51 protein-coding genes and 1 riboswitch (1 of these 52 cut by a window edge) are annotated in these 57245 nt (G+C 61.0%); of the genes, 13 read left to right on the forward strand and 38 right to left on the reverse strand.

Annotation, left to right across the window (positions count from 1 at the left end):
• Positions 1-202: 202 nt before the first annotated feature.
• From AC1DNK_RS05980 to AC1DNK_RS06020, 9 genes are all read right to left on the reverse strand, one after another.
• Entirely contained in the window at positions 203-1816 is a 1614-nt protein-coding gene (locus tag AC1DNK_RS05980) for a glycoside hydrolase family 43 protein (RefSeq protein WP_477940010.1), read from the reverse strand.
• Between the two features lie 250 nt (positions 1817-2066).
• Positions 2067-3098, reverse strand: coding sequence for an L-glyceraldehyde 3-phosphate reductase (gene mgrA / locus AC1DNK_RS05985; protein WP_477940012.1), 1032 nt, complete (start codon positions 3096-3098; stop codon positions 2067-2069).
• 85 nt (positions 3099-3183) lie between these two features.
• Positions 3184-4317: a Gfo/Idh/MocA family protein gene (locus AC1DNK_RS05990; RefSeq protein WP_477940013.1), complete on the reverse strand. Its 1134-nt coding sequence runs from the start codon at positions 4315-4317 to the stop codon at positions 3184-3186.
• 8 nt (positions 4318-4325) lie between these two features.
• Entirely contained in the window at positions 4326-5087 is a 762-nt protein-coding gene (locus AC1DNK_RS05995) for a sugar phosphate isomerase/epimerase family protein (protein ID WP_477940014.1), read from the reverse strand.
• A gap of 35 nt (positions 5088-5122) precedes the next feature.
• Entirely contained in the window at positions 5123-7588 is a 2466-nt protein-coding gene (locus AC1DNK_RS06000; RefSeq protein WP_477940016.1) for a beta-mannosidase, read from the reverse strand.
• A gap of 121 nt (positions 7589-7709) precedes the next feature.
• Complete coding sequence (locus AC1DNK_RS06005; protein ID WP_477940017.1) at positions 7710-8795, reverse strand: ABC transporter ATP-binding protein; 1086 nt, start codon at positions 8793-8795, stop codon at positions 7710-7712.
• A gap of 2 nt (positions 8796-8797) precedes the next feature.
• Positions 8798-9742: a carbohydrate ABC transporter permease gene (locus AC1DNK_RS06010; protein WP_477940019.1), complete on the reverse strand. Its 945-nt coding sequence runs from the start codon at positions 9740-9742 to the stop codon at positions 8798-8800.
• Complete coding sequence (locus tag AC1DNK_RS06015; protein WP_112516006.1) at positions 9735-10640, reverse strand: carbohydrate ABC transporter permease; 906 nt, start codon at positions 10638-10640, stop codon at positions 9735-9737. Before AC1DNK_RS06015 ends, AC1DNK_RS06010 begins: the two co-directional genes overlap by 8 nt.
• A 196-nt stretch (positions 10641-10836) precedes the next feature.
• Positions 10837-12069, reverse strand: coding sequence for an ABC transporter substrate-binding protein (locus tag AC1DNK_RS06020; protein ID WP_112387125.1), 1233 nt, complete (start codon positions 12067-12069; stop codon positions 10837-10839).
• 456 nt (positions 12070-12525) lie between these two features.
• On the opposite strand from AC1DNK_RS06020, the gene AC1DNK_RS06025 reads away from it, so the two are divergent.
• Complete coding sequence (locus AC1DNK_RS06025; RefSeq protein WP_112387124.1) at positions 12526-13575, forward strand: LacI family transcriptional regulator; 1050 nt, start codon at positions 12526-12528, stop codon at positions 13573-13575.
• A gap of 41 nt (positions 13576-13616) precedes the next feature.
• Here AC1DNK_RS06025 and AC1DNK_RS06030 read toward each other — a convergent pair whose 3' ends face one another.
• Both AC1DNK_RS06030 and gndA read right to left on the reverse strand, forming a co-directional pair.
• Complete coding sequence (locus tag AC1DNK_RS06030) at positions 13617-17804, reverse strand: putative Ig domain-containing protein (RefSeq protein ID WP_477940021.1); 4188 nt, start codon at positions 17802-17804, stop codon at positions 13617-13619.
• Between the two features lie 909 nt (positions 17805-18713).
• The gene (gene gndA / locus AC1DNK_RS06035; RefSeq protein ID WP_112537656.1) at positions 18714-20144 is read right to left on the reverse strand and encodes an NADP-dependent phosphogluconate dehydrogenase; all 1431 of its coding nucleotides are present in this window, start codon (positions 20142-20144) and stop codon (positions 18714-18716) included.
• 187 nt (positions 20145-20331) lie between these two features.
• Between gndA and AC1DNK_RS06040 the strand changes: the two genes are divergently transcribed.
• Genes AC1DNK_RS06040 through AC1DNK_RS06050 form a run of 3 tightly spaced genes read left to right on the forward strand, consistent with a single transcriptional unit; the run spans position 20332 to position 21680 of the window.
• Entirely contained in the window at positions 20332-20730 is a 399-nt protein-coding gene (locus AC1DNK_RS06040) for an SRPBCC family protein (RefSeq protein WP_112387121.1), read from the forward strand.
• Complete coding sequence (locus AC1DNK_RS06045; RefSeq protein ID WP_477940022.1) at positions 20731-21084, forward strand: VOC family protein; 354 nt, start codon at positions 20731-20733, stop codon at positions 21082-21084.
• Between the two features lie 2 nt (positions 21085-21086).
• The gene (locus AC1DNK_RS06050) at positions 21087-21680 is read left to right on the forward strand and encodes a YdeI/OmpD-associated family protein (RefSeq protein WP_442207845.1); all 594 of its coding nucleotides are present in this window, start codon (positions 21087-21089) and stop codon (positions 21678-21680) included.
• A 38-nt stretch (positions 21681-21718) separates the two neighbouring features.
• On the opposite strand, the gene AC1DNK_RS06055 is transcribed toward AC1DNK_RS06050, so the two are convergent.
• From AC1DNK_RS06055 to AC1DNK_RS06120, 14 genes are all read right to left on the reverse strand, one after another.
• Positions 21719-22429: a PAS domain-containing protein gene (locus AC1DNK_RS06055; protein ID WP_477940024.1), complete on the reverse strand. Its 711-nt coding sequence runs from the start codon at positions 22427-22429 to the stop codon at positions 21719-21721.
• A 186-nt stretch (positions 22430-22615) separates the two neighbouring features.
• Positions 22616-23551 (reverse strand): lipid A biosynthesis lauroyl acyltransferase, encoded by a 936-nt coding sequence (locus AC1DNK_RS06060; protein WP_477940025.1) that lies wholly within the window; start codon positions 23549-23551, stop codon positions 22616-22618.
• A gap of 4 nt (positions 23552-23555) precedes the next feature.
• The gene (locus AC1DNK_RS06065; RefSeq protein WP_112516000.1) at positions 23556-24584 is read right to left on the reverse strand and encodes a zinc-binding dehydrogenase; all 1029 of its coding nucleotides are present in this window, start codon (positions 24582-24584) and stop codon (positions 23556-23558) included.
• Between the two features lie 55 nt (positions 24585-24639).
• Positions 24640-25926, reverse strand: coding sequence for a beta-ketoacyl-ACP synthase (locus tag AC1DNK_RS06070; RefSeq protein ID WP_477940026.1), 1287 nt, complete (start codon positions 25924-25926; stop codon positions 24640-24642).
• Positions 25927-25937: 11 nt separating this feature from the next.
• Positions 25938-27143, reverse strand: a complete 1206-nt coding sequence (locus AC1DNK_RS06075; RefSeq protein ID WP_477940027.1) for a beta-ketoacyl-ACP synthase — start codon at positions 27141-27143, stop codon at positions 25938-25940.
• On the reverse strand, positions 27143-27622 hold the full coding sequence (locus tag AC1DNK_RS06080; RefSeq protein WP_112387113.1) for a 3-hydroxyacyl-ACP dehydratase FabZ family protein: 480 nt from the start codon (positions 27620-27622) through the stop codon (positions 27143-27145). Before AC1DNK_RS06080 ends, AC1DNK_RS06075 begins: the two co-directional genes overlap by 1 nt.
• A 113-nt stretch (positions 27623-27735) precedes the next feature.
• Positions 27736-28014: an acyl carrier protein gene (locus tag AC1DNK_RS06085; RefSeq protein ID WP_112387112.1), complete on the reverse strand. Its 279-nt coding sequence runs from the start codon at positions 28012-28014 to the stop codon at positions 27736-27738.
• A gap of 173 nt (positions 28015-28187) precedes the next feature.
• A complete protein-coding gene (locus AC1DNK_RS06090; RefSeq protein ID WP_477940028.1) occupies positions 28188-28616 on the reverse strand; it encodes a L,D-transpeptidase in 429 nt (142 codons plus the stop codon).
• Positions 28617-28762: 146 nt separating this feature from the next.
• Positions 28763-29743, reverse strand: coding sequence for an adenosylcobinamide-phosphate synthase CbiB (cbiB, locus tag AC1DNK_RS06095; RefSeq protein WP_112515996.1), 981 nt, complete (start codon positions 29741-29743; stop codon positions 28763-28765).
• On the reverse strand, positions 29740-30741 hold the full coding sequence (gene cobD, locus AC1DNK_RS06100; protein WP_477940029.1) for a threonine-phosphate decarboxylase CobD: 1002 nt from the start codon (positions 30739-30741) through the stop codon (positions 29740-29742). Before cobD ends, cbiB begins: the two co-directional genes overlap by 4 nt.
• Positions 30738-32045, reverse strand: a complete 1308-nt coding sequence (locus AC1DNK_RS06105) for a cobyrinate a,c-diamide synthase (RefSeq protein ID WP_477940031.1) — start codon at positions 32043-32045, stop codon at positions 30738-30740. The genes cobD and AC1DNK_RS06105 overlap by 4 nt, the downstream gene beginning before the upstream one ends.
• Positions 32042-32881, reverse strand: coding sequence for a uroporphyrinogen-III C-methyltransferase (gene cobA / locus AC1DNK_RS06110; protein ID WP_477940033.1), 840 nt, complete (start codon positions 32879-32881; stop codon positions 32042-32044). The genes AC1DNK_RS06105 and cobA overlap by 4 nt, the downstream gene beginning before the upstream one ends.
• Positions 32882-33067: 186 nt before the next feature.
• Positions 33068-34018, reverse strand: coding sequence for a nucleoside hydrolase (locus AC1DNK_RS06115; protein WP_477940035.1), 951 nt, complete (start codon positions 34016-34018; stop codon positions 33068-33070).
• 70 nt (positions 34019-34088) lie between these two features.
• Positions 34089-34508 (reverse strand): cobalamin biosynthesis protein, encoded by a 420-nt coding sequence (locus AC1DNK_RS06120; protein WP_112537666.1) that lies wholly within the window; start codon positions 34506-34508, stop codon positions 34089-34091.
• 104 nt (positions 34509-34612) lie between these two features.
• Between AC1DNK_RS06120 and AC1DNK_RS06125 the strand changes: the two genes are divergently transcribed.
• Positions 34613-35398 (forward strand): TSUP family transporter, encoded by a 786-nt coding sequence (locus AC1DNK_RS06125; protein ID WP_477940892.1) that lies wholly within the window; start codon positions 34613-34615, stop codon positions 35396-35398.
• On the opposite strand, the gene AC1DNK_RS06130 is transcribed toward AC1DNK_RS06125, so the two are convergent.
• Positions 35395-36072 carry a cysteine hydrolase family protein gene (locus AC1DNK_RS06130; RefSeq protein ID WP_477940037.1) on the reverse strand — a complete coding sequence of 226 codons (678 nt, stop codon included), beginning with the start codon at positions 36070-36072 and terminating at the stop codon, positions 35395-35397. The genes AC1DNK_RS06125 and AC1DNK_RS06130 overlap by 4 nt on opposite strands.
• 168 nt (positions 36073-36240) lie before the next feature.
• On the opposite strand from AC1DNK_RS06130, the gene AC1DNK_RS06135 reads away from it, so the two are divergent.
• Together AC1DNK_RS06135 and AC1DNK_RS06140 are read left to right on the forward strand one after the other, a co-directional pair.
• Positions 36241-36603 (forward strand): nuclear transport factor 2 family protein, encoded by a 363-nt coding sequence (locus AC1DNK_RS06135; RefSeq protein ID WP_477940038.1) that lies wholly within the window; start codon positions 36241-36243, stop codon positions 36601-36603.
• Positions 36604-36605: 2 nt separating this feature from the next.
• Positions 36606-37403 carry a helix-turn-helix domain-containing protein gene (locus AC1DNK_RS06140; RefSeq protein ID WP_477940893.1) on the forward strand — a complete coding sequence of 266 codons (798 nt, stop codon included), beginning with the start codon at positions 36606-36608 and terminating at the stop codon, positions 37401-37403.
• Here AC1DNK_RS06140 and AC1DNK_RS06145 read toward each other — a convergent pair.
• The 5 genes from AC1DNK_RS06145 to cobU are packed head-to-tail and all read right to left on the reverse strand — an operon-like array spanning position 37400 to position 43998.
• Entirely contained in the window at positions 37400-37825 is a 426-nt protein-coding gene (locus AC1DNK_RS06145) for an EamA family transporter (RefSeq protein WP_477940039.1), read from the reverse strand. The two genes, AC1DNK_RS06140 and AC1DNK_RS06145, sit on opposite strands and share 4 nt — an antisense overlap.
• The gene (gene cobO / locus AC1DNK_RS06150; RefSeq protein ID WP_477940040.1) at positions 37825-38457 is read right to left on the reverse strand and encodes a cob(I)yrinic acid a,c-diamide adenosyltransferase; all 633 of its coding nucleotides are present in this window, start codon (positions 38455-38457) and stop codon (positions 37825-37827) included. The genes AC1DNK_RS06145 and cobO overlap by 1 nt, the downstream gene beginning before the upstream one ends.
• 19 nt (positions 38458-38476) lie before the next feature.
• Positions 38477-42430: a cobaltochelatase subunit CobN gene (cobN, locus tag AC1DNK_RS06155; protein WP_477940042.1), complete on the reverse strand. Its 3954-nt coding sequence runs from the start codon at positions 42428-42430 to the stop codon at positions 38477-38479.
• A gap of 3 nt (positions 42431-42433) precedes the next feature.
• On the reverse strand, positions 42434-43480 hold the full coding sequence (gene cobW / locus AC1DNK_RS06160; protein ID WP_477940043.1) for a cobalamin biosynthesis protein CobW: 1047 nt from the start codon (positions 43478-43480) through the stop codon (positions 42434-42436).
• Between the two features lie 5 nt (positions 43481-43485).
• On the reverse strand, positions 43486-43998 hold the full coding sequence (cobU, locus tag AC1DNK_RS06165) for a bifunctional adenosylcobinamide kinase/adenosylcobinamide-phosphate guanylyltransferase (protein ID WP_477940044.1): 513 nt from the start codon (positions 43996-43998) through the stop codon (positions 43486-43488).
• Positions 43999-44280: 282 nt separating this feature from the next.
• A riboswitch (cobalamin riboswitch) is annotated at positions 44281-44671 on the reverse strand.
• Positions 44672-44893: 222 nt separating this feature from the next.
• Between cobU and AC1DNK_RS06170 the strand changes: the two genes are divergently transcribed.
• Complete coding sequence (locus tag AC1DNK_RS06170; RefSeq protein WP_112515983.1) at positions 44894-46684, forward strand: chloride channel protein; 1791 nt, start codon at positions 44894-44896, stop codon at positions 46682-46684.
• Here the strand turns inward: AC1DNK_RS06170 and AC1DNK_RS06175 are convergent.
• The gene (locus AC1DNK_RS06175; RefSeq protein WP_477940046.1) at positions 46681-48135 is read right to left on the reverse strand and encodes a cobyric acid synthase; all 1455 of its coding nucleotides are present in this window, start codon (positions 48133-48135) and stop codon (positions 46681-46683) included. The two genes, AC1DNK_RS06170 and AC1DNK_RS06175, sit on opposite strands and share 4 nt — an antisense overlap.
• A gap of 452 nt (positions 48136-48587) precedes the next feature.
• Between AC1DNK_RS06175 and AC1DNK_RS06180 the strand changes: the two genes are divergently transcribed.
• Together AC1DNK_RS06180 and AC1DNK_RS06185 are read left to right on the forward strand one after the other, a co-directional pair.
• Complete coding sequence (locus AC1DNK_RS06180) at positions 48588-49586, forward strand: glycine betaine ABC transporter substrate-binding protein (protein WP_477940047.1); 999 nt, start codon at positions 48588-48590, stop codon at positions 49584-49586.
• Positions 49587-49676: 90 nt separating this feature from the next.
• Entirely contained in the window at positions 49677-50027 is a 351-nt protein-coding gene (locus AC1DNK_RS06185; RefSeq protein ID WP_112387093.1) for a hypothetical protein, read from the forward strand.
• On the opposite strand, the gene AC1DNK_RS06190 is transcribed toward AC1DNK_RS06185, so the two are convergent.
• Positions 50028-50183 (reverse strand): entericidin domain-containing protein, encoded by a 156-nt coding sequence (locus tag AC1DNK_RS06190; protein ID WP_112387092.1) that lies wholly within the window; start codon positions 50181-50183, stop codon positions 50028-50030. It abuts the gene before it with no gap.
• 96 nt (positions 50184-50279) lie between these two features.
• The gene (locus AC1DNK_RS06195) at positions 50280-51221 is read right to left on the reverse strand and encodes a LysR family transcriptional regulator (protein ID WP_477940048.1); all 942 of its coding nucleotides are present in this window, start codon (positions 51219-51221) and stop codon (positions 50280-50282) included.
• Between the two features lie 65 nt (positions 51222-51286).
• Between AC1DNK_RS06195 and AC1DNK_RS06200 the strand changes: the two genes are divergently transcribed.
• From AC1DNK_RS06200 to AC1DNK_RS06210, 3 genes are all read left to right on the forward strand, one after another.
• On the forward strand, positions 51287-51511 hold the full coding sequence (locus AC1DNK_RS06200; protein WP_477940049.1) for a hypothetical protein: 225 nt from the start codon (positions 51287-51289) through the stop codon (positions 51509-51511).
• A gap of 64 nt (positions 51512-51575) precedes the next feature.
• Complete coding sequence (locus AC1DNK_RS06205; RefSeq protein ID WP_477940050.1) at positions 51576-51770, forward strand: hypothetical protein; 195 nt, start codon at positions 51576-51578, stop codon at positions 51768-51770.
• Positions 51771-52063: 293 nt separating this feature from the next.
• Complete coding sequence (locus AC1DNK_RS06210; protein WP_112387088.1) at positions 52064-53083, forward strand: GlxA family transcriptional regulator; 1020 nt, start codon at positions 52064-52066, stop codon at positions 53081-53083.
• Positions 53084-53120: 37 nt separating this feature from the next.
• Here AC1DNK_RS06210 and AC1DNK_RS06215 read toward each other — a convergent pair whose 3' ends face one another.
• The 4 genes from AC1DNK_RS06215 to AC1DNK_RS06230 form a co-directional block, all read right to left on the reverse strand.
• Positions 53121-54452, reverse strand: a complete 1332-nt coding sequence (locus AC1DNK_RS06215) for a diguanylate cyclase (protein ID WP_477940051.1) — start codon at positions 54450-54452, stop codon at positions 53121-53123.
• Positions 54453-54662: 210 nt separating this feature from the next.
• Entirely contained in the window at positions 54663-55493 is an 831-nt protein-coding gene (locus AC1DNK_RS06220; RefSeq protein WP_112387086.1) for a response regulator, read from the reverse strand.
• A 215-nt stretch (positions 55494-55708) separates the two neighbouring features.
• On the reverse strand, positions 55709-55972 hold the full coding sequence (locus AC1DNK_RS06225; protein WP_112537680.1) for a hypothetical protein: 264 nt from the start codon (positions 55970-55972) through the stop codon (positions 55709-55711).
• Between the two features lie 123 nt (positions 55973-56095).
• A protein-coding gene (locus tag AC1DNK_RS06230; protein ID WP_477940052.1) for a mechanosensitive ion channel family protein crosses the window boundary here: on the reverse strand, positions 56096-57245 show its end. Its footprint extends 1445 nt past the window's final position; 1150 of the gene's 2595 nt are visible here — the last part of the coding sequence; its start codon lies beyond the right edge, outside the window; its stop codon occupies positions 56096-56098.

The raw sequence follows: 57245 nt of genomic DNA on the forward strand, positions 1-57245 counted from the left end.
TGGAGTGGATGTTTTCGCCGGGACCAGGAGATCACATGATCCGAGACACCTGCGAAGCCATCCACAGCTAGACCGTCTGCAAAGCGATCAGCGACTAAACCACCGCAAAGCCATCAACAACCAAGCCCGCAAACGACCAGCCCTCATCCTGAGGTGCCCCGCAAGGGGCCTCGAAGGACGAGGGCGGGTGGCCGACACTCCCTCACAACTCCTCGTAATTAAACCAATCGAAATCCGCCGTCTTCGCCCTGCCCGACGTGTCGAAAGCAAACACACCGGCAAAGGCACCGGTAAACGAGCCGTGCTCGCCGCGCCCACCCTCGTCGGAAACCACACCGGCATCCAGCTCCGGCCCGATCGGCTGCCAGGCGCCCATCCCTTCCGTCTGCCAGAAAAACTGCAGCCCGTTCTCGCGGATTTCCATAGACAGTTGCACGCGCCCTTCCGGCGGCAATGCGGCACCGCTTCCGGCCGGAAATGTCATACGCCCATTCGGATAGTCGCCATCGCAGGAGAAGATCGTCACGCAACGGCCGAGCTTCTCGTGCAGTGTCACGACGGCAGCGTGAAACTTGTGACGGTTATAGTAGTGAGTCAGCCCAGCCACCTGCTGATAAGTATCCGGCTGAAACTCCACCACCGTCTCTGCGCGAAAACTATGGTGCTCTTGGCGGCGCGCCACCAGAGCCTGCTCGAACCACGAGCCGATGCTCTCACGCCCGATCAGCCTCAGATGGCCAGGCCGGTCCGTGAGATTGAAGATGCGCTGCGGTTCCGGCGTGCGCAGCCATTGGAAATCGGCCGGCAGCTTTCCGCCGTCGAAGCTGTATTCGGTGCGCACCGACTGCTCGGCCCGAACAGCCCCGTTGAGCCCGGGCACCTCGACATCGGGGACGACGGTGCCGTTTTCCAGATAGAGCCAGCCGTCATCCTTCCAGACGCATTTCTGCAGCGCCGTTTCGCGCCCCAGCGTGCAGCGCCGCTTCGGCGGCATCGGCCGGCCGCAGAGATGCGTGTGATAAACCTGACCATCCGGCGTCTCGACATATTGCCCGTGCCCTGCCCGCTGCAGCACCGCGCCCGGCTGGTCCTTCGAGGTGATCAGATGCATGTTCGGATGCATCTCGTAGGGACCATCGATGTTGCGCGAACGCGCCATGGTCACCGCATGGTCGTAGCCGGTTCCGCCTTCGGCCGTCGTCAGATAATAGTATCCGTTCTTCCTGAAGAGATGCGGTCCCTCCACCAGCCCCAGCGGGCTGCCGGCAAAAATGTTCTTGATCGGACCGACAAGCTCGCGCGTTTTCGGATCCCATTCCTGTAGCAGGATACCGTCGAAAGCCGGTGACTTCGGTGCGCCGCCATAGCTTTCCGTACGGTGGTTCCACTGCATGTTGACGAACCATTTGCGTCCGTCATCGTCATGGAACAGCGACGGATCGAAGCCCGAAGAATTGACATAGATGGGCTCGGACCATTCGCCGTCAATCGTCGGCGACGTGACGATGTAGTTATGCGCGTCCTTGAAATTGCCGTCGAAACGCTTGACGTCGGTATAGACGAGCCAGAACAACCCGTCCGCATAGGAAAGACACGGCGCCCAGACGCCGCAGCTGTCGGGGTTGCCGCGCATGTCGAGCTGCGACTTGCGCTCCAGCGGCCGCTTAACCAGCGTCCAATTTACCAGATCGCGCGAATGATGGATCTGTACGCCCGGATACCATTCGAAGGTCGAGGTCGCGATATAGTAATCGTCTCCGACGCGGCAGATCGACGGGTCCGGATTGAAACCGGGCAGAATGGGGTTGCGGATCATAGCGGCTCCTCCAGAATTTGCGGTACGTACGTCAGTATAATAAGAGGTACGGGCGACGTTTCCCCAACTCCCTCATTCCTGTGCTCGTCATAGGAATCCAGCCGGCCCAAGTCCTTGGGCCGGGAAGAGTCTATTCGTCGCGCAGACGCGCGACGGCTGGATCTCTGTGCCATCCCGTGGGCGCAGCCCTAAGGGCACAGAGATGAGGGAGCGAGGGATTAGCCCCCAAACTCCCCCAATCGCCCTTACCCTAGTCCAGCTCGGCCGACTTGGCCCACAGATTGATATCCGCTTCCTTGGCATAGACATCGATCTGCTTCAGTTCGTCCGCCGTGAACTCGAGATTATCCAGCGCCTTGACGCAATCGACGATCTGCGAGGAGCGGCTGGCGCCGATCAGCGCCGAGGTCACGCGGTCGCCGCGCAGCACCCAGGCGATCGCCATCTGCGCCAGCGTCTGGCCGCGCTTTTCGGCGATCTCGTTGAGCTTCCTGATGTTGTCGATGATCGAAGGACGGATGAAATCCTTCTTCAGGAAGTGGTTCTGCGCCGCACGGCTGTCCTGAGGAATGCCGCCGAGATATTTGGTGGTCAGCATGCCCTGTGCCAGCGGCGAGAAAACGATCGAGCCCATGCCGGTTTCGTCGAGCGCGTCGAGCAGCTTGTCGTCCTCGACCCAGCGGTTAAGCATCGAATAGCTCGGCTGATGGATCAGGCAGGGCGTGCCGAGATCTTTGAGGATCTTCGCTGCTTCGCGGGTGCGCTGCGAATTGTAGGACGAGATCCCGACATAGAGCGCACGTCCCGAGCGCACGATATGATCGAGCGCGCCGCAGGTTTCTTCCAGCGTGGTCTCCGGGTCGAAGCGGTGCGAATAGAAGATATCGACATAGTCGAGGCCCATGCGCTTCAGGCTCTGGTCGCAGGAAGCGATCAGATACTTGCGGCTGCCCCACTCGCCATACGGACCCGGCCACATGTCGTAACCGGCCTTCGACGAGATGATCAGCTCGTCGCGCAGACCGGCAAAATCGGTGCGCAGGATTTCGCCGAAGGCGGTTTCCGCGCTGCCTGGAGGCGGGCCGTAATTGTTGGCGAGGTCGAAATGAGTGATGCCGAGATCGAAGGCCGTGCGGCACATATCGACCTTGCGGTCATGCGGGGTGTCGCCGCCGAAATTGTGCCAGAGGCCGAGAGAGACGGCTGGCAGCTTCAGGCCCGAACGGCCCGTGCGGTTATACTTCATCTTCGAATAACGGTCGGAAGCCGGTTGCCAGCTCATAATTCTATTCCTTTAAGAAAATCGCGCGGGCAGATTTTGCCCGCGCGGGACAATAGTCGTTTGAAGCCTTACTTCAAGAGCGGCCTTATCGCAGCAGAGCTTGCGCTTCCTCGATGCCGAGGGCGGCCGGCTGGGTGCAGGTCGTCGTCAGTTCGATGAACCGGCCCTCTTCGCCCGACTTCAGGATCGAGGTCATGACATCGACGCCGTGCAGCGTGCGATCGAGCGAGCAGCGTGCGTCACGCCCCTCGATGATCGCCATCGCCATGTCGGCGAGACCAGCCGTGCGATAGTTGGCGCGCGGTCCCTGCGGGCTCTCCTGGTTGAAGATGCCGAAGGGATGTTCCCAGCCCTCAACCGGCTTGATGTCCTTGTCCTTGCCGCTCGCCTCGACGACGCCGCCAAAGAAGTTCGGGTCCGGCACGTAGATCGAGCCTTCGGTGCCGTAGAGCTCCATGTTGGCATGACGGTGCGACCAGACATCCCAGCTCGCCGTCAGCGTCACGGTGGCGCCGCTGACGAATTCGAGGATCGCCTGGATCGTCGTCGGCGTCTTCACCGGGATGACTTCGCCGTTGCGAGGGGCACTGGTGATGGTGCGGGTTTCCGATGCCATCGAGGTCATGGCGCCGACGCGCTTCACCGGGCCGATCAGGTTGATCAGGTTGGCGATGTAGTAAGGGCCGAGATCGAGGATCGGGCCGCCGCCCGGCAGGAAGAAGAAGTCCGGGTTCGGATGCCACATCTCCATGCCGGGGCTCATGACGTAGCAGGCGCCCGAGGTGATGCGGCCGACGCCACCTTCATCGATATATTTGCGGGCGAGCTGATGCGCACCGCCGAGGAAGGTATCCGGTGCGCAACCGACCGACAGGTTCTTCGCCTTGGCGATGCGGCGAAGCTCTTCGCCCTGCTCAAGCGTCAGAACTAGCGGCTTTTCCGAATAGACGTGCTTGCCGGCTTCGAGGATCGACTTCGAAACCGGGAAATGCGCGTCGGGGATCGTCAGGTTGACGACGACGTCGATCTCGTCGTTCTTAAGCAGCTCCTCGATCGTCTGCGCCTTGACGCCGTATTCGGCGGCGCGGGCTTCGGCGGCCTGCATGTTGATGTCGGCACAGGCAAGGACCTTTAGGCCCTTGAACAGCGGCGACAGCGAGAAGTAGGTGGTGGAGATGTTGCCGCATCCGATGATGCCGACGCCAAGTTCCTTGGTCATGATAAGCCTCAATAGGTCTTGTAGGATGCGATCGAGCGGGTGATCAGGCGGTCGATATCAGCCGGATTGTCATGCTCGACGACGAAATGCTTTGCCTTGGTGCCCTTGAGAGCAGCGATCAGCTTTGCCCAGGGCAGCGTGCCATGGCCGACATCGGCCCAGCCGTCTTCGTTCTTGTTCTCGCCTGCAGGCGCGATGTCCTTGACGTGAACCGCCGTGATCCGCGAGCCGAGCTTTTCGATCCAGGCGAAGGGATCGGCACCACCGCGAACGACCCAGGCGATATCGGCTTCCCAGGAAATGTCAGGCGCGCCTTCGAAGATACGCTCGATCGGCAGCGAGCCGTCGGCGAGCTTGACGAATTCGAAGTCATGGTTATGCCAGCCGAACTCGTAACCTGCATCCTTGAAGGGCTTCGCCATTTCATGCAGGCGCTTGCCGAATGCCAGCCAGCCGGCACCATCGCTCGGGCGCCGTTCAGCCGCCAGATGCGGCGCATAGATCGAATCCATGCCGAGCGCCTTTGCGATATTGAGCGACTTCTTGACTTCGCCGTCGAGGAAATCCGGGCTGAAATGGCCGGTCGCCATCGTCAGGCCGTTCTTGTCGAGTTCGGCGCGCAGGCTCTTCAGGCCGGCATCGTCGAGATCGGCATAAATGCCGCCGAAGCCTTCGACTTCCTGGTAGCCGGCCTTGCCGAGCTTTTCGAAGATCGCCGAATAGGGCTGGAAGTTGCGCGCGCTGTAAAGCTGGAAGCTGAGTTTCGTCATAGTATCCTCCTCGGGCCTCGTGCCCATCTTTCAAATCATTCTGCCGACTGGCAGGAATGCAGATCATAGAAACGGAAGTCCGGCAGCTTGCCCTTCTCGAGCGGATTTGCCGGGGTGAAGGTGATGCGGCGGGTCTCACCAGCCGCCAGATCGAAGGCGTTGTCGGAATATTTGCCGTTCTCGTCCGTCTCGATCATCACGAAGAGCGCCAGTCCCTTGGCGGTGACATTGAGGCAGACGGAACCGTCCTCCTCCAGATATTCGTGGGTCACCTGCAAGCCGGCGGGCTCAAGCTCCAGCGCCTTGTAGGTGCCGTGAACATAATGCCCCTCGCCGGCCATGCCGTTCGACGCCGTGAAGCGCCAGGCAAGCAGCGTCCCATCGGGAACGTCGGACAGGTCGATCGAGGCAGCCGTGACCGCCGCATCCGGCGTGCAGATCGCCTGCACATCCCTGAGATGCTTGCGCTCGCCCTTCATGGTCAGGATCGAGATCGAGAGATCGACGCTGACTTCATCGAGCGTATCGTTCACAAGCGAGAAACGGATCGCCTTGCCGTCGTCATTGGGGATTGCGGCGACCGCCACCGGCTGGAAGAAACGCTTGACCAGATAGTGCATCGCCTTCCAGCGGCCGCCGTAATCGAGGCTCGACCACGAGGCGACCGGCCAGGTGTCGTTGAGCTGCCAGTAGATCGTCCCCATGCAATGCGGCTTCAGCGACCGCCAGTATTCCACCGCCGTCTTGATCGCCAGGCCCTGCTGGATCTGGCTGAGATAGACGAAATTCGGGAAATCCTTCGGGAAGCGGAAATAGCGGAACATCGTCCCGGCAATGCGCTCGTTGCCGCCGGCATTCTTCTGGTGCAGCTCCATCACCGGCGATGCGACGTTCATGTCCTTCTGATCCGCATAGGTCTTGATGACTGGCAGCGAGGTATAGGACTGGAAGCCGAATTCCGAGCAGAACCGCGGCCGCACCGTGCGGTAATTGTCGAACGACTTGTTCTCGTGCCAGACCGACCAGTAATGCATGTCGCCGGAGCCATCGGCATGCCAGGCATCGCCGAAATCGAGATAGCCGGAAGCCGGGCTGGACGGCCACCACAGCGCGCCCGGAAGCGCCTTCTTGACCGATTGCTCGATGGTCCGGTTCAGCCGGTCGTAGGAGACGAGGTACCGGTCGCGGTCCTTCTTCGACTCGTCGAACCAGGTGAGCGCGCCCACCAGCTCGTTGTCGCCGCACCAGAGCGCGATCGACGGATGCGACGACAGCCGCTTGACCTGGTAATCGACCTCGACGGCGACGTTGTCGAGAAAGTCCTCGGTCGAGGGATAGAGGTTGCAGGCGAACATGAAGTCCTGCCAGACCATCAGTCCCAGCCGGTCGCAGAGATCGTAGAAATAATCCTGCTCGTAGAAACCGCCGCCCCAGACGCGGATCATGTTCATGTTGGCGGCTTTTGCCGATTGCAGCAGGTCTTCGGTCTTCTCTGGTGAAGACAGCGAAAACAGCGCATCGGCTGGGATCCAGTTGGCACCGCGGCAGAAGATTTCGCGGCCGTTGACCTTGAAGGCAAAGCGGCTGCCGGCGGCGTCAGGCGTGGTGATCAGTTCGATGGTGCGAATGCCGATCTGCTTTTTGACCACATCCGTTGGCAGATCGACGGTCAGCTCGTAGAGCGCCTGCTCACCGCTGCCCGCCGGCCACCAGAGCTTCGGCCTGTCGATCTGGAAGACGTGATTGACGACGGTCTCGCCGCCGCTGACGCCGACATCGAGGCGGACGCGTTCGCCATCCAGCGCAAAATGAACGGGAACGATACCCGGGTTCTTCGAATGGAGGGTGGCCGTCACCAGCACCTCGACGCTACCGTCGAGATTGTGCGTCTGGCGCGTCGTCACCTGCTCGATGCGCGCCGTCTCCAGCTTCTTCAGTTCGATGGTGCCGTAGAGGCCGAGCGGTGCGATCGCGATGTTCCAGTCCCAGCCGAAATGGCACTGCGGCTTGCGCAGCATGTTGCCGTTCGGGATCGGCGAATTGCCGGTCGAATAAGGAATGTAGAAGGGCTGTTTGCCCTGCCGGTCGGCGCCTTCGGCGATGCTCGACTTGAAGACGATGCGGATGGTGTTGTCACCAGCCTTGAGCATCGAGGAGACATCCGGCCGGTAGCGGCGGAAGCAGTTGTCGGCGGACAGCGCCAGGAAGCCGTTGACGAAGACCGAAGCCACCGTATCGAGATAATCGATATCCAGATACCAGTCGCCCTCCGTCTCCTTCAGCTTGAAGCTGCGCTCGATCGCCCATTCCTGGTGCGCCACCCACTGGATCGTTTCTTCGTTGCGGCCGAAATACGGATCCGGGATAAGCTTGGCGGCATGGAGCGCGGAATGCACATCGCCGGGGATTGCGATCGTGCTCTTGATTTCGCCATCGGCGGAAGCCAGCTGCCAGCTACCCGCGAGATCGATGGAGGAACCGTTCTTCGGCAAGGACGTCATGATAGTACCCGATCAGGCCGCCTTGGGGGATGCCGGACGAACCGGACCGCGGCCGAATTTGGACGGCCGGATGGCCGCTATTGAAGATCAGGCGGAGCCATCGCCCCGCCTGTATTGCGATTTAAATACGGTCTTCGCTGGCGGCGTCAAACAGCGATGCAAGCGACATATCGAAGCTGAGCTTGACCGGCGTGCCCGGGGCAAAGCGGCGTGAACCGGCAATGCGCACGGACATCGTATGCCCGGCATGTTTCAGCCACAGCAGGTTGTCGGCGCCCATCGGCTCTTCGATATCGACCGTCGCCTCATGCACCTCGGCGCCGATATTCTCGTTCACCTTGATATGCTCCGGGCGAACGCCGAGAACCACCTTGCGGCCGGGCTGCAGCACCTGCTCGGTCTGATAGCCGTCGAGCGAGAAGGTCACGCCGTTGGAGACGAAGGCTGTCTTGCCGCCGGCACTCGTCAGTTCGCCATGCAGAAAGTTCATCGACGGCGAGCCGATGAAGCCCGCGACGAAGAGATTGCGTGGCTTGTTGTAGATCGTCGTCGGATCGGCGAGCTGCTGGATGATGCCGCTCTTCATGATGGCGATACGATCGGCGAGCGTCAGCGCCTCGATCTGGTCATGGGTGACGTAGATCATCGTGTTCTTCAGCGACTGGTGCAGACGCTTGATCTCGACGCGCAGTTCCGAGCGCAGTTTCGCATCGAGGTTCGAGAGCGGCTCGTCGAAGAGGAAGACATCGACATCGCGCACCAGCGCACGGCCGATCGCCACACGCTGACGCTGGCCGCCGGAAAGCTCGGCCGGCTTGCGCTTCAGAAGCGGCTGAATCTGCAGGATTTCGGAAGCGCGGGCAACGCGCTTGTCGATCTCGGCCTGCGGGATCTTTGCAACCTTCAGGCCGAAGGACAGGTTCTTCTCGACCGTCATCTGCGGATAGAGCGCGTAGGACTGGAACACCATGCCGATGCCGCGGTCCTTGGGTTCTTCCCAGGTGACGTTCTTGCCCTTGATGTAGATCTGCCCTTCGGACGCGTCGAGCAGCCCGGCGATGCAGTTCAACAGCGTGGACTTGCCACAGCCCGATGAGCCCAGCAGAACCAGGAACTCGCCGTCGTTGATATCGAGGTTCAGGTCCTTGAGGACGCTGACGGCACCGAAATTCAGCGACAGATCTTTGATGGAAACGCTTGTGTTCATGATCAACCTTTCACTGCGCCAGCGGCGATACCGCGGACGAAGAGACGCCCGGACACGAAGTAGACGATAAGCGGCACCAGACCCGTCAGGATCGTTGCGGCCATGTTGACGTTGTATTCCTTCACACCCTGGACGGAATTGACGATGTTGTTCAGCTGAACCGTCATCGGATAGGTGTCAGGACGGGTGAAGACGACGCCGAAGAGGAAGTCATTCCAGATGCCTGTGACCTGCAGGATCATCGCGACGACGAAGATCGGCAGCGACATCGGCACCATGATGCGCAGGAATATCTGCCAGAAGCCCGCACCATCGACGCGCGCCGCCTTGAAAAGCTCCTGCGGCAGCGACACGAAGTAGTTGCGGAACAACAGCGTCAGGATCGGCATGCCGAAGATCGAATGGACGATGACGAGGCCCGTCAGGCTGCCATAGAGGCCGATTTCGCGCAGCACGATAACGATCGGATAGATCATCACCTGATAAGGAATGAAGGCGCCGATGATCAGGATCGAGAAGAACAGTTCCGATCCTTTGAAGCGCCAGTTGGCGAGCGCATAGCCATTGACCGAGGCGATGGCGATCGAGATCACCACCGACGGAACGGTGATGCGCACCGAGTTCCAGAAGCCGCGCGAAAGGCCGTCGCAGTTCAGACCCGTGCAGGCCTCCGCCCAGGCCTTCACCCAGGGTTCGAAGGTGATTTCCATCGGCGGCGAGAAGATATTGCCCATGCGGATTTCGGGCATGCCCTTCAGCGAGGTGACAACCATCACATAGAGCGGCAGCAGATAGTAGAGAGCTGCGATCGTCAGCGTGCCGTAGAGCATGATGTTGCGGCCCGACAGCATCGGCTTCGGCCGCGGCCCGCTTGGCCCTGTCCCGAGCTTCGGCTTGACGGCGTTAATGCCGGCAGCGGTGGTATTGAGGGTTCCTGTATCAGCCACGCTTGCGCCCTCCACCGAATTCCAGATAGGCCCAGGGAACGATGATGATCGCGACCGTGATCAGCATCATCGTCGATGCGGCAAAGCCCTGACCGAGGTTCTGCGCCTGGAACATGTAGTCGTAGACATATTTTGCAGGCACTTCCGACGAGATGCCCGGACCGCCCGAGGTCTGCGCCACCACGAGGTCGTAGACCTTGACGATGCCGGACGCGATGATGACGAGCGTGGTGATGAAAACAGGACGCATCATCGGGATGACGATGAAGAGATAGGTTTTCCACATCGGGATGCCGTCGACACGCGAGGCCTTCCAGATGTCTTCGTCGATGCCGCGAAGACCCGCCAGCATCAGGCACATGACCAGCCCCGTGCCCTGCCAGAGGGCGGCGATCAGGATGCCGTAGATGACGATCTCGGGCGTATAGAGCGGATTGAAGGTGAAGCTCGTCCATCCCATCGAACGCACCACGGACTGCACGCCGAAATCGGGGTTCAGGACCCACTGCCAGACAAGACCGGTGACGATGAAGGACAGCGCGAAAGGATAGAGGAAAATGGTGCGGAAGGTGTTTTCGAAACGGATCTTCTGATCCATCAGCGCCGCCAGCACGAAGCCGATCACCAGCGAGAAGATCAGCGAGAGAATGCCGTAGACGGCAAGGTTCTCGATCGCCGTCACCCAGCGCGGCGCGGCCCAGAGCCGCTGATACTGATCGAAGCCGACGAAGCTCATGCGCGGCAGAAGCTTCGAATTGGTGAAGGAATAGAATACGGTCCAGACCGTCCCGCCGAGGAAGATAACCACCGCAGTCAGGATCATGGGAATGGATGCAATCTTCGCATTGAGATTGCGCAGTAATTGATTTGGCCGGCCTGCTCGCGCTTGACCCGTCATTGTGGCTCCTCCTGAAATCGCAATCGCGTTTCGTGATCCGGAATGGAAGACGGCCCTGCGGGCGAACTCCCAATCGTCTCCATCTCAGCGCCGCCCTTCAAGGACGCCTGAGACCTACCCCGCCCGCCGATCCCGAAGATCAGTGCAGATCCGGCCCTGAAAACCAGGGCCGGACCGCAAGGGCAGATACACGGGATCAGTCAGCGGAGCCGATGATACCGGCGAAGCGCTTCTGAGCGTCTTCGACAGTCATCGCCGTGGAGAAGAACTCGGAGAAGAGGTCTTCCTTCTGCTTCTGGCTGTCCGCCGAAAGCAGCTGGTCGGTCCATTCGACGACATTGCCCTTGGCAAGGATGTCGAGACCCTTCTTCATGCAGTCGTTGGCAGCGCCGAGATCGACGTCCCCACGAACCGGCAGCGAACCCTTTTTCAGGTTGAAGGCAACCTGTGTCTTGGGGTCGAGCAGCGTCTTGGCGAGAACGGCCTGCGCCTTGGACTTCTCTTCGTCCTTCAGCAGCGGGAAGTAGAAGGCATCGCCACCCGTTGCGATCATGTCGGTCACGCCGAGGCCCGGAAGGCAGGTATAGTCCACACCGGCCTTCTGACCGGCGAGCTGGAATTCGCCCTGCGCCCAGTCACCCATGATCTGGCCGCCGGCCTTGCCGGTGATGACCATGTTGGTTGCCTGGTTCCAATCCTGGACGTTTGTGCCCTTGGACATCTTGCGGGCGTCGTCTGCAGCCTTGAAGACCTTAGCGATCTCGGGGCCAGCGGCGACTTCCGCATCCTTGTCCTTGTAGACCTTGTAGAACGTGTCCTTGCCGGCGAGAGCCAGCAGCAGAACGTCGAACGCGCCTGCGGACTGCCATGCCTGACCGCCGACGGCGAGCGGCACGATGCCTGCCTTTTCGAGAGCCGGCGCAGCAGCGACCAATTCATCCCAGTTCTTCGGCACTTCGACGCCGGCCTTCTTGAAGGCGGCATTCGAGAGCCACAGCCACTGCCAGGAGTGGATGTTTACAGGGGCGCAATAGATCTTGCCGTCGATGGTGCAGGAATCGAGCAGGTTCGACGGACGGACGATGTCCTTCCAGTGTTCTGCTGTAGCGACATCGGTCAGGTCACGCATCAGGCCGGCCTGGACGAGCTCTTCAGCCTGACGGCCGTGGTTGAACTGCGTGGCGCCCATCGGATCGCCGCCGGTGATGCGGCTGATCATGATCGGACGTGCGGTACCGCCGGAACCTGCAATGGCACCGTCGACCCACTTGTTGCCGGTGGCATCGAATGCCTTGGCGAGTTCTGCGACAGCCGCAGCTTCGCCGCCCGAGGTCCACCAATGGGTGACTTCGAGATCGGTCGCCTGCGCGGCGCTAAACGGAATGATGACCGAAGCGGCAAGCATGGCCGCGAACGAACGGATATTCATGAGTTCTCCTCCCTCACTGAAACGTTGCCGGAAAAACTTAGTGCAATCGATTTTTTGACGCAACAGCCTGCACGTAAAATTTTCTTTAGCGCCCGCGATTGCTACCCATACCTGTCAAAAAGCCAGGAAATGTGCATCTATGGCGCCAACTTGTGCGGTCAATACCGCAGCGCACTTCATAACATAAATTATTGTTATAGCTTATATATTTACAATAATTCCCAGAAAAATCCAATTGCGGCCCTTCGCAGCCGCAAAAAATCTGTGCGACTTCCATCGATTCAACCTATGCGTCTATCCCTGCCCTACAGGCATCAAAAAGTGCTCGACTTTTCTACTGTATCGTTACAGATTTTATGACTTAGGGAGGAGCGGCTTTTCGATGCGGATGCGCTTACGGCGCGTTCAAAAAGCATCTATAAGCAGACGCAAATCGCGTGAGGGTAGCTTAGACCTATGGAAAACAAGGGAAATTTCGCAGGGGCGGCGACGGTCCAGCGCGAGCGTCCGACGCTGAAGACGATCGCCTTCATGACCGGTCTTGGCATCACCACCGTCTCGCGCGCCCTGAAGGACGCACCGGATATCGGCGCTGAAACCAAGGAGCGGGTGCGCATGGTGGCGCGTCAGCTCGGATACCAGCCGAACCGCGCCGGCGTGCGCCTTCGCACCGGCAAGACAAACGTTATCGCGCTGGTTCTGTCGATCGACGAGGAGATCATGGGCTTTTCGAGCCAGATGGTCTTCGGCATCTCGGAAGTGTTGACCGGAACGCCCTACCACATCGTCGTCACGCCGCATTCCCACAGCCGCGATCCGATGGCGCCGGTGCGCTATATTCTCGACACCGGCTCGGCGGATGGCGTCATCATCTCGCGCATCGAGCCTGATGACGCACGGGTGCGCCTGCTCGCCGAGCAGAACATTCCCTTCGCGACCCACGGCCGCACCGATGCCGGCCTCGTTCATCCCTACCACGACTTCGACAACGAGGCCTTCGCCCACGAGGCCGTGAAGCGGCTAGTCGAGCGCGGCCGCAAGCACATCGCGTTGCTGCAGCCGCCGAGCAAGCTCACCTATTACACCCACACGCGGATCGGCTTCCAGACCGGCCTGCACGACTACGGCGCCGAGGAGGTGCCGCTCAGGGTCAATATCGATGCGCCGCTCGACGAGATCAGGAATGCTGTGGAGACGATGATGCGCTCGCCTGGCGCACCCGACGCGATCGTCTGTTCCGCCGGAAGCGCTGCCATCGCCGTCAATGCCGGGATCGAGGCCGCCGGCAAGCGCCTCGGCAAGGACGTTGACATGGTCTCGAAAGAATCCGCCCCGATCCTCAACTGGATCCGCCCGGAGATCATCACCGCCTACGAGGACGTCCGCCACGCCGGCCGCGAAATGGCCAAGGCCGTCATCGCCCGCATCGACGGCATCGAACCGGAACTGCTGCAAAGCGTCAGCAAACCGGTGTGGCCGGATGGGCGGCGCCGAGCAGACTGGTAGCCTGACGGCAAGTCCGCCTGGATGGACGGCACAAAACGGTTCTAAAACCGTTTTGCCGCCCCTACCCTGGCACCGGCCGATGTCTCACCGTCGCCCTCCACATTCAGGAGCAGGCTGGCATCGATCATCCACAGATCGACGGTCTGGATAGACAGGCCGGCCGTGAGCGACCCGAATGCGCCCGATCCGTCCAAACCGGAGAATCCGGCTGTCACGCCGAGCTTCGGCGTCAACACCGAACCGCTTTCAACCGTAAACGACCGGGCAATCTCCGCCCCGAGGCTGAGACGGAACTGTTCTTCGTCGAAGCCATCGATCGCGATCATATCGCCGGCGCCGTTGCTGACGGCGTAGTCCTCGACCTTTTCGGAGAAGTATACAGCCCGCAGCTTTGGCGTCAGGGTGGTGTGGTCATCGATCGCCCATTGCCCCTCGATCGAGGTATCAGCCATCCAGCGCGTCGTATCGAACGTGCCGTCCCAAAAATCCGTATCGATGTCGTTGGACGATCCGCCATAAAGCAGGCTGGTGTTCCAGAACACGTTCTTGCCGATTTCGAAGGAGGCATACGGACCCGCCAGCCAGCCGTTTCCGGTCAGCTCTGCATCGGCATCCGTCGGATCGGTCATACGGTCGTAATGCAGGGAGAAGCCGAGCAGGGCCTTGTCGGAGAGCAGATAATCCGCTCCCAGGTTGATCATGGCGAAGCTGCCCCACTTTCCGTCATCGGTGTCGCTATCCCTGTGTGTCAGAAATGCGCCGTCGATCCAGATGTTGAAAGGCGAAAGATCGGCATTTTTCTCGCCCGCCGGCGTGCTGCCCGCCGCTTCCATTTGCGCGAGACTGGTCGAGAATCCGACTGTCAGTCCGTTCTCGGACGGCATCATGCGTGCGGTCACAGGATTGCTTTCCTGCCCCATCTGGCGGCGCTCAAGAAGACCCGGCACCTTGATGGTCGAGGAAATCATGTTCTGGCGGCTTTGGACGAAGTCGTGGACCAGATGGTCGATGCTTTCTGCGACCTGGCCTGCAGCGTAGTTGAGGTTGTAGGTCACGGTACCGGTATTTGAATTGCCGAGCGCACTGGTAAGCCGGAAGCCCACTCGAACCTGACCCGAATATGCAGGGTTCGGTGTGAACTGAAGGTACCAGCCGACAGGCGCGAACGATCCCGCTTGCGCCAATTGGCCCTGAATGATCGCCGTGCTGCCGGCATTGGCCGGTTCGACAAAGGTAATGTCAGCTGATGTAAACGGACCGCCCGTCGCCCCGCGGTTGAGATAGACATCAGGCGGCGAGGAACCGGCGGGTACATTCACCACCTTGTCGGTCACCGAGATATCCTGCGCCTTGACCTTCAGCGTGTAGGCCGCGGTGGCAGTCGCATGGTGGCTGTCCTCCACCTGAATCGTGAAGCTATAGTCTCCTTCGGTATTCGCATGCAGGGGACCGGACAGTGCGCCGGTCGAAATGTTCAGGATCAGGCCGGGCGGCAGGGTCCCTGTCGAAAGACTATAGATCAACGGCGCGGTACCGCCGGTAGTGCTGATAGCCTGGCTGTAGTCCTCACCGGCCATCGCCTCCAGCAGCGCTCCGGCGGCGGGCGTGAATACAAAACTCGCGCTACCGGCTGCGTTCACCTGCAGCGAATAGATTGCTGTGCCTGTCGCGCCGTTTGAATCCGTTGCGGTGATGGTGAAGCTGGAGTTTTCGTCCGCTGTCGGTGTGCCGGAGATCGTGCCATCTGTGGCAAGCGACAGGCCGGAAGGCAGGGAACCTGCGGTAACGGCGTAGTCGTAGGGAGCGCCGCCACCCGAGGCGGCAATAGTCTTGTTATACGCGATTCCGACCGTGCCTGTTGTCAATGCGCCGGCAGCTGGCGCGAAAGTGAACGTCGGCGCCGTCACCGTGATGGTCACCGTTGCCGGTGAAGACGTGCCGGCAGGATTGGTCGCCGTATAGGTGAAGCTGTCACTGCCCGAATAGCCGGCAAGAGGCGTATAGGTGACCGCCGTACCGGAAACCGTCGCCGTGCCACGCGTACCCGTCAAGTCGACAGCAACCGAAACAGGCGCGCCGCCGGTGATATCGAGCGTGATCGGATTGGCTGATGAATTCGCCGCCACCGTCGCCGAAACGCCGTTAGCGTAGGGAGCTTGGGCGCCGATGACAAGCGAATAGGATACCGTGCCCGTCGCGCCGTGTGTATCCGTTGCGGTGATGGTGAAGCTGGCGTTTTCGTCAGCTGTCGGCGTGCCGGAAATCGTGCCATCGGTGGCAAGCGACAGACCGGCAGGCAGCGAGCCGGCTGTGACGGCATAAGTATAGGAGATGCCACCACCCGAGGCGACGATCGTCGTGCTGTAAGCGGTTCCGGCCGTGCCTGCCGTCAACGCACCGGCAACCGGCGCGAAAGTAAACGTCGGCGCCGTCACCGTGATGCTGACCGTTGCCGGTGACGATGTGCCGGCGGGATTGGTCGCAGTATAGGTGAAGCTGTCGCCACCCGAATAGCCAGCAGCGGGTGTATAGGTGATTGCCGTGCCGGAAGCCGTCGCCGTGCCGTGGCTTGCCGCCGAGGCGACCGCAACCGAAGCAGGCGTGCCGCCGGTGATCGCGAGCGTGATCGGATTGGCGGACGAATTCGCCGCAACTGTCGCCGATGCCAAACCGGCGACCGGCTTGGTCAATGCGGCTGCCGGCGTGACGGCAGCGGTCGCAGCCGAAGCAGTCCCTGCCCCCATGCTGTTGCTTGCCGTCACCGTGAACGTGTAGGCCGTGCCGTTGCTCAGCCCGGTGACAGTGATAGGGCTCGCTGCCCCCGTCGCCGTCACATTGCCAGGGCTCGACGTTACCGTATAGCCGGTGATCGGCGTCCCGCCGTTGCTCGCCGGCGCGGTGAACGAAATCGTCGCCTGCTCGTCGCCCGCAGTCGCCGAACCGATCACCGGAGCGGTGGGAACAACGGCGCTGACTGAGAAGCTCTGGGAAACCGTAGGCGCAGCAAGATAGACGCCGTCGCCCGTCTGGTCGGCATCGATCGTGCAGGTCCCGGTCGAGATGAAGGTCAGCACCCCGCCGCTGGAGATCGTGCAGATACCGGCCGTCGAAGACGTGAACGTCACCGCCAGTGTCGAGGACGAACTCGCCGTGAGCGTCGGCGAGGTGTCGAAGTTCCGCGTGCCTGGATTGCTGAAAGTGATCGTCTGAGTGCCCTTCGGCGTCACCGAGTTGGACGCTGCGGACGCCACGCCCGCTCCAACGCTGTTGGTCGCCGTGACAGAGAAGGTATAGGACGTTCCATTGGCCAGACCCGAGACGCTGATCGGACTGGCGGAGCCGGTTGCGGTGATGTTGCCAGGGTTCGATGTGACGGTATAGCCAGTGATCGTTGCGCCACCATTCGACGCGGGGGCCGTGAAGGCAACCGAAGCTTGTTGATTGCCCGCCGTGGCGGTTCCAACCGTCGGCGCGCCGGGCACCTGTTGAACCGTATGCACGACACCGGAGGTGTAGCCGGCACCGGGAGCGTTGCCGGCGCCATCTTTGAGCGCCGCGCCGGACACCAGATCGAGACGAACAGTCCCAGAGCCAGACGTGACCCCGACGGTAACGGTAGCGTCTTGTCCGGAGGTTGTAACGCCGCTGATCGAAGAGACCACCGAGCCTGTTGTCGTCAGCTGAAATGCAGACGTGTCGACGCCTGTTACCGGTTCCGAGAACGCCACGGCAAACGTGAGCGTCCCTGCATTCGGCGCCGGGTTTCCGTTCAATGTTATCGAGGACACCGCCGGGGGCACGCCATCGACGAGAATACCGCTGGTGGACGCCACGCTGTTCAATGTCAGATCGGCGGTCATGCCACCATTCGTGATGGTGCCGCTGTTGAATGAAAGCGCGCTGATCGCGATGCCGCTCGGCGCCAGGTCTCCTGCGGCGACGAGATAGCGGAATTTCAAATCCGTTGTGCCGCTGCCCGAGGAGTAGCTTGCCTGCCGTGTCGCTGATCCGATCGTCAAACCCAGTTGCGGCGTTCCGGTGACGCTGACGGCGCTGCTGAATTCAACCGTAAACTCCAGAATGGCGCCAATCGCATAGCTGGCATTTGCCGGAAAACCGACACCAGTAACTGTAGGGGATACGGCTGCAGAGGCGCATTGCACGGAAACCGTGAGACCGCCAGAAACCTCGCCGTTGGAGTAGACCAGATGCAGGCCGTCGCGCGTCAAGTCTGTACCGGAGACCGTGGTTGAGCTATTCCCTGAACTGTACTGCCCGTTTTGATAGTTAACGTACGAATTCGAGAAATCTGGATTTGCTGCGGTAAAATAATTGGTGAAGCTGGGTGCGCTATCTGAGATCGAGAATGATAATTGATCTGTCACCAGGAAGTCAGACGCCGGATACACCACGTCCCGAAGGCCATCATCTGTCGTGGAGGGAATATTGAAACTATTCCAGCTGGCATTGATCGCCTGACATGCAGGCGATTCAGCAAGCGCCTGCGTTGGCGCAACAGACAGGAACGCCAGCAGAAGCGCTGGGATGAGCAAAAGCCGGTTCTGGGCGAGCGGCGGTGTCTTTACGGCACCCGCCAAAGGCAAGCCCGCTGAGCTGAAAAGCCGAACGGCTAAGCCAGCAGAGCGCGAAAAAAATTTAAGAAGCGCAGTAAGAAAGCCAAGAATGGCCTGTAAAACGATCGGCGCAGACGAGGAAACCCTGTGATCCTCAGGCGGTGATGAAGTATGTACGCGACCGGTTTGAAGCATATCGAAATTTGCTTCTTTGGCGCCTTCGACGCACTCTGCACGTGAACGCATTTTTCCCCACAGGGCATCTGGATCCCCTTGAGGGAACGCATGCCGCAATCGCCTAAAATAAAATAAGTGCCGTCAACGCCGAAATTTTATACGAATCGATTAATCGTTAGGAAAAATTAAACACATTTCGCGAGCAAGATCCGATAGATTTTCGCCGTTAAGTCGTAAATTTCATCATTTAAAGGTAACGTTGCAAGAAAGACGCAGAGTTGTATCCCCGAATGCAACCTCTCAACTGAGTTGCCAAGAAAGAGGGCGTACCGGACAATAAAAAAGCCCGGTCGAAACCGGGCTTTTCTAACTCCAGATAGACAGACCTCAGAAGGTCGCAGCACCGCTGCCCCACGGGCCGTGGTGGAAGTCCTTGCCGTCCAGGCGGTCGAAGCCGTGGGCGCCGAAGAAGTCGCGCTGGGCCTGGATCAGGTTGGCAGTGCCGCGGCCTTGGCGGTAGGCATCGAAATAGGTGAGCGCCGAGGTCAGCGCCGGAACCGGCAGGCCGGCCTGAAGAGCGGCGGTGACGACGCGGCGCAGCGCCGGGATCGATTCCTTGACCATCTCCGAGAAGGCAGGCGTGACGATCAGGTTGGCCGCATCAGGCGCCTTGGTGAAGGCCGAGGTGATCTCGTCCAGGAACTGCGAGCGGATGATGCAGCCGTCGCGCCAGATCTTGGCAATCGTCGGCATCGGCAGCGACCATTTGAACTCGCGGGATGCTTCCGCCATCACCGCGAAGCCTTGCGCGTAAGCGCCGATCTTGGCGGCGAAGAGCGCCAGTTCCAGATCCTTGTCGAGTTCAGGACCGTAAGCGATCGGGAACTTGTATTCCGGCTTGCCGAAGATCTTTTCAGCCGCTTCGCGCTCACCCTTCATCGACGAGATCGAGCGGGCGGCAACGGCCGCTTCGATCGCGGTCGCCGGAATGCCCATGTTCTGCGCTTCGATCGCCGACCACTTGCCGGTGCCCTTCTGGCCAGCCTTGTCGAGGATCATGTCGACCATCGAGCCCTTGGAAATCGGGTCGGTGGCGGCAAGCACCTTTTCGGAAATCTCGATCAGGTAAGAATTCAGACGACCCTTGTTCCACTGGCCGAAGATCTTGCTGATATCGGTCGAGCTCTTGCCGAGTCCGTCGCGGAAGATGCCGTAGATCTCGGCGATCATCTGCATGTCGGCATATTCGATGCCGTTATGGATCGTCTTGACGAAGTGACCGGCGCCGTCATTGCCGAGCCAGGCAACGCAAGGATCACCCTTGTACTTGGCGGCGATCGAGGTCAGCACCTTCTCGACGCGCTTCCAGCTGTCTTCCGTGCCGCCGACCATGATCGACGGGCCGTGACGCGCACCTTCCTCACCACCGGAGACACCCATGCCGATGAAGGTCAGGTCGGTATCCTTGAGGCGGTCGAAACGGGCGATGGTGTCGCGGAAGTTGGCGTTGCCGGCATCGATCATGATGTCGCCCTTGGAAAGGTAGGGGCGCAACAGCTCCATCTGCTGGTCGACCGGCTCGCCGGCCTTGATCATGATGATGATCGGGCGCGGCGGGCGGATCGCCTCGACGAATTCCTCGATCGTCTTGCACGGAACGATCTGCTTCTTCAGATCACCGGCGCTCTCGTAGAACTCGTCGGTTTTCTCGGGTGTGCGGTTGAAAACCGCAATCTTGTTGCCCTTTTCGGCAATGTTCAGCGCCAGGTTGGAACCCATGACGGCAAGGCCGATCAGTCCGATTTCTGCCTTTTCCACGACAATCCTCCGATGAGTCAAATTCGACCGGTGTTGTGGCACTCTAAGCCGGAAACGGCAAGTATCGAAGACGCCAAAATCGGGCCCTCCGGTGGACCCGATCGGCAAGGCGCGATATTGATCGATGGCGATCGCGCGCCATCTCGCATGGGACAGATCAGGCGCAGCTAAGTGCCGGGAGGACTTGATGACAACGATGACCGCAAGGATCGTCCACTGCTCGATCGATCGCGATTGGCAGGACGTCTACGCGTTTGCCGGCGAGCCGGAGAATATGCCGCTCTGGGCATCAGGCCTCGCCTCCGGCCTCGAAAGAGATGGCGACGACTGGATCGCGAAGGGCGTGCTCGGCACCGTCAGGGTCAGCTTCGTGCCGGCCAACAAGTTCGGCATCATCGACCATACCGTGACGATCGAGAGCGGCATGCGCGTCTATAATGCGCTGCGCATCGTTCCCAATGGCGATGGCTGCGAGGTGATGTTCACGCTGCTGAAGCAGCCCGGCATGACGGACGAGCAATTTTCCGCCGATGGCGCTCATGTCGAGAAGGATCTGCATGCGCTGAAGGCGCTGATGGAGAAATAGATGGCCAGTGATCAGACGGTGCTTCGCATCGACTATATCGAATTCAACGTCGCCGATATCGAGGCATCGAAGGCTTTCTATGGAGCGGCCTTCGGCTGGAGCTTCAAGGATTACGGCCCCGCCTATTGCGAATTCAGCGACGGCAGGCTGACGGGCGGTTTCACGACGCTGGACAAGCCCCGGCCCGGCGGCCCGCTGGTCATTCTCTATGCCAGCGATCTGGAAGCCGCTTTGGACGCAACTAGCAAAGCCGGCGGCTCGATCGTCAAGCCGGTCACCGCCTTCCCGGGCGGGCGGCGCTTTCATTTCACCGATCCCGACGGCTACGAACTCGCGGTCTGGAGCAAGGATTGAGCATGGCGGCGCAAACAACCAACCCGAAGGTCGATGCCTACTTCGCCCGCAAGGATACCTGGCGCGAGGAAAGCGCCAGACTGCGAACGATCGTCCTCGATTGCGGCCTGACCGAAGAGCTGAAATGGGGCGAACCCTGCTACACAGTCGGCAAGGCCAACATCGTCCTGATCCACGGTTTCAAGGATTATTGCGCCCTGCTCTTCTTCAAGGGCGCCTTGATGAAGGATGAAGCCGGTATCCTCATCCAGCAGACGGACAACGTCCAGGCCGCCCGCCAGATCCGCTTTACCAGCGCCGAACAGATTTCCGGCATGGAGAACCTGCTGAAGTCCTACGTGCAGCAGGCGATCGAGGTCGAGAAGGCCGGTCTGAAGGTCGACTACAAGAAGACCACCGAGTTCACGGTGCCGGACGAGTTTCAGACAAGGCTTGATGGCGACGCTGCCCTCAAAGCCGCGTTCACCGCCCTCACCCCGGGCCGCCAGCGCGCCTATCTGCTGCATTTCGCGCAACCGAAGCAATCGAAGACCCGCGAGTCCAGGATCGACAAGGCTATCCCGCAGATATTCGAGGGCAAGGGGCCGAACGATTAGCCATCCCCGGCGCGTCGCGCACAGGCATTGCGCCGATCCTAGACCCTTACCGTTTCAGGCGCCTTGACATTCTCCATCATGATCAGCGCCCCGATCACGCGCCCGCCATTGTCGCGCAGGGGCGACATGCGGCAGCGCATCAGTTTCGCGCCCTCGCCGCTGGTGCGTTCGTAATTGTATTCCACCCGCTCCCCCGCGAAGCAGGCGTCGAAATGTGCCTTGGTTTTCTCGAAGCGCTCGGCGCCGATGAACTCGGCGACGTGCCGGCCGATCATGTCGATCGGCTTGCGGCCGAGATAAGTGCAGTTCGTCGGGTTGGAATAGAGATAGCGATAGTCGCGCGTCAGCACGGCAACGCGATCCGGCAGCGTCTCGAGAATAGCCGAGTTCAGGAAATTGCCGTTGTCCATGTTCGGGACATAGCCATCCGGCTTCGGCAACCGTTCCGCCGGTGCCGGAATCTGGCGCGGCTTGCCGGAATTGCCGAAATAGCGGTCCAGCAGATTTGAAAGCGTCGCCGCATAGCCCATCACGCTCGCGCAATCATCGGCATTCTGCTCCAGCAAACAGACGACGAATTGCAGCTGCATGTGAATTTCGACGATATTCGACGCCTGATACGTAACAATAGCGCCGATCAGCGCCTCGAACTCGCTATCAAGAGTTGAAACTTGATGATCGTCGCCCGCGCGGATCGCCGCATCGATTTGTGAGCAACGTGAAGAAAATGCCTGCAGAAGTTCCAGCAATATGCCCCCCAATCCCCTGACACATAGGGGAAACCAGCATATGTCAGTTTTCACGGCAGGTTTCGTCGATTCCCGATCTTCCCCAACCGGCTACTCGCCTTGGTGGCAACCACTAACATGAACGCCGTTCACATTCAATGTGAACGGCGGTCATATTTTCACATACGAAATTTAGGGGTATAAGCTCTAGTTGAGCACGCTTTCCTTGATTTTCCACCGGTCGTGGTACCAGAGCCACTGCTCCGGATATTCCCGGACCCAGCTTTCGACCTTGTCGTTCAGCATCTGCGCCATTGCCGTCAGATCGAGATTGCCGGCTGAGTCGCGGGGGATTTCCAGCTGCGGCTCGATCTCCAGCCGATAGCGATTTCCCGGCAGGCGAATGCAGCGCGCCGGGTAGACCTCGCATCCGAACTGGCGCACGAGCTTGGGAACAAGAGGATTGGTCGTCGTATCGATGCCGAAGAAGCGTGTCTTCAGCCCCTTCTTGAACTTCTGATCGACGAGAACGCCGACGCCCTGCCCCGCCTCTAGCTGGCGCGCCAATGTGAAGGACGAGCCGGCATGCGATGGCACGAGCTTACCCATGCGCGCGCTGCGGAAATCGAAGACCTTCTGCGCCACATAGGGATTGTTCGGCGGACGGAAGAGAACCGTCACATTGAGGCCAAAGGCGGCACCAGCCACCGGCAGCAGCTCGAAATTGCCGCTATGCGCGGTAAAGACGATGAACGGCCGCGGATTGTCACGAAGATCGAGAAACAACGGAATGCCTGTCACCTCGATCCGGCCGGGCTCAGATCGTTCCGGATCGAAGTCGAAAAGCCGGTCAAGGAAGACATATTCGGCGGCAAGCCGGCCCATATTGCCCCAGCTGCCAAGCGCGATCGCCTGGATCTCGTCTTCGCTCTTTTCGGGAAAGGCGTTGCGCAGATTGACGAGCATCAGCTTGTGGCGCCGCGTCCGCGGGCCGATCTTGCGCGTTAGCCAATCGGCGAAGCGGATAGCGCCATCAGCCGGAAAGATCTTCAGGAAGTTCAGAAATCCGAACATCAGCTGGGCGATCAGCCACTGACGGAAATGTTCGGACTTCAGAACAATCCGGGTGATGAAAAGCTTCACACGCTCAATCCATCTTCAGGATGATCTTGCCGAAGATCTGACGCGATTCCATACGCTCCAGCGCCCGGTCGATATCGTCGAAGCCGACTTCCGTATCGATGACCGGATGCACCAGGCCGCGGCCCATCTTCTGCATCGCATCCGCCATGTTCTCCATGCGGCAGCCGAAGGAGCCGAGCAGCTTCAGCTGCTGCTGGAAGAGCATCATCAGGTTCATCTCGGTCGAGACACCCGAGGTCGAGCCGCAGGTGACGAGACGCCCGCCGCGCTTCAGGCAGAACATCGAGGCGGCAAAAGTGTCCTTGCCGACATGTTCGAAGACGACATCAACGCCCTTCTTCTTCGTCAGCTTACGCACCACGCCTTCGAAACGGTCGGTGCGGTAATTGATGACGTGATCGGCACCCAGCGCTTTCGCCTTCTCGATCTTGTCGTCGGAGCCAACGGTCGTGATCACGGTGCAGCCGATCTTCTTGGCAAGCTGGATCGCCGCCGTGCCGATGCCGGAACCGCCCGCATGGATGAGTATCGTTTCGCCGGGCTCGAGCTTGGCATTGTCGAACAGCATGTGCTCGACGGTGCCGAAGGTCACCGGCGCCAGCGCGGCACCGATGGCATCGACACCGGGAGGTGCCGGAACGAGCAGGCGGGCCGGAAGATTGACCTTCTCCTGCGCAAAGCCATCGAGATGGAAGCCATGAACGCCGGAGACGTGTTCGCAGAGATTGTCGCGGCCTTCGCGGCACGGACGGCAGAGGCCGCAGGTGCGCGCGCCATAGATCGACACGAGCTGACCAGGCAGCACATTGGCAACGCCGGGGCCGATCGCCTCGACGACGCCGGAGGCTTCCGCACCGATCACCAACGGCATCTTGCGCTTGGCAAACGCCATGCCGCGCCAGCCCCAGACGTCGATATGATTGAGCGCCACCGCCTTGACGCGCAGCGTCACTTCACCGGCAGAAGGGGCTTCCGGCTCCGGCAGGTCGGTGATCTCAAGTTTGCGGTCATCGACCAGCTGCAAAGCGCGCATAGCAAAACCTCTCGCCTTTCAGGCGTTCTTATCTCTGAATTTTGTCGGCAACCGCTTAAGCCGGTTCAAGCGCCATGACAAGGCTTGCGTTCTGTCCGCCGAAACCGAAGGAGTTCGACAGCACGGCCGAAACCTGCTGATCACGCTTCTTGTTCGGCACGACATCGAGAACGATGGCCGGATCCGGATTGTTGTAGTTGATCGTCGGCGGCAGCGTGCCCGTCAGCATCGTCTGGAACGAGAAGACAGCTTCGACGGCACCGGCCGCCGTCAGCGTATGGCCGATCATCGACTTGTTCGACGACAGCGGAATGGAGGCCATGCGCTCGCCGAAGACGGCGAGCATCGAGCCATATTCCATCTTGTCATTCTCCGGCGTCGAGGTGCCGTGGGCGTTGATATAGCCGATGCCGCTTTCATCCAGGCCAGCGTCTGCGAGCGCCGCGCGGATCGTCGCGATCGCCGGACCGCCGTCGGGCGAGGAGCGCGTGCGGTGGAAGCTGTCGGCCTTCTCGCCGGCACCCTTCATGATGCCGAGGATCTTGGCGCCGCGGGCGATCGCCGATTCCAGCGATTCCAGCACCAGCGTTGCAGCGCCTTCGGCGATGACGAAGCCGTCGCGATCCTTGCTGAACGGCTTGGAGGCCTTGGTCGGCGGATCGTTCTGCGTCGAAAGAGCCGAAAGCAACGAGAATCGGATCAGCGCTTCCGCACTCAGCGAACCGTCGGTGGCAACCGCAAGCGCCCGGTCCGTACGGCCCTGGCGGATCGCCTCGATGCCAAGCTGAATGGCGGTGGCGCCCGAAGCACAGGCCGTCGACAGCGTCACCGGCAGCCCGCGCGTGCCGAAGCGGTCGGAGAGGCGCTCCGAGATCGCACCGAACAGTGCGGCCTCATGGAAGGCCGCATCCGGGCGCTGACGCATCGCCGTCAGAAACCGGTCATAGGCGTCGCCCGGATGATCGGAAGGCGGCGACCGGTCGGCGAGCTCGAAACGGGCGCTCCATTCCGGCTCGATCGGTGGCGCTGCCAGAAACAGCGGACCATTGAAATCACCCGAGATATCGGCATCGGCAAGCGCTTCGATCGTCGTCTCGCGGGCGAACGCGTAGGAGCGCTCGACGGCGTTCGGCACGGGAATGTCGATGAAATCGACGGTACCAGCGATCCGCGTCGACAGGCCATCGGTCGGAAAACGGGTGATGTCGTGGATACCCGACGTACCCGATGTCAGCGCTGTCCAGTTATCCTTGAGACCCTGGCCGAGCGAGGTGATGATGCCCATGCCGGTCACGGCGACGATCGGGCGGCCGAGATGATCCTTGTAAGCCTTGTCTGTCATTTGATCACTCCTCACGCTTCCGCGGAAAGAACGGCGACGCCCTCGCCGCGCTGGTGGCCGACTGTGGTGACGACGGCGGCATCGGCCGCAGCAATCATTGCTTTTTCATGAACCGGATCGAAGGCGGGAACCTTGGCTTTAGCATCGACGGCAAGGGCTGCGAAGGCGAGACCCAGCGTAAACTGCGCTTCGAGCGCATGGCCCGAAATACCGCCGAAACCGCGGATGGCAGCGCCCGGCAGCGTGTGCTCCAGCACGGCCTTTTCCCGCTCGGCCAAATCATGCATGCCGGTCGAACCGGAAAAGATTGCCGTGCTCTCGGGCGCCAGCTTCGCAGCGGGTTCCAGCAGGCGCTCAAGGCGCTTTTCGAAATTCCCGGCATTGCGGTTGCCGCGGTCGCCTTCGATGGAGGTGATCGTCGCATAGATATGCGCGCCGCGGGCTTCCGCGTGCTGGCGCGATTCCAGCACGAGAAACGCACCGGCCGAACCGGTGATCATCCCGCCACCGTCCTTGTCCTTGCGCGACCAGAGCGGAGCCCAATCGCCGCGCGTATGCGCGCCGATTGCTTCAGTGAGCAGGATCATGTCCTGGCGTTCGGCAGCGAAGGCGCCGCCGACGAGCGCATGCGAGGATTCACCCGACTTGATGCGGTAGAAGGCAGTCTCGACGGCCGAGATACCGGCCGCCTCTTCGCCCATGAAGGTGCGCGAGGAACCGGTGACCTTGTGAACGATGGAGATGTTGCCGGCGAGCAGATTGGACAGCTGCGCCAGAAACAGCGTCGGGCGAAGCTCGGTCGTCAGCTTCTCGTTCAGCAGCAATTCCCGGTCGTTGCGCTTCAGGCCCTCGTCGACGATCAGCGTATCGACATTGATGTCGCGCTCGCCGCCACCGGCCGCAACGATCATGTCCATCGTGCCGCAGGCTTCGGCATCATCCTTGAAGCCTGCATCGTCGAGCGCCAGACCGGCGGCAAAGACGCCGATGCGCTGCCAGTTTTCCATCTGTCGCTGATCGCCACGCTTGGCGATCTGCTGCGACCAGTCGATCTCGGGCAGCGGATGCACCGGATATGGCTTGAACTTGTCGGTCTCGACGATCGCCTTCGGCGCCTCGCCTGCCGTCAGCAGCGCCAGATGCGCGTCCTTGCCGACGCCCTGACAGGTGACGATGCCGATGCCGGAGATAACGACGTCATTCGGAGACTTGCCCATCACTTCACTCCCTGCGCCGCGATCGCGTCCATCAGGCCGACTTCGCTTGCGCGCTTCTTGACGATATCGCCGAGCGGAACTTCGCTGAACGGCATTGTGCGCAGCTTCAGCTGCGCGTCGCAGACCTTCTTGCCGCCACTGGTGATCTTGGCCTTGGTAACCGCGAAGCCCGAACCGTCATGTTCGAGAAAGGCTTCGATGTCGAGCACGGCTTCGGGCTCAACGAAGGTGCGCATCTTGGCGCCATCGACCGACATCAGGAACGGCATGGCGGCGAAATCGGTCGCGGCCAGCACCAGCATGCCGGAGGCCTGCGCCATGGTTTCGATCAGAAGCACGCCCGGAACGAGCGGCATGCCTGGAAAATGCCCCTCGAAGACGGGGCTCTTGGCGGGCACTACGGAACGCGCCTTGAGCACGCCCTTTTCAAGATCGACCGTCTCGATGCGGTCGATCATCTGGAAATATTCCAGTAGCATCGGATCCTCCGGCCCGGCAGATCAGAAGCGCCGGTTACGCCTAGTTAGGAACAAAACCGCCCGGCCGCTACGGTTTGCAGAGGCAGGGCGGATAAAAAAGATGGCGGTGTCGCTTAAGCCTTGGCGGCGCGCAGCTCGTCGATCTTTGCACAGAGGTTCTTGAGCACGAAGTATTCTTCGGTCGTTACCTTGCCTTCGTTGACTTCCTGCGTCCACTTCTCGAGCGGGATCTTGATGCCGAATTCCTTGTCGATCGCGAAGACGATATCGAGGAAGTCGAGGCTGTCGATACCGAGGTCGTCGATCGTATGGCTTTCCGGCGTGATCGTTTCGCGATCGATTTCGCTGGTTTCAGCAATGATGTCGGCAACTTTATCGAATGTAGCGGTCACGCGCTTACCTCTTTGAATAACGGATTTATCCCCCTCATAGGCAAATCCATTTCAAAAGCCAATGCTTTCGAGCGCGCTGCCCTCAAAATTGGGTGGGAACTGTTGCCGAAACAGCAATGCGCAAAAGGCCCGGAAACATGATCTCCGGGCCGTATATGCGATTGGAAAGCCGGTCAGCGGGTGATGACGACCCGGGTATTGGCAAGCCCCACCTGCTTTGCCATCGAGAAGAATTGCGCGGCGTTGTTGGGGTGGAGACGCACGCAGCCATGCGATGCAGGCATTCCGAGCCGCTTGAGGTCATATGTGGCGTGAACCGCATATCCGCCGTTGAAGAACACGGCGTAGGGCATCGGTGCATTGTCATATTTGCGCGAGCGGTGATTGAGCGACAGCCACTTGGCGCTCCACGAGCCCGTCGGCGTCACATAGCCGCGCCGTGCAGTCGATACCTTCCAGCGGTATTTGAGGAAACCGTTCTCGGTCACCGTCATCGTCTGCGCATCGAGACTGACCCGGGCGACGAGATTGGCCGCGCTGGCGGCAACCGGAGAAAACTGCAGCAACAGACAAGCGGCAGCCGCCGCCAGAAACGTCTTCATGACTATCCCTCTTCACCGGAACGTTTGTCCGGCATCACGAAGAGCAGTCTACGAATAGACTGATTATTTTGCTTTAAAGCGCTTGGTAATCAGAAAGATAACGGAAGGCGGCAAGATCTTTACTTTGCCGATCGCCAGTAACGCCGTCAAAGCAGGAAAAGGAACGCCACAAAGACGGAAATCGAGAGAATCATGCAGGCGCCGTTGAAGACGAGAACGCCGTCTTCGACATCCTTGACTGTCGCTGTGTCGCGTCCGGCGCCGTTGATCATCGGTTCGCTGACGACAATACCGGAATAAACGCGCGGACCGGCAAGCTGAACGTCGAGCGCACCCGCCATTGCTGCCTCCGGACGGCCGGAATTCGGCGAACGGTGCAGCCCGCCGTCACGGATCGCCACCTGGACCGCCTCGCGGCAGGCGCGCGCGCCACGGCGCAGCCAGGCGCCCGCAGCGATGAGCAGGATCGACAGCCTTGCCGCCGGCCAGTTGGCGATATCGTCAAGACGGGCCGACGCCCAGCCGAAGTCGATATAGCGATCCGACTTGTGGCCGATCATCGAGTCGGCTGTATTGAGCATCTTGTAGATGAGGAGGCCTGGGAGACCGAGCACCGCATACCAGAGCGCCGGTGCGACCACGCCATCGGAAAAGTTTTCAGCCAGGCTCTCGATCGCCGCGCGGCAAATTCCGGGCTCATCGAGGGTTTCAGGATCACGGCCGACGATGCGCGAGACCGCTCTGCGCCCACCGGCAATTCCTTCCGCCCGAAGCGCATCCGCGACATCGGAAACGTGATCTGCCAGGCTCTTCTGCGCCATGAAGATGGCAACGCAGACGACTTCGAGGACGATGCCGATCATTCCGAAAAGCTCGAAGAACCAGTGCAGGAGCAGCCCGGCAATGGCGCTGCCGAACAGCAGGGCGGCAATCGACGCCGTTCCGTTCAGGCGCCGCTCGGGCCGGGTCAGCGTCTCGCTGTTATAGGTGCGGTCGAAATAGGAGATCGCCTTGCCGAACAAGACGACCGGATGCGGAACGCGCGACCAGAGCCAATCGGGGTCGCCGGCGATCCGGTCGAGAAGCAGGGCCAGCAGAAGAACCAGAAGATGTTCGTCGATCGTCATGCGTCAAAACTCTCAAGCGCGGCTGCAAGTCTTTGGTCAGCCAGACTGTCCGGCCCAAGTCCGAAGCGCAGCCAACTGGGCGCGTAGTCGAACCTGCGGACCAGAATGTGATGCCGGCAGAGATGCGTATAGAGGGCTGCCGCACGTTTGTCTTCGACCAGCGTGAACAAGGCTGCGTTACCGGCAATCGTCAGACCGACACCCTGAAGAACGGCGTTCAGCGCCGCACTGCGCTCGGCGATCGCGGCAGCAATAGGCGCCGGATCAGCGCGCAGCAGCGATGCGGCCAACGAGAGCGCCGGGCCGGAAACCGCCCAAGGGCCAAGCCAATCCTCGAAGCAGGCCCGAATATCGTCGCGCGCGATCACGAAGCCGAGGCGCAGGCCCGCCAGCCCGAAGAATTTTCCGAAGGAACGGAAGATGATGAGGTTCGAAAGCCCGTCCGCCAGCGGCACCAGGCTCGCTTCAGGATCAGCATCGCCGAAGGCCTCGTCGACCACGAGATACCCGCCCCTCGCCTTCAGCACATCATGGACGGCGATCAGCCGGTCGCGATCATGCAGCCTGGCGTCCGGATTGTTCGGATTGACGGCGACGACCAGCCGATGCCCCTCGCCGATCTCTGCAAGCCCGCTGATCCGGTCGACCCGGCACCCGGCGTTGGCGAAGGCTTTCTCATATTCGCCGTAGGTCGGCGAAACGATCGCCACGCGGCTCTCGCGCTCGAGCAGCCGCGGCAGGAGCTGGATGACAGATTGGGTGCCCGGAACCGGCAGTGGCGACAGCCCCCGGCTTCGATAATAGTCCCGCGCCGCTTCCACGGCCGATTGCACCAGATGCCTGTCGGGCAGCCGGTGCCAGACGGCAGGCGGGATCACCGGAAGCGGAACCGGACAAGGATTGATGCCCGTCGACAGATCCAGCCAGTCCTCCGGCTGCCCGCCGAATTCGGCAGCAGCGGCGGTGATGCCGCCGCCATGCACAATCGGACCGCTCATGCCGGCTCCGCGGCAAGATCGATCATGTGCATATAGGAGCCTGCGACCTGGCCACGGCGAAGCCCGGCCTGGCCGAGATCGGCGCCAAGCGCATCTGTGACATCGAAAAGCCGCTCGCCCTCGCCCTCCGAAACCACATTCGAATAGTGAAACTCATGGCCCGTCATCGGCTGCTCGAAGAAAGCCTTGCCGACGGGACGGACGCGCCGGTAGCCGAGATGGCGGCTGCGCTGCTCGTAGCTCGTCACCAGCGGCAGCAATCCGAGCATCTCGTGGCGGATGCCTTCGGCATCGATCAGCCCTTCACCGAGCGTCATGTAGCCCCCGCATTCGCCATAAATCCGCGTACCCCGCGCGGCCGCATCGGTCATGCCGCGCTTGAAGTTCGAGGCCGCCGCAATGGCACCGGCATTGAGCTCGGGATAGCCGCCCGGCAGATAGATCGCATCGGCATCATCGGCGGGTTCCTCATCGGCGAGCGGCGAGAAGAATGAAATCTCCGCGCCGCGGCGGCGCCAGCCGAGCAGCATGTGTTCGTAGCAGAAGGCAAAGGCGATATCGCGGGCGACGGCGATCTTGCGTCCCAACGGCGGCAAGCGGCGAATATTGGCGGTCGAGGCGACGTTCAGCCCCTGACGGGCGATCCGCAGCAGGAACTCGAAATTGCACTCATCCGAGACGGCTTCGGCCGCATGATCGATAAAGGCTTCCAGACTTGCATGCTCACCGGCCTGCACCAGCCCCAGATGCCGCTCAGGCAATGCCAGCGTCTTGTCGCTGCGAATGACGGCGACCACAGGCATGCGAATGGCATCCAGCGCCTGACGCAACATCATCTCATGCCGCTCGCTGCCGACCTTATTGAGAATGACACCCGCAATGCGGACATCCGCCCGGAAGCTCGCGAAGCCGCTGACCAGAGGCGCGACCGATTGCGACATGCGCGAGGCATCGACAACCAGGATAACGGAGAGCCCGAGCATGGCCGCCAGATCGGCAGCCGTTCCCTTCCCGTCAGCCGCGCCATCGAACAGCCCCATCATCGCTTCGATGATCAGGGTGCGGTCGCCCTGCCGGTGGATCGCGGCATTGGCCGAAATCAGCTCGCGGCGCATCGCCCAAGGGTCGAAATTGAGGCACGGCGTCCCGCTGGCCGCCGCATGAAAGGCCGGATCGATATAATCAGGGCCTGCCTTGCCGGGCGCCACCGCCACGCCGCGATTTCTCAAGGCGCGCAGGAGGCCGAGCGTGATCGTCGTCTTGCCCGAACCGGAGGACGGGGCCGCAATGAGAAGGCCGCTCATGCCGTCTCCTTTCCGCCCTGCCTGAACGGATCCGGCTGCAGGCGACGCCCAGCCAAGGCGCCGAGCCAATCGAGCGAAGACCGCAGCCGCACCACCTCACCGACAACCACAATCGCCGGCGGCTCCAGCCCAGAGGCTTCTACCGCTGCGACAGCTTCACCAAGCGTCGTTTCCAGCACCTGCTGGCCACTGGTGGCGGCATTGCAGACGAAGGCCACCGGCTCGTCTGCCTTGCGCCCCGCGGCCAGCAAGGACGCGCTGATCTGCGCGATATGCTTCATCGCCATATACATGACGATCACAGGCGAGCCGCGGCCGATCGCATCCCAGTTGATCGCGTCTGGAACGATCCCCGAAGAATCATGCCCCGTCAGGAAGGTGACCGCGTGATTGATATCCCGATGGGTCACCGGGATGCCGGCATAGGCAAGTCCGCCAATCCCGGCGGTAATGCCGGGCACGATGCGGAACGGGACGTTGTGCTCGACCAGCGTCAGCGCCTCTTCACCGCCGCGTCCGAAGACGAAGGGATCGCCGCCTTTCAGCCGCAGTACCCGTTTGCCTGAGCGCGCCAGCTCGACGAGACGCAGCGAGATATCACGCTGCTTGGCCGACGGCTTGCCGCCGCGCTTTCCGGCATATTCGAGAGCGGCATCCGGCCGCGCCAGCCTCAGACATTCCTCATTGACCAGCGCGTCGTGAACGACGACGTCGGCCTCCGAAAGCCCTTTCGCCGCAAGCAGCGTCAGCAGCCCGGGATCGCCGGGACCGGCGCCGACGAGCCAGACGGTTCCCGGCTCCAATACCGGCAAATGGGCGAATGCATTCTCGATCATAAGGGTGGTCTATGCCCGCCGCTTGGCGAGGTCAACGGCGGCGAAACGCCGGCAATTTCCGATTGCAGTTTCACCGCCGACTCAACTTACGAACAACCGGACTCAAAATCTGAGGAAATAGCCGGATCGAATTGATAGGACTCAGCAAAGTCGAACCGGGCGAAAACCGCCCGGTCCCAGGCTGGATCAGGCTCGCAGAAGCGTATCCCGGATCAGATCGACGACTTTTTCCGACTGGATACCGGTGCAGACGATCTGGCTCGGCAGATTGTCCCAGTCGCCCGGCGGGAAGCGGCGTCCGTCCGGCTTGACGATCGTCTGGCCGTCGGCAATGCCGCCGCAGACGACGCGCACCGCACCCGTGACTGTCGTGAACAGCTCCGGCGCCACGACATAAACAGCGGCACAGCTGTCATGCACCATCATGCCGTCTTCGACCGCATGCTTGTAGAAATCGATATAGAACTGCGAGAGATCGTTCAGCAGCTTCACCGCCGCATCGCCCTTGTCGGCGGCGGCCTTCAAATAGCTGCGGCTCATCGTCGTGATCGCGGTGACGTCGAGGCCGATGACCGCGACCTTCCACGGCGCCGTCATCACCACATCGGCGGCTTCCGGATCGCCATGGATATTGGCTTCGGCGACCGGCGAGACATTGCCCGGCACATAGAAATTGCCGCCCATGATGACCACTTGCTTCACCAGCTTGGCAATCTCGGGGTCTTCTTTCAAAGCCAGTGCCAGGTTGGTCATGCGGCCGACGGCAACCAGCGTCACCTCGCCGGGATTGGCCCGCACCGTCTCGATGATGAAGCGATGCGCCGGACGCGGATCGGTGGGAAGGTCGATCACCTCGGGGACGCCGATATTGCCGAGACCATCATCGCCATGCACGAAGGTCGGCCAGCCGATTTCCTTGCGCGATGGATCGAAGGTGACGTTCGCGCCCTTGGCGACGGGTGCCGAGATGTTCCATTCGCGTTTCAGGAACAATGCGTTGCGCGTCGTCGTCTCGATCGAGGCATTGCCGAAGATCGTGGTGATGCCGATCAGATCGATGTCGGGGTGGCGGTGCAGGAAGAGGAGCGCCATGGCATCATCGACGCCCGGGTCCGTGTCATAAATGACCTTGTGCATGAAATATCCTTCTCATTCTCGTCGCAGAAATCCGGGGATCTCCGCGAGGTGGCCGACACCATAGCGCCGGCTATTCTTTCTGCAACAGGATGCGCGCGATGGCGGCCGTCGCATGGGCAGATTTGATTTTCGGCACCAGCAACTCTGCCGCCGCTCCCGCAGCAGCCAGCGCCGCCGACTCGGCAACACCATGGCAGCCGACAAGCCTAAAGACTGCGGCCGAAGGGTTCTTGAGACGCGGCGTCTCCTGCTCCAGGCGCGCGGCAGCAAAGAAGACCGGCGTGATTTGAAATTCCTGCGACAGCGTCAGGATTGCAGGCTCCCCCGAACGGCTGCCGATCGAGGCAATGGCCGCAAGCTCGCCCGGTCCGATCCCGGCAAGCTCCATGGCTCGCTTCGCCAGTGTCCGCACCTCCTCCACCGGCGTTCCCCGCTCGCAGCCAAGGCCGAGCACGTATGATTTCGATTTGTCGGTGGCGAAGGACGGCATTGCATGAACCTGAAAGGGCAGACTGTGTCTCCGCAGCCATTGCAGGCGAGTGCGGGAAATGCAACATGGCGCCGCTTTCTCCCGCCTGCCCACAGAGTCCCGCCGTGTCCGATATTGCCCCTCATCTCCTCGCCCTGCTCTGCCTTGCCGCCTTCTGCGCAGGCTTCGTCGATTCGATCGCCGGTGGCGGTGGACTGATCACCGTGCCCGCCATGCTCATCGCCGGCATTCCGCCGCTGCAGACGCTGGGCACCAACAAGGTGCAGTCGATGTTCGGCGCCGCCTCCGCCACGCTCGCCTATTCCCGCAAGGGCCATGTGAACCTTCGCGAACAGCTGCCGATGGCGATGATGGCCGTGATGGGCGGCGCGCTTGGCGCGGCGCTGGCAACCATCGTGCCCGGCGACGTGCTGCGCGCCCTGATGCCGGTTCTGCTGGTCGCGATCGCGCTCTACTTCGCCTTCAAGCCCAATCTCAATGACCTCGACACCCACCGCCGCATCACGCCCTTTGCCTTCGGCATGAGTTTCGTGCCGCTGATCGGCTTTTACGACGGCGTTTTCGGCCCCGGCACCGGCTCTTTCTTCATGCTCTCCTTCGTCACCCTTGCCGGTTTCGGCATGCTGAAGGCGACGGCGCATACCAAGCTTCTGAACCTCGGCTCGAATATCGGCGCCCTCATCGTCTTCGCCTCCTTCGGCGCGACGCTCTGGACGATCGGGCTGATGATGGGTGTCTGCCAGTTCCTCGGCGCGCAGGTCGGCTCTCGCCTTGCCATGCGCACCGGCGCCAAGCTGATCAAGCCGCTGCTGGTCGTCGTCTGTATCGCCTTCGCGATCAAGCTGATCGCTGACCCCGCTAATCCGCTGCGCGTCTGGCTGGGCGTCTAGCCCGGAGCCTTGCCGAATTTGATCGCATCTATCTTCGTCAGCTTCGTCTTCGCCGAAACACCGGGGGCATTGGCGAAATGCCAAGTGACGTACTGCTCCGCATAGGGATCGGTGGACGACATGCCATCGACGGGCAACACTACATCCATGCCCTTCAGCGCCGCATAGGCCGCCGTGTTCAGCACTGCTCCCTCCGAAGCCGTGCCTGTGACGATGACGGTCTTGATATGCCGGTCGGTGAGGATCTTTTCGAGATCGGTATTGATGAACTTGTTGGCGCCTGACTTCACGATGGGGTCGCCATCCTTGGGCGCGAGCACCGTCGCGATATCCTCAGGCGCCGCATTCGACGTGATGCTGTAGACCACCGGTGCACCGCTATCGCGCGCCTCCTTCATCAGCTTGGCCACATGCGGCAATTCCGCAATGCAGCGCGGCTTGACCTTGGTATTGCACGGCCCCTTGTCCGGGTTCTGCGCCCCGTTGAAATCGAGCAGCAGCAGCGCCGTCGTCGAGGGATCGACGGTGACATCGCCGAGCTTCGGCGCCGGCGGAGCCTTGATCTTCTTCCACTCGTCGACAACGGTTGCCGCATGCGCGGAAGACCAGCCGAGCGCGGATGCCAAAAGCGCCAGTTGCGCCACCCGTGCCGCATATGCCGAAAGCGATGTCATCAGGCCGTCCTCCATCTTCGAAATCGATTGCCAAGCCTTCCGGCGGATGACGGCACTGTCAAATCACCAAGCCGCGAGCTTGATTACCTCGCGCGTAATTGATGAGCGAACGGCCTTTGCCGATGATCGCGATGCCTGGACGAACCGGGCGATCAAAGGAGACATGACATGACCGACGCGAGCAACACCGCCGAACGCTACATCGCCATCTGGAACGAGGAGGATGCAGACCGCCGCCGCGCGCTGATCGCCGAAAGCTGGGCCGAAAACGGCACCTATATCGATCCCCTGATGCGTGGCGAGGGTCACGAGCAGATCAACGCGCTGGTGGAAGCCGTACAGACCCGCTTCCCCGGTTTCCGCTTCAATCTGATCGGTGCCGCGGATGGCCATGGCAACAACCTGCGCTTCTCATGGGGCCTCGGCCCCGACGGCAGCGAGGCGATTATTAAGGGAACGGACTTTTCCCTGCTTGAAGGCGGACGCCTGAAGGCCGTACACGGTTTCCTCGACCTCGTTCCGGAAGCCTGATGATGATGACTTCAGCCCGCTCCCTCGGTGACCACCTCCGCGACTGGCGCAAGCTTCGCCGCATGAGCCAGCTCGATCTCGCCCTCGAAGCGGAGATTTCAAAGAGGCATCTGAGCTTCATCGAGAGCGGGCGCTCGACGCCGAGCCGCGACATGCTGCTGCATCTGGCAGAACGGCTCGGCGTTCCCCTTCGGGAGCGCAATCCGATGCTGCTCTCCGCCGGCTATGCGCCGCTCTTTGCCGAGCGCTCATTGGACGATCCGGCCCTGAAACCGGCAAGACTGGCTGTCGACATGGTCCTGAAAGCGCAGGAGCCCTTTCCGGCCCTCGCGATCGACAGGCACTGGACGCTGGTTGCCGCCAATGCGGCGATCGCGCCGCTGCTTGCGGATGTCGCTGAGAAAGGCCTGCTCGAAGGCCCGGTCAACGTCCTGCGCCTCAGCCTGCATCCAGGAGGATTGGCACCTCATATCGTCAATCTCGCCGAGTGGCGCGCGCACCTTCTCGAGCGGCTTCGCCAGCAGATCGACACCTCGGGCGAGCCGATCCTAGGCGCACTTCTGAAGGAATTGCAGGAACTTTCGCCTGGCGGCAACCCGGCGGATGAGACAAAGCACGATTATTCAGGGATCGCCGTGCCGCTACGGCTGCGCACCGCCGCAGGCACGCTATCGCTGATTTCGACCACCACCGTGTTCGGCACGCCTGTCGATGTCACGCTCTCGGAACTGGCGATCGAATCCTTCTTCCCCGCCGACGAGGAAACGGCTGCAATCTTGCGAAAGCTGGCGAACGGCTAGAACAGCGCCAGCAACAGCGCCCCACCCGCAATCATCACCACACCGAGCCAGTTCACCAATCCAAGCTTCTCGCCGAGGAAGACGACGCCGAAGACGGCGACGAGCACGATCGACAGCTTGTCGATCGGTGCCACACGCGCCGCATCGCCGAGTTTCAACGCCCGGAAATAGGCGAGCCAGGATGCGCCCGTCGCAGCACCCGAGAGCGCCAGAAACAGCCACGTCTTGCCAGATATGCTGGAAAGTGGCTGCCACTGGCCGGTGGCGGTGACGATACCGGCCAGAATGGCGATGATGACGATGGTGCGGATCAACGTCGCCAGATCCGAGTTGACGCCGGCCACACCGATTTTCGCAAAGATCGCCGTCAGCGCCGCAAAGGCTGCCGACAGAAACGCCCAGAATATCCAGCTTTGCGCCATCAGAACTCCACGCCCGGCTGCCCTTTGATGCCGGAGCGGAATGGATGCTTGATCAGCTCCATCTCGGTCACGAGATCGGCGATTTCGATTAGCTCGTCCTTGGCATTGCGTCCGGTCAGCACCACGTGAGTCATATAAGGTTTTTCGGCCTTCAGGAATGCGACAACGTCGTTGATGTCGAGATAATCGTAGCGCAGCGCGATGTTGATCTCGTCGAGCAGCACCATCGAATTGCGCTCATTACGGATCAACTCCTTCGCCTTCTCCCAGGCGGCACCGGCTGCCGCAACATCGCGGGCGCGGTCCTGCGTCTCCCAGGTGAAGCCCTCGCCCATTGTGTGGAACTGGCAGAGATCGGAAAAATGCTTCTCGATCAGATCGCGCTCGCCGGTCCACATGGCGCCCTTGATGAACTGCACCACGGCCGACGGCTTGCCATGGGCAATATGGCGGAAGATCATCCCAAAGGCGGAGGACGACTTGCCCTTGCCTTTGCCTGTGTGGACGATGATCAGGCCCTTCTGATCCGTCTTGGTGGCCATGATCTTGTCACGCGCCGCCTTCTTCTTCGCCATTTTCTCGTTGTGGCGGCTATCGTCCTTTTCGGCGGTGTCTACTGGTTCTTCGCTCATTGTCTTTCCCGATGAAATGTCATGCTGTCTGTTTATGGTGTGATGGCGCGAGATCGAAGCGCGCCGAATTGCTGCGTGGCGTCCAGAGATGCCGGTCGATCGCCTCCATCAACCGTTCCTTCATCTCTTCGAGAGCGGCTGGGTTCTTCTCCGCCATGAAATCACGCACCTTGGGATCGGCGACAAAAGCCTGATAGACGGCCTCGAAATGATGGTTGCCGACGGCTCCCGTCGTTGCCGCAAAGGCAAAGAGATAATCGACCGTGGCGGCGATCTCGAAGGCACCCTTGTAGCCATGGCGCATGACGCCATCGATCCATTTCGGATTGACGACACGCGCGCGCACCACACGGCCGATCTCTTCCTCCAGCGAACGGATCACCGGCTTTTCCGGCCGCGAATGGTCGTTGTGATAGATGGAAGGACGCGCACCGCCGACATGCTCGGCAGCCGCGGCCATTCCACCCTCGAACTGATAGTAATCGTCGCTGTCGAGCAGGTCGTGTTCGCGGTTATCCTGGTTCTGCACCACCGCCTGGATGGAGCGCAGCCGCTCCTCGAAGATGCCGCGCTCGGCCCGGCCCTCTTCGGCCGCACCATAGGCATAGCTACCCCAGGCGAGATAGGCTTCGGCCAGATCGGCGCGCCGCTCCCATCCTTTCTCGTCGATGAGCGCCTGCAGCCCCGCGCCGTAAGCGCCCGGCTTTGAGCCGAAGATGCGATATCCGGCGCGTTTGGCCGCCGACGCTTCATCCAGGCCGGACGCCGCAAGCCGCGCCGCCTCGCCGCGCATCCGCTCGGCAATCGGATTATCCGAAGCATCCTCATCGAGAGCGCCGACGGCGCGGATCGCCTTGTCGAACAGCGCGGTCTGCTCCGGAAAGGCATCGCGAAAGAAGCCTGATATCCGGAGCGTCACATCGACCCGCGGACGCCTCAGCATCGCAGGCGGGATGATTTCGTAGCCGGTGACCCGGCGCGAGGTCATGTCCCATACCGGCTTGACACCGATCAGCGCCAGCGCCTGGGCGATATCGTCCCCACCGGTGCGCATGTTGGACGTACCCCAGGCCGTCAGCCCGAAGGACACCGGCCACTCGCCGTGATCCTGCACATAGCGGCGGACCAGCAGTTCCGCCGATTTCTTGCCGAGTTCATAGGCGGCAGGCGTCGGCACCGCGCGGCTATCAACGGAGTAGAAGTTCCGCCCTGTCGGCAGCACATCGGGCCGCCCGCGCGTCGGAGCGCCGGAGGGACCGGGAGCGACGAAACGGCCGTCGAGGCCGGCGAGGAGTGCCGAAATCTCGGCGGCGCCGCAGGCGAGGATCGAGGGCTTCAGGCGGGATTCGATCTCTGTGAGGACGGATCTGGTTTGGGACCAGTCAGCCGGGCATTCGGTTTCGCCGGAGACGAACTTTGCGGCGAGCAGTTCGATGCGCTCGACGGTGTCGCCATTGGTGCGCCAGGGGGCGTCGAGGATGTCACCGAGAATGTCGGGGCGTGGACCGTTCCAGGGGGCGGCCATGTTGCAGTCGAGGGGATCGAATTTGGCGCTTGTATGCGGGGTACCCCCCTCTGCCTTGCCAGGCATCTCCCCCTCAGGGGGGGAGATTGGCTGGGCGGACCTGCTCGCTTCGACTTCATTTGGCTGGTGGGACACTCGCCACGAGTCGATCTCCCCCCTTGAGGGGGAGATGTCCGGCAGGACAGAGGGGGGTACGGCACCCACCAACCCCAAAGCCCCAGCAATCGCCCGCTGCAAACTCTGATCCCCGCCCTCGCCAAGCCCGCGCGGCACCCGCGCCAGCGCCACTGTCAGATCCGTCAGCAGCCGTCCCTGCGGCGACACACCAAACACATGCAGCCCGTCACGGATCTGCATCTCCTTGAGATCGCAGAGATAGGCATCGAGCTTCTTCAGCGCCTCATCCTCGGTCTCGCCCTTGGCAATCCCGGCATCACTATCCAGGCCGATATCGGCGACGAGCTCAAGGATCTGCTTCGACAAAAGCCGGATACGGCGCGGATCGCTGCCGGATGCCTCGTAATATTCGTCGACCAGCGCTTCCAGATCCTTCAGCGGACCATAGCTTTCAGCCCGCGTCAGCGGCGGCGTCAGGTGATCGATGATGACGGCGGCCGTCCGGCGTTTGGCCTGCGTGCCCTCGCCGGGATCGTTGACGATGAAGGGATAGAGATGCGGCAGCGGCCCGAGGATCGCCTCCGGATAGCACTCCTCCGAAAGCGCCAGCGCCTTGCCCGGCAGCCATTCGAGATTGCCATGCTTGCCCATGTGAACAACCGCATCGGCGCCGAATTCCTGGCGCAGGAAAGCATAGAAGGCGAGATACCCGTGCGGCGGCACGAGATCGGGCGAATGGTAGCTTTCCTTCGGATCGATATTGTAGCCGCGGGCCGGCTGGATACCCGCCAGTACATTGCCGAACCGCGTAAACGGCAGGGCAAAAACATCATCCACGACGTAGGGATCGCCCTCCGGCACGCCCCAGCGCGCCGTCATCTCGTCTTGAATCTTTTTCGGAAGAGACGCGAAGAACGCCTTGTATCGACTCATGGAAAGCGTTTCGCGGATCACCTTTCCGTCGTGTCCGGAATTCGTCGGCCCCTCCGAGAGATGGCGGATCAGCGCATCGCCATCATCAGGGAAATCGGCGACACCATAGCCAGCCCCGCGCATCGCCTTCAGCACCTCGACGGTACCCGCAGGCGTATCGAGGCCGACGCCGTTGCCGAGGCGCCCGTCACGGTTCGGATAGTTGGCGAGCACCAGCGCCACGCGCCGCGCCGCAGCCGGCTTGCGCCGCAGCCGCGCCCAGCCGGCTCCGAGCTTGGCCGTGTAGCGCATCCGCCCTTCATCAGGCTGGCTGGTAACGATATTCGCTTCGACAGCCGCGTCATAACGCGCCGCCGACTTGAACGAGACGGCCCGCGCCAAAACCCGTCCATCGACTTCAGGCAGCGCCACGTTCATCCCGAGATCGCGCGCCGACAGCCCCTGCGATGACACGGCCCACGCCTCATGTGATGATGCAGACAGGATTGCCTGCAGCACCACGGAACCGCTTTTTTCCAGCACGGTCGGTTCACGCTGCGCACCCGGCGCGGACACGGCAAAGCCCGTCGTGTTGACCACGACATCGGGAGGGGCCTGATCGAAAATGCTGGCGATGATGCCCTTGGAGACCGGGTCTTTGAGGCTGTAGGCAAAGACCGGCAATGGCCGGAGACCTTCCGCCGCCAGGGCCTCGATCATCGCCTCGACCGGTGCGGTCTCGCCGCTCTGGACGAGGGCTCGGTAGAAGCTGATGGCGGCGATGGGGGCGTCGTTAGATGTAGAGGGGGGTGCCACGTTCCGCAGCATCGCCGCAGACAGCACCCGCCACTCCCCGACACCAACGACTCCCCGCCCCGGCCACCATATCCCGGCCTTCATCAACGGCGCGGCCGCACCGGGCTTTTCACCACCCGACAGCATCGCCGCCGCATAATCCAGCAGCCGCAACGAATTCTCTTCGCCGCCTTCGATCAGGTAAGCCCACAGCGCATTGAGATCATCGAGCGCCACATTGGAAAACGGTGTCAGCCCCGCATCCGGCTTGGAATCCCCCGGCAGAACGGCAATCCGCGCGCCATGCCGCGCCGCGCAGGTATGGAGAGCCTCCAGCGCATAGTGAAAATAGCTGGCACCACCGAGCGCGCGGACAATGATGAGCTTTGCGTGCAGCGCGGTGCGCTCGACATAGGCATCGACCGACATCGGATGCTTGAGACTCATCAGGCTGGCAAGACGAAGCGTCAGCGATGAACCGCCGCCCTGTCCGTGGGCGGCGGCGATGGCCGCAAGCTCCGTATCCGCTGCAGACAGGAACAGGATATCGCCGGGCGACTGGCCAAGATCGATGGCCTCGTCACCGTCGCTGATCGTTCCTTTCTGGGCGAGAAGCAGATGCATGGATCAGACGAGCGCCTCGATGGCCTTGCGCACGGCCGCTTCATCCATGTCATGCAGGCCGATGACGACGAGGCGCGTGCCGCGCGTTTCGTCCATCGCCCAGGCGCGGTCGAAATACTGGTCGATACGGCTGCCGACAGCCTGGATCTGCAGGCGCATCGCCTTGCCCTCAACTGCGGCAAAGCCCTTCAGGCGCAGCACGTCATGCTCTGCAATCACGCCCTTCAGCTTCTCGATGAAACCGGCCGTATCGGCAATCGCGCCGAGCTCGACGACGAAGCTGTCGAACTCGTCGTGATCGTGCGGCGTGCCGTCCTCATGCTCGAGCTCGTGATGGGACTTGCGGTTGGCGATATCTTCCTCGGTGCCGACGCCGAGGCCGAGCAAGACGCTGGCCGGAACCTCGCCGTTCTTCGCCTCGATCAGCGCAGGCTTGCGCGAAATGCGCGACGCCACTTCGTCACGGACGCGGATAATGCCTGCGGCATCGAGCAGATCCGTCTTGTTGAGCACGATCAGATCGGCGCAGGTCAGCTGATCTTCGAACAGCTCCTCGATCGGGCTCTCGTGATCGAGCGACTCGTCTTCGGTGCGGCGCGCATCGACGGCATCGTGGTCGTCGGCGAAACGTCCGGCGGCAACGGCGGCGCTGTCGACGACGGTGATGACGCCATCGACGGTGACTTCGCTGCGGATGTCAGGCCAGTTGAAGGCGGCGACCAGCGGCTGCGGCAGCGCCAGGCCCGAGGTTTCGATGACGATATGATCGGGGCGCTGCTCGCGCTCCAGCAGCTTGGTCATCGTCGGAATGAAATCGTCGGCAACCGTGCAGCAGATGCAGCCGTTGGTGAGCTCGATGATATCGTCCTCTGTGCAGTTCTCCGCGCCACAGCCCTTCAACACGTCGCCATCGACGCCGAGATCGCCGAATTCGTTGATGATCAGCGCGATCTTCTTGCCGCCGGTGTTGGAAAGCAGGTTGCGGATCATCGTCGTCTTGCCCGCGCCGAGAAAGCCGGTGATCACGGTTGCGGGGATCTTCTGGTTCATAAACTTCAACCCTTCATTTTCAGCGGCAGCCCTGCCGCAATAAAATACACGTCCGCGGCGGAGGCCGCGATCATCTGGTGCAGCCGTCCGGCATGATCGCGGAAATCCCGCGCCATCCGGTTCTCGGGAACGATCCCGAGGCCGACTTCATTGGAAACAAGCACGAGCCGCGCCCTGGCCTTCGGCAGCCAGGCGGCAAGAGCCGCAGATTCCACCGCCATGTCCCGCTCGCCCATCATCAGATTGGTGACCCAGAGCGTCAGGCAATCGACAAGGATCGCCCGCCCTTCGCCGTCGACGGCCGACAGGCATTCGACAAGCTGCAGCGGCTCCTCATGCGTCGTCCAGGACGGCCCGCGATCGTCCCTATGGGCAGCAATCCGCGCCCGCATCTCGTCGTCCCAGGCCCGCCCGGTGGCGATATAGTGGCGCTCGAGGCCGCTCTCGGTGATCAGCTGTTCGGCGAAACGGGATTTGCCGGAACGAGCGCCGCCGAGAATGAAGGTGGTGCTGCTCATGTGAGGATGGCTCCGGCATCAGCGTATTGGCGTCCACCACACCCACCTCCCTCATTCCTGTGCCTGTCACAGGAATCCAGCCACGGCGCGTCTGCGCCGTGAATGAAACCTAGCAGCAAGGAAATAAGTCTTCTGTGCCCAAGGACTTGGGCACGCTGGATTCCTGTGACAAGCACAGGAATGAGGGAAATCCTCAGGGCCGCACGTAACGGCATGCAAATTCGTGTTTCAGCCATGACAACCTCCGTGCTGGCAGCGGACAGGATTGCCCTTGGGTGGGCTCTTCGCCCGGCACGGTTGGCAGGTCTCCTGGCTCGCGGTTTGAGGCCCCGACAGGGATGGCGCAAGGCCATCCCTGATCGTGCCAGCGGATCTTCCTCGCCTTCCCGGCTGCATTCTCGTGAAAAGGCGGACGATTCGTAGAAATGGAGGCGTCCAGCCCCTGCTGATCACGATGCATTCCAGTGGCTTTTCCGGTGTCCTTGAGCCAACGCCCTGCCACAGAATGCGGCGATCAGGCGGTGGTGCCGGTGCACCGGATGGAAGACCCTGACCGCTCTACAGTCGCGGGGTCGGCTGTGATGAAGACGCCCGGTTTGGGTCCGCCCCGTCACATTCCCTTTTCATCCAGGGCGGCAATCACCGCTCCGGAACCATCCGTTATTGATTTCATCGTTAGGCGCGCGGCAGCGCGAAGTCAATCGAGCCTGACGCGATGGAAAATGCCTCGTCTTAACACGACTGAGTCTACCAAACAGATAGTCTATTAAATTCATTGACTTACGGACAGATTTCGCTTGCCGCCGCCTCGCTTTTGCTGCAATTGCTCGCGAAATCATGCGGCGCACAAAGCGTGCTTCCTTGATCCTGCTCCCCGTCGCCTAGTTCTGTCATCATGCTCACGAAAACCGATATCGGCCGCCTGACGCGGCGCCATCTCAAATTCGATTTGGCGCGGCTGCGCGCGCTGGCGCGGCAGAACGAAATGGGCATGGTTTTCGCCGGTGGCGCGGTCGGCGTCATCTCCGGCTGCGCGGTCACCGGCATGAGCCTGATCTCCCGGGAGATGCACAGCCTCATCTTCGGCATCAGCGATGTCGATCGTCTCAGCTCCTCCGATATCAGCAACAAGCTGCTGCTGCTCTTGGCACCGGTCTGCGGCGGCATGCTTCTCGGCTTGCTGCTCTTCATCCTCAGCAGGACACGCAAGAAGCCGATGGTCGATCCGATCGAGGCCAATGCGCTGCATGGCGGCCGCCTGTCGCTGACGGACAGCATCATCGTGGCGATCCAGAACCTGATTTCCAACGGTTTCGGCGCCTCGGTCGGCCTGGAGGCCGGCTATACACAGCTTGCGGCGGGCCTGGCCTCGAAACTCGGCCTGAAGCTGCAGCTGCGCCGCGCCGATCTGCGCGTCCTCCTCGGCTGCGGGGCGGCGGGCGCCATCGCCGCCGCCTTCAATGCCCCGCTAACCGGCGCCTTCTACGCGTTCGAGCTGATTATCGGCACCTATACGATCGTCTCGTTGACACCTGTCGTCGTCTCTGCCCTACTGTCGACGCTGGTGGCACGGCTGCTCGCAGGCAACGATTTCACCATCGACGTCGGCAGGTTCGGCACTGTGGTGCCCGCCGATTATGTTCCGGCCATTCTGCTTGGCGCCTGCTGCGCCGGTGCCGGCATCCTGATCATGCAGGGCGTTTCCTTTGTTGAGGAATTGGCTCGCAAGAGTTCCGTGCCGACGCCGGTACGCCCGGCGCTCGGCGGCATCGTCGTCGGCCTGCTGGCCACCATCTCTCCGCAGGTGCTTTCGGCAGGGCATGGCGCCCTGCATCTCAACCTGGCGCATCAGGTGGCGATCCCGACGCTCGTCGGCATCCTGCTGTTGAAGTCGCTGGCCTCAGCCGTGTCGATCGGCTCCGGCTTCAGGGGCGGCCTGTTCTTCGCCTCGCTGTTTATGGGCGCGCTGCTCGGCAAGCTCTTTGCCTATTCCGCGCCGTTCTTTGCGCATGCCTCGCTGACACCCGAAGTCTACGCCGTCGTCGGCATGAGTTCACTCGCAGTCGCCATCATCGGCGGACCGCTGACGATGACCTTTCTGGCGCTCGAAATCACCGGCGACTTCCCGATCACCGTATTGGTGCTCGCCGCGGTCATCACGTCCTCGCTCGTCGTGCGCACCACCTTTGGCTACTCCTTCGCCACCTGGCGTTTTCACCTGCGCGGCGAAAGCATCCGCAGCGCTCACGATGTCGGCTGGATCCGCAATCTGACGGTCGACAAGCTGATGCGCGCCGACGTCAAGACCGCCAATGCCGCAACCACTGTCGAAGAGTTCAAGAAGGCTTTTCCCGCCGGCGCCACGCAACGCGTCATCCTTGTCGATGACACAGGCAAATATGCCGGTCTGGTGCTGGTGCCGGAAATTCATGCGAATCCGATCGCCACCGACGACGAGGGCAAGGGGCTGGAGAGTTTCGTTCGCTACAAGAACGATTTCCTGCAGCCGCAGATGAATGCCAAGCAGGCAGCCGCCATTTTCGACAAGAGCGAGAGCGAAGCGCTCGCCGTGCTGAACAATCTGATCGAGCGCAAGGTCGTCGGACAGCTCAGCGAAAGCCACACGCTACGCCGCTACAGCGAAGAGCTCGACCGGCGGCGCCGCGAAATCTCCGGGGAAATCTAGCCAAGCAGCCGGTTCAGCCAGTCACGGTCGAGATGCGCCTCCAGTTCGGCCGCAACGGCATCCAGCGCCCGGTTGACGCTCTCCGCGTAATTGCGCCTTTCGCCCTGAAGGCCGAAACTCTGCAGCAACCGGCTGCGATAGGCATCGCCGGAAAACAGGCCGTGCAGATAGGTCCCGACGATACGTCCATCCGCAGATACGGCACCATCCGCGGCACCATCCACCACGGCCGACGGCCGGTTGCAATCCGGCCCCTCGGTCACGCCGAGATGGATCTGATAGCCTGACAGCGGCGTACCATATTCAGCAGAAACAGCATGGCTGTTGCGGACCGTCTTCTCCGGCGCCATGACGGTCTCGACGTCGAGCAGCCCGAGCCCGTCAACCTCCGCCGTTCCGCCCTCGATGCCGAGCGGGTCGTGCACCTTGCGGCCGAGCATCTGATAACCGCCGCAAATGCCGATCACCCGGCCGCCGCGCCGGACATGGGCGGTCAGATCGCGATCCCATCCCTCAGCGCGAAAATCGGCAAGGTCGCTGATCGTCGATTTGGAGCCCGGCAGCACGACGAGCGCGGCGTCTTCGGGAAGACGCTCCCCGGCACGCACGAACACCAGCTCGACGTCGTCTTCGGCTCTCAGCGGGTCGAGATCGTCGAAATTGGCAATCCGCGGCAGAACGGGGACGGCGATCTTCAATGCGGCCCCGCTTCCCCGCGCCAGCTTTTCAAGAACGACTGAATCCTCCGCAGGCAGCCCGCCTGCCGCCTTCAGCCAGGGCACGACGCCGAAGCACGGCCAGCCGGTATAGCGGCCGATCGCGGCGATCCCGTCGTCGAAAAGCGAGACGTCGCCGCGGAACTTGTTGATGATATAGCCGGATATCATCGCCCGATCGGCATCGTCGAGGATAGCATGCGTCCCAACGAGCGAGGCGATGACACCACCGCGATCGATATCGCCGACCAGCACGACCGGCACGCCGGCCCTTGTCGCAAAACCCATATTGGCGATATCGCCCGGGCGCAGATTGATCTCCGCCGGCGATCCTGCGCCCTCGACGATTACGAGATCGGCGCCTTCTGAAACCGTAGAGAAACTCGACAGTACAAATTCCAGCAGTTGCGGCTTCAGACGCTGATAGTCACGCCCCTTTGCCTGCCCCCAGACCTTGCCCTGGACGATGATCTGGCTGCCGTTCTCCGATTGCGGCTTCAGCAGCACCGGATTCATATGAACAGATGACGGCGTGCGTGCAGCCAGCGACTGCAGCCACTGCGCCCGTCCGATCTCGCCGCCATCGTCGGCAACGGCGGCGTTGTTGGACATGTTCTGCGGCTTGAAGGGTCGCACGCTCAGTCCACGATTGGCCGCCAACCGGCAGAGACCGGCAACAAGCACCGTCTTGCCGACATCCGATCCTGTTCCCTGCAGCATGATGGCTCTGATCATGGGACGAGGCCTACAACGCGTTGCCTCGCACGGTCAACGGCAGGGCCAAAAACACGAAAACCGCGCAGGCAGTAAGCCGCGCGGTTTGCCGTAAACTCTGGCGTATTCGCCCATACACGGCGAAACTCGTCTTCTCCGGGACGCAAAACCTGATCCGGAGAACCGGCGGTTTGTCCCCCGCCGTGGCTACACTGATAACGCGACATCCTTACCGGAGAGTTATTGAGGCCTTAAGCAAACATGAATTTTGACCTTTTTTGAACTTTTGTTGGCAGTGGCGTGTGCGCCGCATCATTAAAGCGCCCGATCACAGGCGGCAGAATTCGCTAATATTAGCCGTTGTAAATCAATGTTTTAGGCCAAAAAAGTTCAACTGCGGAAAGTTGACCGCAACCTTTTCTGCGCTAGCATATGTAAATTTAAAAATCCTGAGTGGAAATAAGGATGTGCAGATGAAGACCGCAGGAAAAATGCTGTTATTCGCCGCCCTTGCCTGCGCCTTTGCGACCTCGGCCGCGGCATCCGGTTGCGGAAGCGTCTCGATTGCCGAGATGAAGTGGGGCTCGGCCGCCATCGCCGCCAATTTCGACAGGATCATTCTCGAAGCCGGCTATGGCTGTGACGTCAAGATCGTCCCCGGCGACACCATGCCAACCTTCACCTCGATGAACGGAAAATCGACGCCGGACGTCGCGCCGGAACTCTGGGTAAAGGGCGTCCAGACCGAACTGGACGATGCCATCACCGCCGGCCGCCTTGTCGAAGGCGCGGAGATCCTTTCTGAGGGTGCAGTCGAAGGTCTGTGGATCCCCAAATTCGTCGCCGACGCCAACCCATCCATCAGGACGCTGGAAGACGCCCTCGCCCGTCCGGATCTCTTTCCGGGCGACGGATCGACGGACAAGGCTGCGATATTCAATTGTCCAACCGGCTGGGCCTGCAAGATCTCGACGCAGAACATCTACAATGCCTTCCATGCAGAAGAGAAAGGCTTTGATCTCATAGGAGCTGAAACGCCGCGGTCGCTCGATGCATCGATTGCCGATGCCTTTGCCGACAAACGCGGCTGGCTCGGTTATTACTGGGCGCCGACTGCGGTCGCCGGAAAATACGAGATGGTGCGGCTGGCGATGGGTGTCCCCTTCGACCAGGCAGAGTGGGACAACTGCACCTCCGTCCCCGGATGCGCCAAGCCGGAGCGAAACGCTTATCCGATATCCCAGGCCTTCACCGTCACCACAAGGTCATTCGCAGACCGCGCTGGTCCGGCGATGGATTATCTTCGCAAGCGCAGATGGGACAACGGCACGATCAACGACGTGCTGGCATGGCAGGATGAAAACGGTGAAAGCAGCCGCAACGCCGCCATCTATTTTCTGCAGAATTACCCGGAGCTCTGGACCCTGTGGGTGCCCGAAGACGTGGCGGCCCGGGTGAAGCGAGCGCTTTAGCAAGCTTCGCGAAGGCCAGCGCCGTCATGATATGCCTTCGACAACGAAAACGCAGCCAGGCTGCGCCCATTGATATTGCAGGTGCTTGAAATGACCCCCGCCGCTTCCTTTCCCGATCGCGACACCGTTGCCCAGAAATTTGCCGGCAGCAGCGATGCAGACAAGTCCTACCTCCAGCTCCTGATGGAGAATGCGGCGCAGGACGACAATCTGGTCGACGGCCTGCACCGCTATCTCGATCAATCGGCCGAGAGCCGATTTCTCAATTCGCTGAAGCTTGAGACGACGGGGAAATGGATCGGCTCAGCCGCTCCGGACCGCCTTCAAGTCCGCCTGATGGAAGCCGCCAAGTCCAGCCAGCATCCGGCCTATGAGGCCTTCCGCACGGGATTGGTGCGCTCCGGCGGCCTTGAAAGGGCCTATCCGGCAGCCAAGATCTGATTAGCGGCGTGCGGCCCGATCGACGGACCGGCCGGCATCCTGTGTCGCATTGACGGCGTTGGCCGTATCGCGGCCGACGCCGCGGATCGTGTTGCCGCAGGACGAAAGAGCAAGCAGGAGCATGAGGGCAGCGCCGATTTTGGCTGTGGTCGTCATCGTGGAATTCCTTTGAAAATATGACCTCTCCGAAGCGGCGAACGCCGCTCCGGCCGATAAACGCATCAAAGCCAAAAAGGTTCACGCCAGAATGGTTTAGGCAGCCGCGGCCTTCGCTTTTTCAGCAAAGGCAAAGCGGATGCTGTCGGCAACCGCCTGCATCGGCCCAGAGAGCTGCGACGCCGTTAGAAGGCGAATCTCGAAGGAGGCGAGCTCCGGCAGGCCCTCCTGCGCGCCGAGGATCACCATATCGTCGCTGACATAGGAGCGCGGTAGCGGCGCAATCGCCAGATCGGAAACCACAGCCGCCCTCTGCGCCATCGTATGGCCACTGAGATAGGCAACGCGATAGGGCCGCTTGTTGCGCTCAAGTTGCGACAGCGCTTCGTGACGCCAGATGCAGCCCTCTTCCCAGATCGAGATCGGCAGCGGCTCCTTGCGATGCGCCGTTCCGCATTTCGCACCTGCCCAGACCAGCCTCTCGCGGTAGACGACCTCGCCGCCGGTCGGGAATGGCCGCGTGGCGAAATTGACGAGCGCCAGATCGAGGCGCTGCTCTTCCATCCGCTTCTTCAGCCCGATGCTCATGTCGATGGTCACATCGACCATGATGCCGGGATAGCTTTCGGCGAAACTCTTGAGAATGCTCGGCAGCAGCCGTTCGCCGATATCTTCGGGCGCGCCGAGGCGCACCACGCCGCTGAGCTCGGGCATGATGAAGCGCGAAACCGCTTCGTTCGAGAGCGCCAGGATATTGCGCGCATAGGTGAGCAACAGCTCGCCATGCTGCGTCAGCGTCACCGAGCGGGCGTCGCGCAGGAACAATGTCGCGCCGAGCTGCTCTTCTAGCTTCTTGATCTGCATGGAGACGGCAGAGGGTGTTCTGAACACCGCTTCGGCGGCCGTCGAAAAATTGCCGGTTTCCGCGATCGCCACGAAGGTGCGCAGAACATCGTTATCGAGAAGCGGGATTGGCCTGCGAAAGGGCATCGTCATCGGCGCATCTTTCAATTTTTCTGATCTTAACAACCATATCATTTCGTTTGGCTGAAAGTCAATCGAACCTTATATTTCACTCATGGCTGATAGACAAAGAGGAGGCCATGATGACCGACACCGTCCATTCTGCGATCGACGCCTTCTTCGCGTTCCGTTCGCGGCAGATCCAGCGGGCCGCATGGGACAACACGATGCGCCAAATGACGGCCTTGCCGCACCACCTGATTGCCGATGTCGATCCCTACGCTTCCGCATCTGCCGAACGCGAATTGATGCGAAAGACCTTCAACAAAACTGATGGTACCAATAAAATCTATTCGTTTGATTGATGGATACCAAAAGCCCATATCAGGTAACGGGCGCAAGACGCTCAACGATCAAAGGACAAGGAAAATGACCACCATCACCTATCGGGATAGCAAGAGCTCATCCGGCCTGCATTTCGACGTCGGCGGCCTTCTGCACAAGGCGTCGCACGCATGGCACCAGTGGCAGGCAGCACGCGAAATCGAATCCATGCCGTTCGACATCCGCAAGGACGTTGGCTATCCGTCGGCAGAAGCAGCGGATGACCGCAAGGATATGTAATGAATGCGACATACCTCCCAGCGTGAGGGCGGCGCCCTGCCAATGGCAGCGCCGCCCTCATCGTTTTTGGGCAGGTGAAATTTAATCTTGAATTTCAGACGCATATATTTGAAATCAGTTTCAGCTTGCGACTTTTGACGAAGCCGTCGTGCATTTGGAAGGCCGCTTAGAGCGGCATGTCGCAAAATAGCGCTTATCAGCCGCAGATTTCCATGCGAATGTCGCTTTCAGAACATCTAAGCGACGCATTCCACGCACCAATAGCGCATCGCCCTCCAGCATGGATTTTGCTCATGAACAAGATGCTGACCAAGAAGCGCTCTCTCGTCTTCTTTATGGTTCCCCAGTTCACCATGCTGCCCTTTTCGGCGGCGATCGACACGCTGCGTATTGCCAACCGCATGCTCGGCTATCAGGCCTATACGTGGCGCCTCACCTCGGTTGACGGCAACAAGGTCTATTCTTCCTGCGGCATCGGTGTCGAAGCAAATTCCTCGCTCGCCGAAGAGCGCCGTCATCTCGGCGGCGAGAACCGACCAAGCATGGTGCTGGTCTGTTCCGGCATCGATGTCGAGGATTTCAACAACAAGTCGGTCAATGCCTGGCTTCGCGAAAGCTACAACCGCGGCGTCGCCGTCGGCAGTCTCTGTACGGGCGCGCATGTGCTTGCTCAGGCCGGGCTCCTGAATGGCAAGCGCTGCGCGATCCACTGGGAAAACCTGCCGGGCTTCTCCGAAGCCTTCCCGCAGGCGGAGGTCTATGCCGACCTCTATGAAGTGGACAGCAATCTCTATACCTGCGCCGGCGGCACCGCCTCGCTGGACATGATGCTGAACCTCGTCGGCCAGGATTTCGGCGAGAGCCTCGTCAACCGCATCTGCGAGCAGCACCTGACTGACCGCGTCCGCAGCCCGCACGACCGCCAGCGCCTGCCGCTGCGTGCCCGCCTCGGCGTCCAGAATGCCAAGGTCCTGTCAATCATCGAGCTGATGGAAGGCAACCTGGCCGAACCGCTGTCGCTGCTGGAAATCGCCGATGGCGCCGGTCTTTCGCGCCGCCAGATCGAGCGCCTGTTCCGTCAGGAAATGGGCCGCTCTCCTGCCCGCTACTATCTTGAAATCCGCCTCGACCGCGCCCGCCATCTTCTGGTGCAGTCGTCGATGCCTGTCGTCGAAGTGGCGGTCGCCTGCGGTTTCGTCTCCGCTTCGCACTTCTCCAAGTGTTATCGCGAACTCTACAACCGCTCGCCCCAGCAGGAGCGCGCCGAGCGCAAGATGACGATGGCGACCGCGCGCCAGGCGCTGGCAGCCTGAAAACCAGAAGATTGAGATCGAAAATGCGAAGCGGCGTCTATTGCGCCGCTTCTTGCGTCATGCGGGCATCCGAATAGACCATGTTCCGGCCCTTGTGCTTGGCCATGTAGAGAAACTGGTCGGCAGCGTTCAGATAGTTCTCGAAGCTCTCGTAGCCGGYAATCTCGGCAACGCCGATCGAAACGGTCACCGAAAGCTCCTCGTCATCAGCCGATACCTTCAGCCGCGACAGATCGGACCGGACTTCGTCGCAAAGCTTCGTGGCGGCATGCGAATCCATCATCGGAAACAGAATCGCGAATTCCTCGCCGCCGAGCCGCGAGAGAAGATTGTCGCTGCCTTCGAAGATCGTTGCCAGGCGCGCGGCGACAGCGATCAGAACCTTGTCGCCGATCTCGTGGCCATAAGTGTCGTTCAGCCGCTTGAAATGGTCGATGTCGAGAATGGCAACCGAGCTTACCGCCTTCTGGCGCAGACATTGGTTCACGACCTTGGGGCCGGAATCATAGAAATAGCGGCGATTGTAGAGGCCGGTGAGATAATCGCAGGCCGCCGCAGCCCTCAGCTGCTTCAGCTGCGTCAGCGTCTCGACATTGTTGGCGATCCGGCACTGCAGCTCTTCGGCAACGAAGGGCCGGTAGACGAAGTCGCTGGCGCCGGCTTTCAGGAAGCTCGCCGACAGCATCCTGTCATTCGACGACGACACGCCGATCACCCGGATCTTGTCGGATCCGAACCGGTGGCGGATGCGCCGCGTCAGTTCATAGCCGCTCATATCGGGCATATGATGGTCGGTAACCACAAGCTCGATATCGCTGTATGCCTCCAGCGCCGCCAGCGCCTCAAGTCCGGAATTCGCCTCGACCACCATATATTGCTGCGCCGTCAGCAGATCGACCAGGACCTGGCGGGCGGATTGGACGTCATCGACGACGAGAACCCGGGTCTTGCGGTTCAGGATTGCCCTGCGCACGGTGCCGACCAGGTTATCGAGCGCAAACTCGTTGTCCTTGAGCACATAGTCGATGACGTTGCGCTCCATGATCCGGTTGCGCGTCGCAATGTCGAAGGTGGCGGTGAAGACGATGGCCGGGATCTTGTGCTCGATGGCGCAATCCAGCGCCTCGCCATAGGGCGAATCCGGCAGGTTCAGATCGACGACGGCCATCGTATAGCCATGCGGATCCTGGGCCAGCGCTTCCTGAAGCGCCTTGAGTGAAGGGCACGTCTTGACGTTGAGACCGAGCTCGGTCTGAAAGCGGTGGCACAAAACGGCAGAAAACATCCGGGAATCTTCAACCAGAAGTATTTTGTGCCCGCCAAAACGCGGCACAGAGCTATCCCGATTGAAATCCGCCTGAAAAGCCATCCAGTCCCTTACTCCCCGCGGCGCCTGGAGCAGCCGAATCGGCTGTCCCCATAACAGCTTGGACGATAGCGGACACACCCAATTGGGTGAAGAGGCAGAACAGGCTCAAAATAACCTGAAATTGCAGAAATTCGAAGTCTCTTAACAACGGCGACAGGTCCCCGCGTCGATCGGGGACCTTTCGTACTCCGCGGCTCAGGATCACTCGTCTCAGGCAACCGCCCGTTCCCGTTTCATCGTCTTGATTTGCAGCAATGTGTCGAGGTTCTGATTGACGCGGCAATAGAACTCCTCGTCGATGAACGGACGCAGCATGAAATCGTTCCCGCCGGCCTTCAGGAAGCGCGCCGACAACAGCCGGTTCGACGACGACGAGACGCCGATGATGCGCAGTTCGTGGGAGCCGATGCTGGCGCGAATGCGGCGCGTCAGTTCAAAGCCGTCAATGTCAGGCATGTTGTAATCAGTGACCATCAGACCGATATCCCGGTTGGCCTTGAGAATCTCGAGCGCCTTCGCGCCGCTTTCGGCAACGCTGACGCGGAAATTATAGCGCTTCAGACGGCTGGAGAGCAGCGCGCGCGCAGTGGCGCTGTCATCGACGATCAGCACGTGATGACGCTTGTTGGTGAGGAAGCGGCAAATGGATTCGGCCAGCAGATCGACGGCGAAAACATTGTCCTTGAGGATGTAGTCGACGATATCCTTGGCCATCAGTTCGTCGCGCAGGCCCTCGTGGAAAGTGCCGGTAAAGACGATCGTCGGGATGCTGAGATCCACCAGATATTCGAGCGCTTCACCCTTTTCGGCGCCGGGAAGATTGATGTTCGAGATTGCTAGCGTGATCGGGTCGGAGGACTTGTCATAGGCCAGCTGGAGGTCTTCGAAATTGCGGCAGACCTCGACATTGATATCGAAAAGCTCCTTCAGCCGGGCGCTGATCATCGACGTGAAGACATTGGAATCTTCTGCGAGAATAATACGCGCACCCGCAAACATTTCGCCGGAATATTGCATTCCCGAAATACCTAAAAACGACATAGCAAAACCTTTGAATGAAAATGTGTCCCTGGATGAGACAGATATATCAATTCATTTGAATAATGATTAATCGAGGCACCCGGAAAACCCGCCCGGAAGTTCTTGCAGATCGCGCCAAATGCTTTCTTATTCTTATGATTAAGAGATCGTGCGCAAGCATACCGGTCAGACTGCGAAATCGCAGCCCTGTACGACCGGGATGTGAGGTATCGGCGCTACTTGATGACAGCCGAGCCCTTGACGATATCGATCGTCTCTCCGCCATCGAGCCCGATCCGGTCGCCATCAGGTGCGGTCATGAAACACCCGGACGCACACAGCGTCTCGGAAGCGCCGCTATCGACGACGATCTCGACCTTGTTGCCGCCTTCGGTGATGACAACCACGACGGCGGCGGGATCGGTATTGGTGACGGTTGCCGCCCACGCGTTGGCGGCGGCAAAGAGGGAAAGAAGCAGTCCAACGGCAAGTCTTGCCATTCACAACGGCGCCTGTAGGCGCCCTCCCCAAGGGCTTATCGGCGCTGCTGCCCCCAGCAGCGAAAACCCGATTGCCAGGATCTTATAGCCAGCGGCGCGTGAATGGCCGCTGAATAAGACCCCTTACCCCTTGAGACTGCCATCGGCGGCCTTGCCGCGCAACTGGCGGACGGAGCCACCATCATCCTTCGGCGTTTTATCCTGAAGATTTTCCTCCACCAACGGCTTTGCCGCAGGCGCCGGAGGCAAAGCATTCTCGCGATGATAGGTGATGTCGCTCTGCGGCAGCGGAATCTCGATGCCCTCTTCCCTGAACCGCTTGAGGATGGCGATGCGCAAGCCGTTGCGCACCTTCAGGCCGTCGCCCATATCGGCGAGCATGAAGCGCAGTTCGAAATCCAGCGAATAGGTGCCGAAGCGCAGGAACTCCACATGCGGTTCCGGATTACGCAGCACCTGCGGTACGGCGTTCACCAGCTCCAAGAGGATATCCATCACCTTCTGCGGATCCGCCTCGTAGCTGACGGACACCGGAATTTCCGAACGGCCGACCTTGTTGCGATGCGTCCAGTTGCCAACCGCGGCATTGATCAGCTCCGAATTCGGCACGATGATAGACTGCTTGCGGAAGGTCTCGATCTCGGTGGCGCGCACCGAGATGCGCGTGACGATACCCTCGGCCGTGCCTGAGACGACATGGTCGCCGACCTTGAACGGCCGCTCGACCAGCAGGATCAAGCCGGAAACGAAATTCGAAACGATGTTCTGCAGGCCAAAACCGATACCGACTGACAGGGCAGAGGCGACGAGCGCCAGGCTCGAAAGGTCGATGCCGGCAGCCGAGACGCCGACGATCGCCGCAACGCCGACACCGAGATAGCCGATGCCGGTCTTGACCGAATTGCGCACGCCGATGTCGACATGGCTGCGCGCCATGACATTGCCGTCAAGCCAGCGCTGTACCCAGCGCGTCACCAGATAGCCGCCGGCAAACAGCAGGATGCCTGTAAAGATCCCCACAAGCGAAATGCTGATGCCGCCGAGGCGAACCTCGGTGAACAGCCTGTAGGCGATCTGCTGGAGATCCTGGATATGGAAGCCCCAGAGAAGGAGCACGAGCGGTATGCCGGTCATCAACGCCACGGCATAGATCGCAAGACCTGCCACAAGACCCGCCTGATCGATGGCAACCGCCCCCAGCTTGAAACGCTGGCTGAGGAAGCGGCCGATGAACGTATCGCCGAACGTCTCGGTCTTCGAGATCGCCTTGCCC

The sequence above is a fragment of the Rhizobium sp. 01N424 genome (assembly GCF_056399485.1).

What these genes read in the sequence shown, in the direction of transcription:
- AC1DNK_RS06225 (WP_112537680.1), bottom strand. Translation starts at nt 55,972, where the DNA reads ATGGCAAGACTTGCCGTTGGACTGCTTCTTTCCCTCTTTGCCGCCGCC.
- AC1DNK_RS06065 (WP_112516000.1), bottom strand. Translation starts at nt 24,584, where the DNA reads ATGCGCGCTTTGCAGCTGGTCGATGACCGCAAACTTGAGATCACCGAC.
- cobN (WP_477940042.1), bottom strand. Translation starts at nt 42,430, where the DNA reads ATGCATCTGCTTCTCGCCCAGAAAGGAACGATCAGCGACGGTGACGAG.
- AC1DNK_RS06185 (WP_112387093.1), top strand. Translation starts at nt 49,677, where the DNA reads ATGACCCCCGCCGCTTCCTTTCCCGATCGCGACACCGTTGCCCAGAAA.
- AC1DNK_RS06175 (WP_477940046.1), bottom strand. Translation starts at nt 48,135, where the DNA reads ATGATCAGAGCCATCATGCTGCAGGGAACAGGATCGGATGTCGGCAAG.
- AC1DNK_RS05995 (WP_477940014.1), bottom strand. Translation starts at nt 5,087, where the DNA reads ATGACGAAACTCAGCTTCCAGCTTTACAGCGCGCGCAACTTCCAGCCC.
- AC1DNK_RS06205 (WP_477940050.1), top strand. Translation starts at nt 51,576, where the DNA reads ATGACCACCATCACCTATCGGGATAGCAAGAGCTCATCCGGCCTGCAT.
- AC1DNK_RS06105 (WP_477940031.1), bottom strand. Translation starts at nt 32,045, where the DNA reads ATGAGCGGCCTTCTCATTGCGGCCCCGTCCTCCGGTTCGGGCAAGACG.
- AC1DNK_RS06040 (WP_112387121.1), top strand. Translation starts at nt 20,332, where the DNA reads ATGACAACGATGACCGCAAGGATCGTCCACTGCTCGATCGATCGCGAT.
- AC1DNK_RS06140 (WP_477940893.1), top strand. Translation starts at nt 36,606, where the DNA reads ATGATGACTTCAGCCCGCTCCCTCGGTGACCACCTCCGCGACTGGCGC.
- mgrA (WP_477940012.1), bottom strand. Translation starts at nt 3,098, where the DNA reads ATGAGCTGGCAACCGGCTTCCGACCGTTATTCGAAGATGAAGTATAAC.
- AC1DNK_RS06020 (WP_112387125.1), bottom strand. Translation starts at nt 12,069, where the DNA reads ATGAATATCCGTTCGTTCGCGGCCATGCTTGCCGCTTCGGTCATCATT.
- cbiB (WP_112515996.1), bottom strand. Translation starts at nt 29,743, where the DNA reads ATGACGATCGACGAACATCTTCTGGTTCTTCTGCTGGCCCTGCTTCTC.
- AC1DNK_RS06115 (WP_477940035.1), bottom strand. Translation starts at nt 34,018, where the DNA reads ATGCACAAGGTCATTTATGACACGGACCCGGGCGTCGATGATGCCATG.
- AC1DNK_RS06015 (WP_112516006.1), bottom strand. Translation starts at nt 10,640, where the DNA reads ATGACGGGTCAAGCGCGAGCAGGCCGGCCAAATCAATTACTGCGCAAT.
- AC1DNK_RS06045 (WP_477940022.1), top strand. Translation starts at nt 20,731, where the DNA reads ATGGCCAGTGATCAGACGGTGCTTCGCATCGACTATATCGAATTCAAC.
- AC1DNK_RS06180 (WP_477940047.1), top strand. Translation starts at nt 48,588, where the DNA reads ATGAAGACCGCAGGAAAAATGCTGTTATTCGCCGCCCTTGCCTGCGCC.
- AC1DNK_RS06070 (WP_477940026.1), bottom strand. Translation starts at nt 25,926, where the DNA reads ATGACAGACAAGGCTTACAAGGATCATCTCGGCCGCCCGATCGTCGCC.
- cobO (WP_477940040.1), bottom strand. Translation starts at nt 38,457, where the DNA reads ATGAGCGAAGAACCAGTAGACACCGCCGAAAAGGACGATAGCCGCCAC.
- AC1DNK_RS06075 (WP_477940027.1), bottom strand. Translation starts at nt 27,143, where the DNA reads ATGGGCAAGTCTCCGAATGACGTCGTTATCTCCGGCATCGGCATCGTC.
- AC1DNK_RS06005 (WP_477940017.1), bottom strand. Translation starts at nt 8,795, where the DNA reads ATGAACACAAGCGTTTCCATCAAAGATCTGTCGCTGAATTTCGGTGCC.
- cobD (WP_477940029.1), bottom strand. Translation starts at nt 30,741, where the DNA reads ATGAGCGGTCCGATTGTGCATGGCGGCGGCATCACCGCCGCTGCTGCC.
- AC1DNK_RS06090 (WP_477940028.1), bottom strand. Translation starts at nt 28,616, where the DNA reads ATGAAGACGTTTCTGGCGGCGGCTGCCGCTTGTCTGTTGCTGCAGTTT.
- AC1DNK_RS06145 (WP_477940039.1), bottom strand. Translation starts at nt 37,825, where the DNA reads ATGGCGCAAAGCTGGATATTCTGGGCGTTTCTGTCGGCAGCCTTTGCG.
- AC1DNK_RS06080 (WP_112387113.1), bottom strand. Translation starts at nt 27,622, where the DNA reads ATGCTACTGGAATATTTCCAGATGATCGACCGCATCGAGACGGTCGAT.
- cobU (WP_477940044.1), bottom strand. Translation starts at nt 43,998, where the DNA reads ATGAGCAGCACCACCTTCATTCTCGGCGGCGCTCGTTCCGGCAAATCC.
- AC1DNK_RS06135 (WP_477940038.1), top strand. Translation starts at nt 36,241, where the DNA reads ATGACCGACGCGAGCAACACCGCCGAACGCTACATCGCCATCTGGAAC.
- AC1DNK_RS05990 (WP_477940013.1), bottom strand. Translation starts at nt 4,317, where the DNA reads ATGACCAAGGAACTTGGCGTCGGCATCATCGGATGCGGCAACATCTCC.
- cobA (WP_477940033.1), bottom strand. Translation starts at nt 32,881, where the DNA reads ATGATCGAGAATGCATTCGCCCATTTGCCGGTATTGGAGCCGGGAACC.
- AC1DNK_RS06190 (WP_112387092.1), bottom strand. Translation starts at nt 50,183, where the DNA reads ATGACGACCACAGCCAAAATCGGCGCTGCCCTCATGCTCCTGCTTGCT.
- AC1DNK_RS05980 (WP_477940010.1), bottom strand. Translation starts at nt 1,816, where the DNA reads ATGATCCGCAACCCCATTCTGCCCGGTTTCAATCCGGACCCGTCGATC.
- AC1DNK_RS06050 (WP_442207845.1), top strand. Translation starts at nt 21,087, where the DNA reads ATGGCGGCGCAAACAACCAACCCGAAGGTCGATGCCTACTTCGCCCGC.
- AC1DNK_RS06200 (WP_477940049.1), top strand. Translation starts at nt 51,287, where the DNA reads ATGATGACCGACACCGTCCATTCTGCGATCGACGCCTTCTTCGCGTTC.
- AC1DNK_RS06025 (WP_112387124.1), top strand. Translation starts at nt 12,526, where the DNA reads ATGGAAAACAAGGGAAATTTCGCAGGGGCGGCGACGGTCCAGCGCGAG.
- AC1DNK_RS06130 (WP_477940037.1), bottom strand. Translation starts at nt 36,072, where the DNA reads ATGACATCGCTTTCGGCATATGCGGCACGGGTGGCGCAACTGGCGCTT.
- AC1DNK_RS06195 (WP_477940048.1), bottom strand. Translation starts at nt 51,221, where the DNA reads ATGATATGGTTGTTAAGATCAGAAAAATTGAAAGATGCGCCGATGACG.
- AC1DNK_RS06120 (WP_112537666.1), bottom strand. Translation starts at nt 34,508, where the DNA reads ATGCCGTCCTTCGCCACCGACAAATCGAAATCATACGTGCTCGGCCTT.
- cobW (WP_477940043.1), bottom strand. Translation starts at nt 43,480, where the DNA reads ATGAACCAGAAGATCCCCGCAACCGTGATCACCGGCTTTCTCGGCGCG.
- AC1DNK_RS06220 (WP_112387086.1), bottom strand. Translation starts at nt 55,493, where the DNA reads ATGTCGTTTTTAGGTATTTCGGGAATGCAATATTCCGGCGAAATGTTT.
- AC1DNK_RS06000 (WP_477940016.1), bottom strand. Translation starts at nt 7,588, where the DNA reads ATGACGTCCTTGCCGAAGAACGGTTCCTCCATCGATCTCGCGGGTAGC.
- AC1DNK_RS06210 (WP_112387088.1), top strand. Translation starts at nt 52,064, where the DNA reads ATGAACAAGATGCTGACCAAGAAGCGCTCTCTCGTCTTCTTTATGGTT.
- AC1DNK_RS06170 (WP_112515983.1), top strand. Translation starts at nt 44,894, where the DNA reads ATGCTCACGAAAACCGATATCGGCCGCCTGACGCGGCGCCATCTCAAA.